Here is a 57671-nt window from a genome sequence, read left to right on the forward strand (position 1 = left end):
GATGCGGCCAGTTTTTCGACAGGACACGGATGTCCTGTCGAAAAACCCCGCAACCCGCACGCGCACCTGGAGGGCCAAAGGCCCGGAAGGCGCGTCATCCGGGGGGCCCTTTCTTTTGGTTACTTTTCTTTGGGCAAGCAAAGAAAAGTGACCCGGCCTCCGGCAGGAGGACGGAAGCCCGCGGCAGGCGAGCCAGGTCGCGGTATCGCGACAACCGAAGACTATCGCTACTGGATGACCAGCCATTCGGCTGTTGAAGAGCGCTTCCGTCCTACGCCGGGATGACGAATAGACGCGTTCCCGCGAGCACCCGCCCCTCACCCCAACCCTCTCCCCGGCGGGGAGAGGGAGAAAATCGCCGGCACCCGCAGAATCAGGCAAAAAACTGCCGGAACGCCGCCACCGTCCGCGCCACCCCCTCATCATCAACATCCAGATGCGTCACCAACCGCAACGTCGGCAAATACCCGATGCTGATGCGAATACCCGCCTGCTTCAAATGGACGTCCAATTCCCGCAGCCGATCGGCAGGCACATCGATAAACACCATATTGGTGTGCTGCCCCAGCAGCTTCACGCCAGGAAGGTCACCCAGCCCCGCCGCCAACATCACCGCGCGAGCGTGATCCTCGGCGAGACGCTCCACATGGTGATCCAGCGCGTACTGCGCAGCAGCAGCAAGCATGCCAGCCTGACGCCAACCGCCACCGGTCACCTTCTTCCACCGCCGCGCCTTGTCGATCAGCGCCGCCGAGCCGACCAGCACCGAACCCACCGGCGCACCAAGGCCCTTCGACAAGCAGACCGACACACTGTCGAACAGACCGGCAATCTCGCGAGCCGGCACGCCACTGGCGACGGCGGCATTGAACAAGCGGGCACCATCCAGATGAAACCCCAGCCCGCGTTCGCGCGCGAAATCGCGAGCCGCTTTCAGGTAGCCCAGCGGCAAGGCACGCCCATGCCAGGTGTTTTCCAGCGCCAGCAGCCGCGTGCGCGCGAAATGCGGATCGACCGGCTTGATCGCCGCGGCGAGCTTGTCCAGCGGCAGGCTGCCATCCACGTCGTGCGGAATCGGTTGTGGCTGGATCGAGCCGAGCACGGCGGCGCCGCCACCTTCGAATTTGTAGGTATGCGCATCGGCACCCACCAGGTACTCATCGCCGCGCTCGCAATGCGACATCAGTGCGATGAGGTTCGATTGCGTGCCGGTGGGCACGAACAGCGCCGCCTCAAAGCCGAGATCCGCCGCAAGCCGCTGCTGCAAGGCGTTCACCGTAGGATCTTCGCCATAGACGTCATCGCCCACGGCGGCCTGCATCATGGCCTCACGCATGGCCGGGGTGGGACGGGTGACGGTATCGCTGCGCAGGTCGATGAGTTCCACGATGGACTTCCGGTAGCTGGATCAGACCCCGAGTTTGAACGCTCGCTTTGGCAGAATCAAAGGCGGCGAGCCTGACGGGCCACGGCGGCTTGGGCTAGCCTTGTCATCGGGTCTCCGCATGCGGCGGGGACGCGAGCCGATCGAGGCGACGGCATGTCGTTCCTGCGTCTGTATCTTCGGGTGATTGCTCTGCTGGCTCCCGAAAAGAAGCTGGCAATCACGTTGGCGCTGGCCAACCTGGCGCTGGCCGGTGTGTTCTTCCTTGAGCCGGTGCTGTTTGGCCGCGTGGTTGACGCCTTGGGCAGTACGCAGGCCGGCAATGCGCCCCGCCTGATCGCGCTATGGGCCGGCGTGGGCTTTGCCGGCGTGCTGGCCAATGTGTGGGTGTCGCTGCATGCGGACCGGCTCGCGCATCGCCGACGCCTCGCCGCGATCGCATTGTTTTTCGAACATGCCGCGGCCATGCCGATGTCGTTCCACGGCGAATACCACACGGGCCGGCTGTCACGCATCATGAACGTGGGCGTCAGCAACCTGTTCAATCTCTGGCTGAGTTTCTTCCGCGAGCACCTGGCTACGTTGTTGTCGATCTTCGTGATGGTGCCCGTGGCACTGTGGATCAACTGGAAGCTGGCGCTGCTGATGATTGCGCTGCTGCTGTGTTTCTCGATTTTCAACGCCGTCGCCGTGCAGCGTACGCACAAGGCACAAGGCGAAGTGGAGGAATTGCACCACGAGATCGCGACGCGCGCCGGCGATGTATTCGGCAACGTGACGGTGGTGCAGAGTTTCACGCGACTGGCCGCCGAATCGCGCGCGCTGCACGAGCTGATGACGCGCACGCTCAATGCGCAATATCCGGTGCTGCGCGGCTGGGCGATACTTTCGGTGCTCAATCGTGCGGCGAGCACGCTCACCATCGTGGCGATTTTTGCGGTGGGCGCAGCGCTGCACTCGCGTGGCGAGATCAGCGTGGGCGGCATCGTCAGTTTCGTGGGTTTCTCCATGCTGCTGATCGGCAGGCTGGAGCAATTCGCCACCTTCCTGTCGAACCTGTTCTTCCAGTCGCAGTCGCTGCGCGATTTCTTCACCGTGCTTGACCGCCAGTCCGAGATCGCCGATCGCCCGGGGGCCATCGCCCTGCCCCGCGTGCGTGGCGAAGTGGTATTCGAGCAGGTCAGTTTTGGCTACGACCCGGTGCAGCCAGCCCTGCATGAGCTGAATTTCCGCGCGCCGCCCGGCAGCACCATCGCCCTGGTCGGCCCCACCGGCGCGGGCAAGAGCACCGCGTTGAGCCTGCTGTATCGCGCTTACGATCCCAGCGCCGGGCGGGTGACGGTCGATGGCCACGATGTCCGCGATGTCACGCTGGAGTCGCTGCGGCAAAACATCGGCGTGGTGTTCCAGGACGCCGGCATGTTCTATCGCTCGATCCTGGACAATCTGCGCGTGGGCAATCCGGAAGCGGAGCCCGGCCAGATCGACGCCGCGGTTGCCGCAGCCGAAGCAGCCGCGTTCATCGCACGCAAGCCCGCCGGTCTGGAAACGCTGGTCGCCGAGCGCGGGCGCTCCCTCTCGGGCGGCGAACGTCAGCGCCTGGCGATCGCCCGTGCGATGTTGAAGGACGCACCGATCCTGATACTTGACGAAGCCACTAGTGCACTCGACAACGCCACCGAGGCACGCATCCAGCGCGCACTGGATCGGCTGACCGTCGGCCGCACGACGTTCGTGATCGCGCATCGCCTGTCGACCGTACGCAACGCCGATCTGATCCTGGTGCTGGACCAGGGTCGGCTGGTGGAACAGGGGCGCTTTGCAGAGCTCATCGCCCAAGGCGGACTATTCGCCCGCCTCGCCCAGGAAGGCCAGTTCGCGCCGGATGCACCGGACGATTCCGCCGCCACCGGCGCTTAGCCAAGTGTGATGGCCACGACCAGGACGGGGCGGGGATCTGCCGCCCATGCCGGGCGGCGCCACGTCAGCCGTGTTTTCGGAAATACACCCAGGCAATCACCGCCAGGATCAAGGCGGGCAGCACATTGGCCACCAGCGGCGGCACGCCGTAGACGGTGCCGAAGTTCACCATCGCCTTCTGCAGGAAGTACCAGCCGATGGCGAGCAGCATGCCGATGAACATGCGCTTGCCCAGGCCGCCCGAGCGCAAAGTGCCAAACGAGAACGGCATGGCGAGCAACACCAGCACCAGCACGTTGAGCGGATACAGCGCGCGCGTCCAGAACGCTGAGGCATACACGCCCGGATTCTGGCCGTTCTGCTCAAGGTAGGTGATGTTGCGGCGCAGGTCGCGCATGGGCAGGTATTGCGGCTGGATCACCGACTGCTCCAGCACCTGCGGATTGAGCTTGGAATCCCAGGTCTGGCTGTCGGCGGTGGTGGAGTGCGTGCCGGCATCGTCTAAGGTGGTGCTGCGCACCTTGCTCATCACCCACTGGTGGCCATCGTGTTCGGCCGTCTGCGCCCAGTCGAAGCGCTTCACCTGGCCGTCCGGCGTGAGCGTGAACACCCGCACGTCATGCAACTGCACGGTGCTGTGCGTTGCCGTGTGTTTGGCCATCCATCCCTTGGCATTGATGATGCGATCGCCATCGCGTGCCCACAGGCCGGACTCGCCGCCCAGGCCCACGTTGTTGGATTTAAGGCGCAACTGCATGGCCTGCGCCTGCTGGTCACCCCAGGGTGCCGCGGTTTCGCCAAGAATCACCACGCCGACCACGAGGATGGCCACCACGCCCACCGCCGACGCGGCAATGCGCAGCTTGGACAGACCACAGGCGCGCAACGCAGTGAGCTCGTTGGTGGCAGCCAGGCCGCCCAGGCCGAGCAGGCCGCCGATCAGCGCCGCGTTGCCGAACATCTCGTACAGACGGCGCGGAAAGGTGACCAGCACGTACACCACGGCGTTGGTCACCGTGTAGCCGTTCTTGCCCACGTTGCCGAGCTGGCGCAGGAACTGGAACACCGCATCGAGACCGGTGATCACCAGCCACACGGTGAGCATGGCGCCCAGGACGGTGGTGCCGACCAGCCAGTCGACGCGACGAATGCGCAATGCAGCCATCAGGCACCTGCCTTGCGCGGTTTACGCGGCGAGTATTGGTTCTTGAACATGCGTGCCGCCACGGCAAACACCAGCAGCGTGACCATCCACATCGGGAACGAGTGGTGCCAGTGGCCCTTGACGATCTGACCGCGACAAATCGCCAGCAACAGGTAGTAGAAGTAGAAGGTGAGGATGGCCAGGAACATGCGGCCAAAGCGCGGCTCGCGCGGACTCTGGCGCGACAGCGGCAAGGCCAGCGCCAGCAGCACCAGGGTCATCGCCGGCGCGATGCTGCGCCAGGCGAATTCGGCGCGCGTGTCCGGGTTGTCGGTGCGCAGCAACTGCGCCAGCGTCATCGAGTGCGCGGGATCTTCGGCGTCCTCATCGGACTGGATGCTGTCCAGCGAGGCGTCGTTGCGCTCGTATTTCATCTTGCGCCAGTTGTCCGCGCCCAGCGGGATGTCGTACTGGAAGCCGTTCCACAAGGCGAGGAAGCGGCCGCTGCCGTCGGTTTCCTGATACAGCTGGCCGTGCTTGCCGGTGACCAGCTTGAGGTGCGGCACGTTGTCGTGGCCCATGCGCTCGGTGGCAATGAAGGTGTTGCCCAGCGTGCTGCCGTCGCGGCTGAGCTCGTCGACGAAGATGATGCCGCCCTTGCCCGGCAGCGGCGTGAAGCGCCCGGCGTCCAGGCCCGCGGCAATCACCGAGCGGTTGGCGGCCGCCACCAGCTGGTCGGACGTGCGTGCGGCCCAGGGGCCCAGCCACAGCGCCACGATGCCGACCAGGATGGCCAAGATCACGGCAAGGATGGACACCGGACGCAGCAAGCCGTCGGGACCCATGCCGGAAGAGGCCAACACATGCATCTCGCTCTCGCGGTACATGCGGCCCAGGCCATTGAGGATGCCCAGGAAGGCCGCCAGCGGCAGCAGGGTCGACAGGCCGTCGAGCATGTTCAGGCCCAGCACCTGGAACATCACGCTGGCCGGGAAGCTGCCGTTCGCCACCTGCTGCAGGACGTGCGCAAACGAAGTGCCGGCCATGACGGCCAGCAGCACGATGGCGGTAGCGGCCACGGTTTGTGCCAGCTCACGCAGGAAATAACGATCGAGGATGCTCAGAACCGGTCCTCAGGCAGGGTCGAACCCGCGCGCGTCGCACGGGAGGAGAAACGACTGCGCAGTGTACGGGTTGGAGGGACAGTTTCTCGACATGCGATAAGATGAAGGGCTTGGCGCCGGCCCGCCCCGGGCGCGGCAATCCCAAGTCTAGCCTGTCCGGGCCTTTCCGGACCTTTCCGTAGGACTTCTCCATGACTCTCCAGTTCAGCCTTGGCTCCGCCGCTCCCGAATCCGTCGAAACCCCCTGCGTGGTGGTCGGCGTCTATGAGAACGGTTTGCTCACCAGTGCCGCCGCCCGCGTGGACACCGCTGCGCACGGCGCGATCAAGCGCCAGGTCGAGAGCGGGGACATCAACGGCAAGGCCGGCACCACGGCCGTGCTGTTCGCGCCGGAGGGCGTGGCAGCCAAGCGCGTGCTGGTGGTGGGTCTGGGAACGCAGAAGACCTTCGACGGTGCACGCTATCAGAAGATAAATATCGAAGCCGCGCGCGCCCTGGGCCGCCTGCCGCTGGACAGCGCGGTGTCCTACCTCACCGAGGTGGACGTGCCCGGTCACGATGCCTCCTGGCGCGTGCGCGTGGCCGCCCTGGCCGCCGATTACGCCGCCTACCGCTATACCGCCACCTTCAAGCCGCGCGAGAAGTCCGCGCAGCCTGAGCTGGCCGCCATCACCTTTGCCGGCGCCGACGATGCCAAGACCGGCCTCGCCCAGGCCACGGCCATCGCCGAAGGCGTGCGCTTCGCCCGTGAGCTGGCCAACCTGCCGCCCAATATCTGCAACCCCGCCTATATCGCCACGCAGGCCGAACAGTTCGCTGCGCAGCACGACAAGGTGAGCTGCACGGTGCTCGATCACGAGAAGATGGAAGAGCTGCGCTTCGGCTCGCTGCTGGCCGTGGCCCGCGGCTCGGCCAACAAGCCCAAGCTCGTCATCCTCGAATACAAGGGCGGCACGGAAGGCGACAAGCCGTACGCCTTCGTCGGCAAGGGCATCACCTTCGACACCGGCGGCATCAGCCTCAAGCCCGGCCCGGGCATGGAAGAAATGAAGTTCGACATGGGCGGCGCCGCGGGCGTGCTCGGCAGTTTCGTCGCCGCGGTGAAGCTTGGCGTGCCGGTGAACCTGGTGTGCGTGGTGCCGGCCGTGGAAAACATGCCCGATGGCGACAGCTACCGTCCCAGCGACGTGCTCACGAGCCTCTCGGGCCTGACCATCGAAGTGCTCAACACCGACGCCGAAGGCCGCCTGATCCTGTGCGATGCGCTGACCTATACCGCGCAGACCTTCCAGCCCAAGGTGATGATCGATGCTGCCACGCTGACCGGCGCCTGCGTCATCGCGCTGGGCAAGCACGCCAGCGGCCTGATGAGCAAGCATGACGACCTCGCCGCCGAGCTGATCGCCGCCGGCGAAACCACGCTCGATCGCGCATGGCGCCTGCCGCTGTGGGACGACTACCAGGTGCAGCTGGAATCGGGCTTTGCCGACGTCGCCAACATCGGCGGCAAGAACGCGGGCGCGATCACCGCAGGCTGCTTCCTGGCGCGCTTCACCGAGGGCCAGCGCTGGGCGCACCTGGACATCGCCGGCACCGCGTGGGACGAAGGCCGCAAGGGCCTGGCCACTGGCCGCCCGGTGTCGCTGCTGGTGCAGTGGCTGATTGACCGCGCCGCGTAAACCATCACTGCCGTCATTCCGGCGCAGGCCGGAATCCAGCAGCCGTATTGGTCGGCTGTCGCCGGTGCGCTTGAATGCACTGAGCATATCGCGACAATCGAATACCGACGTCACTGGATTCCGGCCTGCGCCGGAATGACGAAATTTGAAAGGCTCCCGCTATGCCTCGCGCCGATTTCTACCTGATCGACAAGCCGCGCTTCCGCGAGCAACCGCTGCTGCTCGTGTGCGAGCTGGCCAAGCGCGCGCACGCCGCCCAGCAACCCACCCTGGTGCTGGCGCGCGACTTTGCGCAAGCCGAGGCGATCGACGAGTTGCTGTGGGAGTTTGATCCGGACGGCTTTATCACGCACCAGATCGCCGGTGACGACGACGACCACACGACTGCCGTGCTGATCGTGCCACCCGGCATCGATACGCCCGATCGCCCGATGCTGATCAACTTGCGCGAAGAGTGTGCGCCGGGCCGCTACGACCGCGTGCTGGAAGTGGTGCCCGCCGATCCGGCCGAGCGCGAGGGTTCGCGCACGCGGTGGACCGAATACAGGCGGCGGCAGTTTGAGGTGAGCAAGCACGATATGTGATGCCGCGCCACGGCATTCACCTGTGGGAGCGAACCCTGTGCGCGACGGCAGCTACGTAGCGTTGCCTCACCATGGGTGCCTGTCGCGCACAGGGTGCGCTCCCACAGAGAATCCATTGCGTCAGTCGTCGACCGACGCGTGCACCGCCATCTGCAGGTTGATCGCATCCTGCAGCTGCTCGCCCGTCAGCGGCTTGCGCAGGAAGCCATCCATGCCCGCTTCGCGAGCCCGCGCTTCCTCATCGCCGCCCGAACGCGCGGTGATCGCCACGATCGGAGTGCGCTGCTCGGATGCCTCGCGCTGACGGATCAGCCGGGCGATCTGGAAACCATCGATGCCCGGCAGGTCCAGATCCAGCAGGATCACATCGCACGGTGCCTGGGCAAGCTCGGCCAACGCCGCCAAACCATTGCCGACATAGCGCACCTCGTGCCCCGCACGTTCGAGCAGGCCGCGAATCACGGCGGCGACGATCACGTCGTCTTCGACCAGCAGGATGCGCAGCGGCAATGCCTCGAGGCCATCGCCGCGCTGCGTCGTCGCGGGCAGCGGCTCCTGCGTCACCGGCAGCGGCAGGCGCACGTGGAAGGTGCTGCCAAAGGCAACCTTTGATTCCAGTTCGACGCTGCCACCCATCATCGCCACCAGCTCGCGGCAAATCGCCAGGCCCAGGCCGCTGCCTGCGCGGCGCTGTGGGCCGATGACCTGCTCGAAACGCTCGAACAAGCGTGCCTGGCTCGCCTCGGGAATACCCGGACCGGTATCGATCACGCTGAAGCGCAGGCCGTCGTCGGTGCGACGCACGCGCAGGGTCACGCCGCCGCGCTCGGTGAACTTCAGGGCGTTGTTGGCCAGATTGAGCAAGACCTGCTTGATGCGCAGCGCATCGCCGATCATGCGCGGCGGCAGATCGCCGGGCATGTCCAGCTCGAAGCGCAGGCCCTTGGCGCGCGCCTGGCCCAGCTCGAGTTTCGCCACGTCGTCGATCAGCGTGCGCGGGTCGAACGGTGCGTTGTCCAGCTCCAGCTTGCCAGCTTCGATGCGCGCGAGATCGAGTGCGTCGTTGACCAGCTTGAGCAGCATGCCGCCCGAGCGCTGCATGGCTTCGGCGTAGTCGCGTTGGGTGCGGCTGAGCGTGGTGGTCAGCAATAGCTCGGCCATGCCCATCACGCCCGTCATCGGCGTGCGGATCTCGTGGCTGAGCGTGGCGAGGAACTGCGTTTTCGCGGCGCTAGCCTGCTCGGCCAGGCGGCTGCGCTGCTCCGCCAATTGCATCTGGTGCCGCTCGGCCAGGCGACGACGCCACGCCTGCAAGGCCAGCCACGCCAGCAGCGCCGCCAGCAACACATACGCACACCACGCCCACCAGCGCGCCCACGGCGGCGCCTGCACATGGATGTGCAGCGGCTGCGCAAGCTGCGTCCACACGCCGTCCGCGCCGGCGGCCATGACCTCCAGCGTGTAATCGCCGCGCGGCAGGCCGGTGAGGTCGCGCTCGCCATGGCCGCCGGTATCCACCCAGGTGTTGTCGAGGCCGGCGAGGCGAAACCGATAGCGATTCGCGGCGGGATCCACATAGGAAAACACGCGCGTGTCCACGATCAGGCCCGAATCGCGCCAACCGATGGAAAGATGACCGGACTCCGGCACGGGAAGCTCGCGCACGGCGCCTTCGCGGCGCACGCTGATGCGGGTGAGCGCCAGGCGCGGCGGTTCGGTGGCACGTGACGCGCGATTGGGATTGAAGCCCATCACGCCACCCAGGGTGGGCGAATAAATCATGCCGTCGGGCATGCGGCTGAAGCCGCGGAGAAATTCGCCGTTGCTCAGGCCATCCTGCAGCCCGAGCTCGCGGAACTGTGCGATGGCGGGATCGAAACGCCACAGGCCATCGCGGCCGAATACCCATACACGCTGATGCTGGTCGACAGCCAGGTCCACCACGTTGACCGAGGGCCATCCGCGGGTGGCGTCGATCTTGCGATCGAGCACCAGGCCGTCGCCGTCGTAGTGGTAATGCTCCAGACCATCGGGACGAGCCATCCACACGCCATCGTCGGTGAAGTCGAACGCATCCACCGCCTGGCGATTGTCGACGCCGGGCACCGGTTCGAAATGATCGTAGCTGCGATCCAGGCGCAGCATGCCGCCGTCGCTGGCGTACCAGAACGTGCCGTTCCTCAGGGTGAGCTGGCTGCCCCAGCGTGCTTTTTCCTGCGCGGGTTGCACGGACACCGAAGTCACCGCCAGCGTGTCCTGGTCGACCCGGAACAGCCCTTCGCCGAAGCTGCGCGCATACAGCTTGCCGTCCGGCCCCACTTCCACTTCGAGCGGATGCTTGAGTCCGTGCTTGGAACCATCGACGGCATCGAGCTTGCCGTCGGCGTAGCGGAACAATGCGCCCTGCACGGTTACCCACAGGCGCGACTGCGCATCTTCGGTAAGACCGAGCACGTCGCCGCGCAGGCCCGAGATCACGTGCTCGACTCTGCCGGTAGCCGGCCACAGTCGATCGACGCGGCCGCCACGTTCGCCGACCCAGATCGCACCATCGCGGCCGCGCGCCACCGCGTAGGCGACGGAATCGCGCAGGCTGTTGTCGTCATCGGGAATGTGCGTGAAACGGCTGACACTGTCCCAGCCTGGAGCCAGGTAGGCCACGCCGCCATCGAACAAGGCGATCCAAAGGCCACCTTCGCTGTCGGGACGGATCTGCCACACCCAGGTGCCCGGCAGGTTGCCGTAGAGCACCGGTTGGTTAGTGACCGCCTCGATCTTTGCGTCGTGCGCCTTCTTGAGGAAAAGTCCGTGCTGCGTGCCCACCCACAGGCGCCCGCTGCGGTCGCGCACGCTGCTGAGGATATTGGTGTCGGGCAGTTCGCTGCTGCCCACCTGTCGCGCCACATCGTCCGCGCCGATGATGAACAGGCCGTGCGAGGAGGCCACGCGGATTTCATCGCCGTCGCCCTCGATGCGCCATGCGTCGAGCGACTTCTCCGGCGACGCCATGGCGATCGGATGGAACTCGCCATCCGGGTCGCGACGGAAGACGCCGTTGTCGCTGCCCACCCATAGCTGGCCGTGGGCGTCCACGTAGAGCGCGCCCACCGTGCCCAGGGCTTCCGGTGCACTGCCCGTCACCAGCACGTGGTCAAAGCCGCGGCCATCGCGGCGCATGCGGTCCAGACCCAGCGCCGTGCCCACCCAGATCGAGCCGTCGCCGGTCTGGGCGATCGACCAGGCCTTGTCGCTGCCCAGGCTCGCCGGATCGTTGGCGTCGTGACCCCAGTGGTGGAACGTGCCCGAGCGATCGTCGTAGCGGTTGAGGCCTGCCTCGAGGCCCGCGGCCCACAAGCCGCCGGCGCGATCGAAGATCAGCGCGGAGATGCCGTTGTTGAACAAGGATTGGCTGTCGCCCGCCACATGGCGGAACACCTTGAAGTTGACGCCGTCGTAGCGCGCAATGCCGCTCTTGGTGCCGAACCACATCGAACCATCCGGCGCCTGCACCACGGTATAGACACTGCTGCTCGGCAAGCCTTCGGCCGTCCCGAAGCGACGGAACTGTGGCGTCGCCAGTGCCGCATTGACGTGCTCAGGCGCTGCTGCCGCCGGCGCGGTTTGCGCGGCCGCGGGCACGCACACTGCCACCAGCGTGGACGCGCCCATGATCAGGACAACGCGAAGCAGCAAGGACGGCAGCATGCACTTCCCCCGGAATCTTTCGATTTTGCCAGACCTGCCGCGCAGGAACGAGCATGGCTTTTGGCCGACGCGACGGGCCACCCCGACGACGTTGCCGTGGGGAAACAATCCGTTCCGGCGCGACGGCTGGCGCCACCGCGGCGGATCGTCCAGACTTCCCGGCATGCCAAGCTCATGCCGCTCCAGCCGCCTGCTGCTCGCCCTCCTGTGCGCCTGCGCTCCGCTTGCCGCCGTGCAGGCTGCAGCGACCACGTACAGTTACGACACCACGCACAGCCAGATCCTTTTCAGCATCGACCACAACGGGTTCTCGCGTCCGTTCGGGCGGCTGCATATAGCGAAAGGCTGGTTGCGTTTTGATCCCGACGACTGGACGCAATCGGCCACCGAGCTGGACATCGACCTGGCCAGCCTGGACATGGGCGACGCCGAATGGAACGCGGCGGTGCTCAAGCCGGCCTATCTGGACGCGGAAAAGTCCCGTTATGCGCATTTCGCAAGTACTTCCGTGGAGCGCAAGGACGACACGCACGGCGTTCTGCATGGCAACCTAACCCTGCGTGGCGTGACACATACGGTGGATATTGCATTCACCTTCAACCGGCACGGCACGACGATTTACGGCATGCATACGATTGCAGGCTTCTCTGGCACGGCGATGCTCAATCGAGACGATTACGGCATCACCGCGACGCCCAATTCCATCGGCCACGGCGTGAGCGTGTGGCTGGAACTGGAAGCCATCCAGGAAGACCAGGCCCATAGCAAGGAATCACCATGAGTTTTCGCAACACCGACCATCAATGGGGATCGGTCGCCAAATTCTTTCACTGGACCATTGCGCTGCTGATCCTGGGCAACGGCATCTTCGGCCTTTGCATGGATCTCGCCAATGGCCCCATGCAGAAAATCAATTGGCTCGCCCTGCACAAGTCGATCGGCCTGACCGTGCTGGCGCTGTTCCTGTTGCGCGTGCTGTGGCGCCTGGCCAATCGCCCGCCGCGAGATGAGCCCACCTCGCGCCTGCAGCACTATGTGGCGCATGGTGTGCATACGACGCTTTACGCGCTGGTCGCGCTGCTGCCGCTGAGTGGCTGGTGGTTCAATTCCATCGCCGGCAAGCCGCTGCAGTATTTCAAGATGTTCAACCTGCCCGCGCTTACCGCCGCCAACCAGGATACGCGCCGCTTGTGGCACAGCGTCCACGAATACCTGTTCTGGTTCCTGGTGTTGCTGCTGGTCCTGCACATCGCCGGTGCGCTCAAGCATCACCTGATCGATCGCGACAACACTCTGCGGCGCATGCTTCCCTTTGCTCGTGTGCGCCCGAACTCTCAAGGAGAACGCTGATGAACCGCTACGCGCTCAAGCTCGCCCCGCTGCTGCTCGCTCTGGCCGTGCCCGGCCTGGCCGGCGCCGCCGATTACGCCGTGCAGCCCGCAGCCAGCAAGCTCGCCTTCAGCGGCAGTTTCCAGGGGCAGTCGTTCGATGGCACGTTTGGCCAGTGGACCGCCGCGATCAGCTACGACCCGGCCAAACTCGCCGCGTCGAAGTTCGACGTGGAAGTAGACCTGGCCAGTGTGAAGACGGGCGACAAGGATCGCGACGGCGCCCTGCCCGGTTCGGATTTCTTCAACGTGGCCAAATTCCCCAAGGCGCACTTCGTCACCACCGGCTTCCGCCAGAACGGCGCGCAGGTGGTTGCCGATGGCAACCTGACGCTGCGCGGCCTGACCAAGCCGGTGAGCCTCACCGTGGTGTTCAAGCCCGCAGGCACCGGCGCCAGCATGGATGTCACCGGTACGGTGAAGCGCCTTGATTTCGGCGTGGGCACCGGCGATTACGCCGATACGTCGGTGATCGCGAACGAGGTGAAGATCAACGCGCATCTGGCGTTGACGGCCAAATAAGCGCACAGCGTTTTTGTTGTAGGAGCGCACTTGTGCGCGACCGCCACCTCGCACGGTGCGGTAACGCCAGAGGCCGCGGTCGCGCACGAGTGCGCTCCTACAGGGGAAGATCCACGAAGGCCTGGACCGCCGCTGCATCAAACGGCCAATCCAGCTCCCGCCCATCGTGGCTGTCACGCAACACCGGCACGCGCGTGCCGTAGCGCTGCTCGAGCGCCTCGTCGTCGTCCACCCATAGGCTGTCGAAATCAGGCGCACGCGCCTGGGCCATCACGGCCAGCGCCTGATCGCACAGGTGGCAGTAGTCCCGCTGATAGAGCACGTATCGCATCGGCATAGGGGCGGGACAATAGCTTGCGCATCGCGTTTTCGCGATGCCCTCTGGGCCGGCCAGCGGCGGTAGCGAGGGATTCCTGCGGCATCTCGACCAAGGTCGAGACTGGTAAACGTAAATGATAATGCCTATCATTTGCACCAAGGGCCACACGAGCCCACCGGGTTGCCGCCGCCCCGGGTTCCCGATACCAACAAGACCCAAGGCCTGCCCATGCCCTCCCTCGCATCGCCCGCGCGACGCCAGTTGCCTCACCGCGCCCTGTTCCTCGCGCTGTCGCTAGCTCTGTCCGCTCCCCTCTTGCACGCCGAAGACGTGCCCGATTCGTCCGACACCACCAAGGTCAAGAATCTGGAAGGCGTGCAAACCACCGCCACGGTGACCGGCGATGGCGACTCCTACACCACCAAGGCCGCCTCGGGCGCCACGCGCCTGCCGCTGTCGCTGCGCGAGACGCCGCAGTCGGTCAGCGTGGTGACCGAGCAGCAGATGAAGGACTTCGGTCTGACCAACATCAATGCGGTGCTGGACACCACCACCGGCGTGAACGTGGAACGGGTGGAAACCGACCGCACCTATTACAGCGCGCGCGGTTTCGACATCACCAACTTCCTCGTCGACGGCGTCGGCCTGCCGTTCGCCAACGGTCAGCAGGAAGGCGACCTGGATACGGCGCTATACCAAAGCGTCGAAGTGCTGCGCGGCGCGAACGGCCTGCTGTCGTTCACCGGCAATCCCTCGGCCACGATCAATTTCGTGCGCAAGCGTCCCACGGCCGACTTCCAGGGCAGCGTCGGCCTGACCGTGGGGAGCTGGGACAACCGTCGCCTGGATGTGGATCTGTCCGGCCCGCTCAACGAGTCGCACAGCGTGCGCGGCCGCCTGATCGCCGCCGGCCAGGACACCGACAGTTATCTGGATCGCTACAACCTGCGCAAACAAGTGCTCGGCGGCATCGTCGAAGCCGACCTGAGCAGCAGCACCCTGCTCACCGCAGGCGTCACTTACCAGAAGAACAAAACCCACGGCGGCATGTGGGGCGCGCTGCCGCTGTACAACACCGATGGCACGCCGACCGATTACGACCGCAGCACCAGCACGTCGGCCGATTGGTCGCGCTGGAATGTGGCCGATACGCGCGCCTTCGTCGAACTCACCCAGCAGCTGGGCAACGACTGGAGCATCAAGGGATCGCTCAACTATCGCCGCATCGCCGAGGACAGCAACCTGTTCTACGTCTACGGCACACCCGACGCGCAGACCGGCCTGGGCCTGTATGCCTACCCGTCCGCGTATACCAGCAAGGAACGCCAGTACGTGGCCGACCTGTACGCCACCGGTCCGTTCGAACTGCTGGGCCGCACACACCAGCTGGTGCTCGGCGCCAACTGGGCCGAGGACAACGTGCATCAGCTGTCCAGCTATGGCGAAGGCATCGGCACGCCGCTGCCGCCGCTCAACGAGTGGACCGGCGATTATCCGGAACCGCCGTTCGATGCGTCGTATGGCAACGGCGACTTTCACATCAAGCGCAAGACCATGTACGCCACCGCGCGCTGGAGCCTGGCCGACCCGGTCACTCTGATCACCGGCGCCAGCCTGGTGCATATCGAGCAATACGGCGCCAACTACGGCGTGCCAAGCAATTTTGAGAAGACCCAGACCACGCCGTTTGTGGGCCTGGTGTACGACTTTGCACAGCACTACTCGGCGTATGCGAGCTATGCACAGCTGTTCAATCCGCAGACTTCGCTCGACATCAACAACAAGGTGCTCGATCCGGTCACGGGTGCGAATCTCGAAGTGGGTGTGAAGGGCGAGTGGTACGACGGACGTCTAAACGCAACGTTTGCCTTGTTCCGCTCGCGCCAGGACGGCCTGGCCGAATACGCCGGCCACAACCTGGCGACCAACCAGGACTACTACACCGGCATTGATGCGACCTCGAAGGGCTACGAGTTCGACGTGAGCGGCCAGCTCACCGACAACTGGCAGCTCAGTGGCGGTTACACGCAGCTGGGCCTGGTCGATCCGCAGGGCAACAACGTGCGCACCTATGTGCCGCGCCGCATGTTCCGTCTCGCCACCAGCTACCGCTTCGACGCCCTGCCCGGCTTCAAGGTGGGCGGCACGCTGCGCTGGCAGGATCGCATCTACCGCGACCAGCAGGCCGTGGCGCTGGACGGCAGCGAGATCTTCACCACGCAGGGTTCGTATGCCGTGCTCGGGCTGATGGCCGGCTACGACTTCGGCCAGCACTGGAGCACCACGCTCAACCTCGACAACGTGACCAATCGCAAGTACATCCCGAGCCTGTACTGGGATCAGGGCTTTTACGCGGCGCCGCGCAGCTACATGGTGAATGTCCGCTACTCGTTCTGAACGGGTGCAGCGTAGCGGGACGCCTTCTCGCTACGCTGCCTTCCGACATGTGACGAATCAGTCCATACGCCCGCGCACCGTCGCATCGCTGCGGCGCGGTAACGCACGCCCGGCGGCGCGCGTAGAATAGGTGGTTCTCCCCGCCCACTTTGCGTGTCTCCATGGCTGTCAGCGTATTTGACCTGTTCAAGATCGGCATCGGTCCGTCCTCCTCGCATACCGTTGGCCCCATGCGCGCCGCAGCGCGGTTCGCCGAACGGTGGCTCGAAGAAAAAGGCGTGCTCGATCGCGTCGTGCGCGTGCGCGCCGAGCTGTACGGCTCGCTGGCGATGACCGGTCGTGGCCATGGCACGGACAAGGCCGTGCTGCTGGGCTTTGAAGGCGCGCATCCGGATACGGTCGACCCGGACCACATCCCTGAGACGCTGCAGCGCATCCGCACCACCCATCGACTGCGCGTACTGGGCAAGCACGAGATCGAATTCGAAGAAAAGCGCGACCTGGTGTTCAACAAGCGCCAGAAGCTGCCGTTCCACACCAATGGCATGCGCTTCTCCGCCTACGACGCCGAAGGCCACGAGCTGGCCACGCGCGATTACTACTCGGTGGGCGGCGGTTTCGTGGTGAACCACGATGAAGCGGCCGAAGACCGCATCGTTGCCGACACCACTGAACAGCCTTATGCGTTCTCCACCGGCGATGAACTGTTGGCGCTGTGCGAAAAGCACCAGCTCACGATTGCCCAGCTGATGCTGGAAAACGAGAAGGTGTGGCGCAGCGAAGCAGAAACCCGCGCCGGGCTGCTGGTGATCTGGAAGGCGATGCAGGATTGCGTCAATCGCGGCCTGCGCTCGCCCGGCGTGCTGCCTGGCGGCCTGAAGGTGGCGCGTCGCGCGCCGGCGATGGCCGAGGAATTGCGCAGCCAGCCCGAAGCGGCGCTGAAAGATCCGCTGACCATCCTCGACTGGGTCAATCTCTATGCGCTCGCTGTGAACGAAGAAAACGCCGCCGGCGGCCGTGTCGTCACCGCGCCGACCAACGGTGCCGCGGGCATCGTGCCGGCCGTGCTGCACTACTACCACCGCTTCATTCCGAAGGCGGACGAGAACGGCATCGTCGATTTCCTGCTGACCGCCGGCGCCATCGGCATTCTCTACAAGGAGAACGCCTCGATCTCCGGCGCCGAAGTGGGCTGCCAGGGTGAAGTGGGCGTGGCCTGTTCGATGGCAGCCGGCGGCCTCACCGCTGCGCTCGGCGGCAACGTGCTGCAGGTGGAAAATGCCGCTGAAATCGGCATGGAACACAATCTTGGCCTCACCTGCGACCCGATCGGCGGCCTGGTGCAGATTCCCTGCATCGAGCGCAATGCGATGGGCTCGGTGAAAGCGATCAACGCCAGCCGCATGGCGCTCAAGAGCGACGGCAAGCACCGCGTGTCGCTGGACAAGGTGATCGCGACCATGCGCGAAACGGGTCGCGACATGAAGGACAAGTACAAGGAAACCTCGCGCGGCGGTCTGGCGGTCAACGTCATCGAGTGCTGAGTTGGCAATTGCGGAGCGTGGGCGCCGACATTGGCGCCCCTTCGCCCGTGGAAAGTCAGATGGAAGCCTTGGACGTGCGTTGCGCGCCCCACCGCCTCCACCAGCTAAATCACGAACCCGATGCCGCCGTGGCGGCTCCCGCATCCGCATCCACGCGCGCCTTCAACTGCGCCAGCTGTGCCGGCGTCAACTTGGCCGAGGCCTTGGCCAGATAGTCGGCGGCGCTCTTCAACTGCTGCTGATTGTCCATGCGCTGCGCCAGCGAGATCTGGTACCAGCCTTCCGCCGGATTCTCCGCAACGCCCGCTCCCGAGACATAAGCCACGCCCATCGCGTAGTGGCCGAGCATCTCGTTGGCGGCCATCGCCTTGCGCGCCAGCGCCACGCCGCGCGGGGCATCCACCGGCACGCCCTGCTTGCCGGTGATCAGGAAATACGCCAGCGTGCCCGCCGCTTTCGCGCTGCCGGCATCGGCAGCCGTCTGCAGCCAGCGCACGCCTGCGGCCACGTCCTGGCGACCGAACAGACCGGTGATGTAGAACTGCCCCAGCGACAGCTCGGCGTCTACATCGCCCTTCTGCGCCGCTGCGTTCAACAGCTTCTCGGCAAGCGCGATGTCCTTGGGCACGCCCATCTCTCCCGACAGACGCGCCATCGCCAGCACTTCCATGCCCTTGGACGATCCCTTGTCGGCGGCCTTTTGCGCCCATTGAAGGGCTTCGGGCATGCCGCCGGTGGACAACAGCGCCACGGCGAGCACAGCCATATGATCGGGGTTCTGGTCGATGGTCACGCTCTTGCGCATCCAGTCGATCGCAGCGGGAACATCGCGGGCGACGCCCACCCCGGCCATGGTGGCAGAGCCCAGCATCCAGGCGCCTTCCGCACTGCCAGCAAGGGCCGCCTTGCGATACCACTCGGTGCCGGCGGCCTTGTCGGCCGCGATACCGTCGTCCTGCAGAGAGCGCCCCAGCGCTACCTGCGCCTGAGTGTCGCCGGCCTGGGCGCGCTTGGTCAGCGCGTCGCGGGTCGCATCGCCCGATGCCGCGCCCGCCGGCATGGAAAGCACGGCAACCGCCGCGGCCATCACCACCAACCACGTCGCACGGATCATGGTTCGCCGACCTCGAGGGGGGAGCCCCGATACTAGCTGTCCGCCCCGCCTACGCCAATTTCCGGGATGCCGGGAATGCCGCCAATCCGCTCCGGGAGGGCCTCGTCCGGCCGCCGGACTAGTCGTTTCAGCCGTCGATTCAATGACCTGGGTGCTGCGTTGCGCCACGTTTCGCGGCGGCCGGCGGGCTGACAGTTCCCCAACCGGTCTGTCATCATCCGCCCCTTGTGTCGCCCGGGAGGCGGCCGTCGATCCACTGTCCCTGGGGACCTGCATGTCTCAATCTTCAATGCGCCGCGATGTCGGCCCGTTCGCCCTGATGCTTACCGGCCTGGGCTCAATCATCGGTTCCGGCTGGTTGTTTGGCGCCTGGCGTGCGGCCGGCCTCGCCGGTCCGGGTGCGGTATGGGCCTGGGTGCTTGGCGCCGCCATCATCATGACCATCGCCCTGACCTATGCGGAACTGGGCGCGATGTTCCCCGAGTCCGGCGGCATGGTGCGCTACAGCCACTATTCGCACGGTTCGCTGGTCGGCTTTATCGGTGCGTGGGCCAACTGGATCGCGATCGTCTCGGTGATCCCGGTCGAAGCCGAGGCCTCGGTGCAGTACATGGCCTCGTGGCCGTGGCAGTGGGCGCACGATCTGTACATCCACATGCCCGACGGCCATGGCGAACTGAGCTTGCCCGGTCTGTATATCGCCGCCGTGCTGGTGTTGATCTACTTCCTGGTCAACTTCTGGAGCGTGAAACTGTTCGCGCGCTCCAACACGCTGATCACCGTATTCAAGCTGGTGGTGCCGGCCGCGACTGGCCTGGCCCTGATCGCCAGCGGCTTCCACAGCGAAAACTTCTCGGTGGGCGTGAATGGCGATACGCACGCCATCGACTTTGCCGCCGTGCTGACCGCGGTGGCCACCGCCGGCATCGTCTTCAGCTTCAACGGCTTCCAGAGCCCGGTGAATCTGGCGGGCGAAGCGCGCAATCCGGGCAAGAGCATCCCGTTCGCGGTGATCGGCTCGATCCTGCTGGCTACGGTTGTCTACATCATCCTGCAGGTCGCCTACCTGGGTTCGGTGCCGCCGGACATGCTGGCCAAGGCCGGCTGGCACGGCATCGATTTCCGCTCGCCGTTCGCCGAGCTGGCCATCATCGTCAACCTGCACTGGCTGGCCATGCTGCTGTACGTGGATGCGTTCATCAGCCCCAGCGGCACCGGCATGACCTATACCGCCACCACCGCACGCATGATCTACGGCATGGAGCGCAACGGCACCTTGCCGAAGGTGCTCGGCCGCATTCACCCCAAGTGGGGCGTGCCGCGCCCGGCGATGTGGTTCAACCTGGTGGTGTCCTACCTGTTCCTGTTCCAGTTCCGCGGCTGGGGCACGCTGGCGGCGGTGATTTCGGTGGCCACGATCATCTCGTATCTCACCGGCCCGGTGAGTGCGATGACGCTGCGCCGTACCGCGCCGAATCTGCATCGCCCGCTGCGCATCACCGGCTTGCCGATCCTTGCCGGCGTCGCCTTCATCATGGCGACCGAGCTGCTGTACTGGGCGCGCTGGCCGCTCACCGGCGAGATCATCCTGCTGATGGTCGTGGCGCTTCCGGTCTACCTGTATTACCAAGCCAAGGTGAAGTGGCACGACTTCGGCCGCCAGCTTAAGGGCGCGTGGTGGCTGATCTTCTATCTGCCGACGCTGGCGCTGGTGTCGCACGTGGGCAGCACCGACTTCGGTGGCCAGGGCTACCTCAGCTATGGCTGGGACCTGGCCGTGGTCGCCTTGATTGGACTGGTGTTCTACGTGTGGGGCGTGAAGTCCGGCTGGCGCACGCCGTCGGTGGAAGAGGCTGAGGCCAATCCGCACGTGCACGATTGATCGTCAGTGGTGTGACATGAAAAACGCGCGGCTTACCACCGCGCGTTTTTCTTTTGTCGGTGGCAGATTCCCGACAGGGTAGTCGCGCACAGGGTGCGCTCCCACAAGGTTTCGAGTGACCTGTGGGAGCGCACCCTGTGCGCGACTCACGAACCCTCAGGCTTCACACCAACGCCAACACATCGCCCAACAACGCCTGCGCCGTCACCTCTGGTCCCGCACCCGGTCCCTGGATCACCAGCGGCTGCGAGTTGTAGCGCGTGGTGCTGAGTGCAAACTGATTGTCGGTGCCGTACAGGCGTGTGGCCGGATGGTTTGCCGGCACTTCGACCAGACCGACGCGCGCACGGCCACGCTGGTTGAGGCGGGCGAGGAAGCGCAATGCACCGCCGCGCGCTTTTGCTTCGGCGTAGCGCGCAGCAAGCGGTTCGTCGAGTTCCTCCAGGCGCGACAGAAAGCTTTCGACGTCGAGCTGTCGCAGGCTTTCCGGCACCAGGCTTTCCACTTCTACTTCATCCGGACGCAACGCAAAACCCGCACAGCGCGCGAGGATCAGCAGCTTGCGCGCCACGTCTTCACCCGAAAGATCGCTGCGCGGATCGGGCTCGGTATAGCCCAGTTCACGCGCTCGGCGCAGCAGCGCGGAGAACGGCTGGCTGCCGTCGTACTGGTTGAACAGATACGACAGCGAACCGGAGAACACGCCTTCCAGGGTAAGCAATGCATCGCCGCAATGACGCAGGCGACGCAAGGTCGAGATCACTGGCAAGCCCGCGCCGACGGTGGCCGAATCGCCATAACGCCCGCCCTGCGCGAGCGCCGCCTGCAACGCGCGCCATCCCGGCAGATCGCCACCAGCGAGGGACTTGTTCGCCGTCACCACGTGATACCCACGCGCCAGCCACTCGGCATGGCGCGAGGCGAGCGTGCCGCAGGCGGTGGCGTCGATGATCACCTTGACCGCCGCAGCGTTCGTCTCCAGCGCTTCGAGCAACACCGCGTCATTGCGCACGTCGCCGTGGGTCTTGAGCTTTTCGCGCAAGGCACGGTCCGCGAGCTGCTCCACCTGTGTCTGCTGGCGTCGCGAATTGGCCGCACCCACCAGCCTGATCGATGCCGCCGCCGGCGTGTTGAGCAACTTCAGGAAGGCGCCACCGACCACGCCGGTGCCAAGCAGCACGGCGGCGATGGCGGGAGACACCTGCGCTTTCGATGCCTGCAGCGGCTCGATCAGCACCGCACTCATGCGATCACCCGACGTTTGGCATGGCTCACCGCTTCGGCGCGGAGCAATGCAGCATCCAGATCGCGCAACAGATCGTCGCCATCTTCAATGCCCACCGACAGGCGCAGGAGCGTGTCAGCGATGCCGGCGGCGCGACGGGCTTCCGGCGCCATCGAGGCATGCGTCATCGAAGCGGGATGCGCCACCAGGCTTTCCACGCCACCGAGCGACTCGGCCAGCGAGTAGTAGTGCAAGCCTTCGACGAAGGCTGCCACCTGCTCCTCGCCGCCCTCGAGTTCAAAGCTGAGCATGGCGCCAAAGCCCTGTTGCTGGCGCGCGGCGAGCGCGTGGCCGACATGGTTCGGCAGGCCCGGGTAATACGTCTTGCGCACGGCCGCATGGCCGTCCAGACGTTCGGCGATGCGCACTGCGTTTTCCTGATGCTGGCGCAAACGCACGTTCAAGGTACGCAGGCCGCGCAACGTGAGGAAGCTGTCGAACGGCGCGCCGGTCAGACCATTGCAGTTGCCCCACCACTTCAGCTGCTCGGCAACGGCGGCATCGCGTGCCACCACCGCGCCGCCCACTACATCGCTATGGCCGTTGATGTACTTGGTGGTGGAATGCACCACCACATCGGCGCCCAGGGTCAGTGGTTGCTGCAGGGCCGGCGAGAGGAAGGTGTTGTCGACCACCACCAGCGCGCCCACGGCATGCGCCGCCTGCGCCACGTGGCGGATATCGGTGATGCGCAGCAGCGGGTTCGACGGCGTCTCCACCCACACCAGCGACGGTTTCGCAGCCAGGCCTTCGGCGAGAGAGTGTGCATTGGTGAGATCGACGAAACGGACCTGGAAGCGGCCCTTCCTGGCCCAGGCATCCAGCAGTCGCCAGGTGCCGCCGTAGCAATCGTGTGCAGCGAGCACCAGGGAACCGGCAGGCACCAGTTCCAGCGCCAGCGCCACGGCTGCCATGCCGCTGGCCGTCACCACCGCACCCACACCCTGCTCCAGCTCGGCCAGGGCCTCCGCCAGCAAGTCGCGGGTCGGGTTGCCGCTGCGCGAGTAGTCATACGCACGCTTCTTGCCGAAGCCTTCGAACGCATAGTTGGTCGACAGATGCAGCGGCGGCACCACCGCGCCGTGCTGGGTGTCTGATTCGATGCCGGCGCGCACGGCGCGGGTGAACAGGCTGGGGGTGTCGCTCATGGTGAATCTCCGTGCGTGATGCGTTTTGAATTCGGGTCAACAACCGGCCAGCGCGTCGCGCAGCAGCGGCGCGAGGCGGTCGGTTTCCTTGAGGAAGGCGTCGTGGCCGTAGGGCGACTCGACCACTTCGAGCGTGGCCGGGCCATGCAGGCGGCGCTGCAGCTCGCACAGGTCGGCCAGCGGCACCAGGCGATCGGACGGGAAGCCGATCAGGGTCGCCGGCGCGGCCACCCGCTCGGGCGTCACGTCATGCAGGTCGATGGACTCGGACAGGGCCAGGAAGCGCTCGACATCAAAGCGCTCGACAAAGCGGCGGCCGGCGTGCTCGAGATAGTCCTCGACCGGAAAATGGAAACGGCCGTCGCGATACTCCGGCGCGGCATTGAAGCGCCGTGCGAATTCCTCGCTGCCGCGATAGGTGGTCATGGCCAGCTGGCGCGCCAGCGACAAGGCCTCGTCGGACTGACCGCTGGCCAGCCCCAGCCGCACGATGCCGCGCTGGACCGAGCGCTGCGCCGTGGCGAGCGGGTGCGGACGATGAGCACCGGCCAGCAGCACCAGCCGACCCAGGGCATAGGGGTGACGCGCGGCGAAGGCCAGGGCCACCATGGCGCCGTAGGACGAACCGATGAAGGCGTGCACACGGCCAATGCCGAGCGACTCCACCAGGGCGGCGAGCACATCGGCCTGGTCCTCGCTGGACACGGCCTGCGCGCCATCGAGATCGGCCGGGGTGATCCAGTCGATGGAGAGCACGCGGTAGCGGCCCAGATCCAGCGGCTGGCCGGCGCCCACCTGGGACTGCCACCAGCCCGGCGGGGTCTCGCCGTCCAGCGCCACCACGTCACGCGTGGCGGAGATGCCGCCCTGCACGATTACGGTGGGCGCATCAGGCGCGCCGCACCACAGGTAGCTCACTTCCAGCTCGCACGGGGCGCTGCCGTACTTGGGCGTGATGACGATGCGACGGCTGCAGCGCTGGGTGGTCAGGTCCGGCCGCATGCCGCCAGCGACCGCGGCGGGAGCGGTGGCGACGGGCGGGATGGGTTGCGGCTGGCTGGACATGGGGCTCTTCTCCGGTCGGCATCGACCTGCGGACCGGAGAGGAGAGCAAGGCACGACCGGCACGGGGCGCGGTGGTGCTGGTTTGCCCTCATCTCGCGGCTTGCGCCCTAGGCGCTGCCGCAGGAATTGGCACCGTCGCGGAAAATTCCGCAGGTTGCCCCGGCTTCAAAGGGCCTGTCCCTCCGCCGGTCTCGATGAGTAAAGGGGAATCTAACGAGCCTGATCGGCTGTGTCAATAGACGTCTAAACGTCTATGCATCTAGCCATCGACATTTTTCGACGGATGTGACGGTTACAGCTGCAACCACATCAAGCCCGCGCCCGGCCTGCAAGGAGGCCGGGCGCGGTGATCATTACTGCTTCACCGCAACGAATGCCATGCTGCGATCGTGCAGTTTGTCGTCCATCAGGACCTTCATGGTCTTGCCGTCGGCCGACACGGTGGAGGTGAGTACGGTCACGACCTTCCCGTCGCGCTTGTCGGTTTCCACCATCGACATCTTGCCGGTCTGCTTCACGGTCACGCTGTTGATGCCCGGATCGCCCTTGTACGGCGCTTCGGTCCCGTCCAGTTTCGCCTGATAGGACTGGCCCGTCGGCGCGCTCATGTGGAGCATGCCGCCCTCCTCCTTGAAGGTGATCTCGGTGGCGTTCTCCGACATGTTGGCGATATTGGCGGTGACCCATGAGCCCGATACCGCATGCGAGCCAGCCGGGCCCGCCGCCACTTGTTTCATCTCGCCATTGCCGGTGACCGGCGCACCGCTGCTGTTGCTGCTGTCGCTGAACTCGAAATGCGCGGTCTTGCCGTCGGGTGCCACGGTAATCGTCGTGGTGGCGACGACCTTGCCACCCTTCTTGTCGGTTTCCTTGATGGTGTGCGCATCCACCACCTGCACGGCCATCGAATCGAGATACGGATGCCCACTGACCGCATGATCCTGTCCGTCGGCCTTGATGCTCACCGCCGGCACGCAGGTCTTGCAATCGTACATGCCGTCCTTGAGCACGAAGACATCGGGCTTCTTGGGCATCTGCACCTTGCTCATGTCGACCTTCCAGGTGCCGTCGAACGGCCCATCGGCCATCGCGGCAACGGGAAACAGCAGAAGCAGGCACAGGCCTAGCGATACTGACTTGTTCATGGAGGTGACTCCCCGGAGTAAGGAATGGCCAGGCCATGCCCTAACCCCCAGGTGCCACGTCCTTGTCCTTCGGGCGCCAAGACCCAGCCCGATCAACCTACGCCGGGGGCAGCACCACAGCCACTGGCCGGAAGGGTTAGTTTTGACGGGTTTGCGGGCCTCTACGCGGGCTGCAACACTGCGCGCCTGACCTCTCTGCCCCTGGATCCCGATGTCACTCGCCGCCCATCTCGTTGTTGCCCTCGTCGCCCTGCTCCACGTGTGGTTCCTGGTGCTGGAGATGTTCCTGTGGACTCGCCCCGCCGGTCGCCGCGCCTTTGGGCTGAGCCAAGAGTTTGCCGAGCAGTCCAAAGTGCTGGCGGCGAACCAGGGCCTGTACAACGGCTTTCTGGCGGCCGGACTGGGCTGGGGCCTGTGGCTGGGCGACGCCGGGCGCCCGATCACGCTGTTCTTCCTGGGCTGCGTGCTGGTGGCCGGGATCTATGGCGGCTTCACCGCCAGCCGCAAGGTGCTGTGGATCCAGGCCCTGCCTGCCCTGATCGGCATCGTGCTGGTGGTGCTGTCCTGAGCGTTTGCGGAGGCGGGCCTGCATCGGACCCTCCTCTGTGCGATGCTTTTCTTCTTCCCCGCCAGCACCGGCCAGTCATGACTCTCGTGCCTCAGGAAGCGGTCGGCGACCGTTTCGACCCGCAACAGATGCAACATGCCCGCGAACGCACCTGGGCGGCGCTGCACGGCATCCGCGAGCGCATGCGTCCGGGCATTTCCGAGGATGAGGCGAAGGCCGAAGCCGCCGAGGTGTTCCGCGCGCTGGGCATGGAGCGGCTGTGGCATCCGGTGATCATCCGCATCGGCCGCAATACCACCAAGACTTATCGCGAGCGTTCCGAGCCGGTGCGCCTGGGCGAAAACGATATCTACTTCATCGATCTGGGCCTGGTGTTCGAAGGCCATGAAGGCGATGTGGGTGACACCTTCGTGGTGGGCAACGCGCCGGAGCTGCAGGCCTGCGCGGATGCCGCAAGAGAGCTGTTCCGCGTCACCGCCGATGCATGGCGGAGCCAAGGCCTCAGCGGCGAAGCCTTGTACGCGTTTGCCGAGCAGCAGGCTCAGGCCATGGGCTGGCGCCTCAACCATGAGATCAAGGGTCATCGCGTCAGCGACTTCCCTCATTCGGTGCACAAGGCGGGCGATCTGGGCGAATACGGCGAACCACCGTCCAGCGGGTTATGGATCCTTGAGATCCAGATCGCGCACCCGACCGAGCCCTACGGCGCGTTCTACGAGGACCTGCTGACCCGCGACTAGTCGCCGAACAAACCGTTATCGGTGCATCAGCTAGCATGCACTCACTCCCCGCCCGCCCCGAGTGCCCTGCATGTCCCCTGTTTCACCTCATCGAACGGCCGAGGCCGCTCGAACGTCGCATGCGGCTGCCTCCACGGATCGGCTCAAGTTCAACGGCGACAACACGTTCCAGCGCGAGTTGCGACGGCGTGTCGAGGCCCATTTCAAGCACAGCGGGCAAAAGCAGCGCGACGGCGCGGCCATCTATCTGAAGACGGCGATCATCCTGGCGAGCTTCGTCGCCACGTATGTGCTGCTGGTCTTTTTCGCGGCCACCTGGTGGCAGGGCGTGCTGTTCAGCGTCGCGCTCGGCGTGGCGACCGCGCAGATCGGCTTCAACATCATGCACGACGCCGGCCATCAGGCCTTCTCCGAGCATCGCCGCGTCAACAAGTGGATGGCCATGACGTTGGACCTGGTCGGCGGCAGCTCGTACGTGTGGCACTGGAAGCACGCGCATTTTCACCACACGAATACCAACATCGACGGCTACGACAGCGATATCAACCTCGGTGCATTGGCGCGCTTCGCGCCGCAGCAGAAGCACTATTGGCATCATCGCTGGCAGCACATCTATCTGTGGATGTTGTACGGCCTGACGGTGGTGAGCTGGCATCTGCATGACGATTTTCGCGACGTGATCACCGGCACCATCGGCAAGCGCCGCTTTCCGCGCCCCAAAGGCAAGGATCTGGCGGTCTTCGTCATCGGCAAGCTGGTGTTCTTCACGCTGGCCCTGGGCTTGCCGCTGATCTTCCATTCGGTGAGCGCCGTGCTGCTTTGCTATGGCCTGGTCGCCGTGGTGGCGGGTCTGCAGCTGGCCCTGGTGTTCCAGCTCGCGCATGCGGTGGAAGAGGCCGCGTTTCCACAGCCCAGCGAACCGGGCCACATGAACACGCCGTGGGCGATCCATCAGCTGCAAACCACGGCGAATTTCTCGCGCAACAACCGGCTGGTCACCTGGCTGGTCGGCGGCCTGAACTTCCAGATCGAACACCACCTGTTTCCGCGCATCTGCCACGTGCACTACCCGGCCATCTCGCGGGTGGTCGAAGCGACCTGCCGCGAGTACGGCGTGCCCTATCACGCCAACGCCTCGTTTGGCGCGGGCCTCGCCTCGCATTACCGCTGGCTCAAGCGCATGGGCCAGCCGGATGCCCTCGCAGCGCCGGTGGCGCTGGAACCCCTCCCGCAAAACTGAACAGCACGCCCAGCGGGCGCGCCGGAAGCCTGGCGTAGCCGGGACGGCGAGGCGCCAGGCCCGGCTGGCCGGCCGTTCCACGCTATCATTGGCGGCTAGCCTTCCTGCCGACCCGCCTCCATGTCTGCCCATCTCGCCGAAACCCGCCGCCGCCGTACCTTCGCCATCGTCAGCCATCCTGACGCGGGCAAGACCACGCTGACCGAAAAGCTGCTGCTGTTCGGCGGTGCGATCCAGATGGCCGGCTCGGTGAAGGGCCGCAAGGCTGCCCGCCACGCCACCTCCGACTGGATGGCGCTGGAAAAGGAGCGCGGCATTTCGGTGACCTCGTCGGTGATGCAGTTTCCGTACGAAGGCCGCATCGTCAACCTGCTCGACACCCCGGGCCACGCGGACTTCTCCGAAGACACCTACCGCGTGCTAACCGCGGTGGACTCGGCGCTGATGGTGATCGACTGCGCCAAGGGCGTGGAAGAACGCACCATCAAGCTGATGGAGGTGTGCCGCCTGCGCGACACGCCCATCATGACCTTCATCAACAAGCTCGACCGCGAAGGCCGCTCGCCGATCGAACTGCTGGACGAAGTGGAATCCGTGCTGGGCATCGCCTGCGCGCCGCTCACCTGGCCGATCGGCATGGGCAAGCGCCTCAAGGGCGTGTACCACCTGCTGCTCGATGAAGTGCACGTGTTCGAGCAGGGCAAGAACTTTACGCGCCAGGACTCGACCATCTTCAAGGGCCTGGATGCACCCGGCCTCGAGGCGATGATCGGCGCCGAAGCGCTGGCCGAACTGCGCGACGAGCTGGAACTGGTGCAAGGCGCCTCGCATCCGTTCGATATCGAGCAGTACCTCGCCGGCAAGCTCACGCCGGTGTTCTTCGGTTCGGCGGTGAACAATTTCGGCGTGCAGCTACTGCTGGATTTCTTCGTCGAGCACGCACCGTCGCCGCGTTCGCGCGCTACGCTGTCGCGCGAAGTGAGGCCCGAAGAGGAAGCCCTCACCGGTTTCGTGTTCAAGATCCAGGCCAATATGGATCCCGCGCATCGCGACCGCATCGCCTTCATGCGCGTGTGCTCGGGCACCTATAGCGCCGGCATGAAGATGATGCAGACGCGCACCGGCAAGGACGTGCGCATCGCCAACGCGCTCACCTTCATGGCCAGCGACCGCGAAATCGTCGAGAGCGCCTATCCCGGCGATGTGATCGGCCTGCACAACCACGGCACCATCGGCATCGGCGATACCTTCACGGAAGGTGAGATGGTGAGCTTCACCGGCATTCCCAACTTCGCACCGGAACTGTTCCGCCGCGCGCGCCTGCGCGATCCGCTGAAGATGAAGGCGCTGCAGAAGGGCCTGGCGCAGCTGTCCGAAGAAGGCGCCACGCAGTTCTTCCGTCCGCTGATGAGCAACGACCTGATCCTGGGCGCGGTCGGCGTGCTGCAGTTCGACGTGGTGGCTTATCGCCTGAAAGACGAATACGGCGTGGACGCCAGCTTCGAGCAGGTCACCGTCGCCACCGCGCGCTGGATCCACTGCGACGACGCCAAGAAGCTCGAGGAATTCCGCGAGAAGAACGCCAACAACCTGGCCATCGATGCGGCCGGCGAACTGGTCTATCTCGCGCCGTCGCGAGTGAACCTGCAGTTGGTGCAAGAGCGCTCGCCCGGCGTGCGTTTCTCAGCGACGCGCGAGCACGCGACCTCGCTGGATCTGTAAGCCGGATGGGCGGCCCCGGCAACGGCCGGGGCCTGCTACCCTCCCCTTCATTCTCAGGGGAATCCATCCATGCCAGCAGGACAGCTCGCCTTCACCACGCCCGCCACCGCCACGCCGTGGCAACGCTGGATGGTGTTCTCGCCGATGGGCCGCATCTTCTTTTTCGGCGCATTGTGCTTTGTGCTGTTCAAGCTCGTTTCCGTGAGCGTTGCAGCCATGGGCCTGGTCGGCCCTGGCGTGTCGCCGTTGTCGCGCGCCGTCGGCATTCTGGCGATGGAGCTGATTTCATCGCTCGTGGCGTATGCCGTGCTGGTGAAGGCCATCGAACGCCGCCCCCTGCGAGAACTTGCGGTGCGCGACATGTTCACGCTCGGCCTCGCCGGACTGCTGGCTGGCGCCTTGCTGATCAGCCTTGTCGTGTTCGTGCTTTGGCTCGCCGGCAGCTATCACGTCACCGGCACGAACCCGGACGTGGACTGGCTGCCGGCCGTACTGCTGACGGGCATTGGCGCCGGCGTGTTTGAGGAAATCGTCGCGCGCGGCATCCTCTTCCGCACGCTCGAAGAAGGCCTCGGCACCTGGTGGGCGCTGGCCATCTCGGCGGTGTTCTTCGGCGCGGCCCATATCTTCAATCCCGGTGCCACGCTGTGGAGCTCGCTCGCCATCGCGATCGAGGCCGGCATTTTGCTGGCCCTGCTCTATCACGTGACGCGCTCGCTGTGGCCGTGCATCGGACTGCATGCGGCATGGAATGTGATGCAGGGCACGGTCTACGGCATACCGGTTTCGGGCACGGCCGCCCACGGCTGGCTGGTGTCCAACTGCACCGGGCCGGACTGGTTGAGCGGCGGCGTGTTCGGTGCTGAGGCTTCGGTCGTCGCGCTGATCGTCTGCTCGTCCTGCTCGGCCCTGTTGCTGATTGTGGCCGTGCGTCGCGGCAGCATCGTGCCGCCGTCGTGGCGTCGTACCTCCAGCAAGTCCTGAGGCCAGCTATCGTCTTCACAAATCTGCGGATACCCTGAAGGGAACCGCCCCGGCCTGGCAGGACTGCCAGGCCTTGCCCATTGTGAAGACGTATGGCCGCCCCGAAAAACCGCTATTCCTGGCTGGCCCACCAGCCGATGCAGCAGAAAATCCTGGTCGCGATCGGCACCCTCGTGTTGCTGTTCGTGATCTGCAGCGTCGTCAGCTTGCAGTCGTTGTCGCGGCAGGACGTCAGTACGCACTGGTCGCGGCACACCTACGACGTGCGCGCCAAGATCGACGACGTGACCGAACAACTGCAGGCCAGCCAGATGGCGCTGCGCGGTTTCCTGCTCAACCCGCAAGGCTCTGAGCTGGCGGCGCACCAGCAGGCCGACGCGGCGCTCGCCCGGGACCTGAGCGAGCTGCGCACCCTGACGAGCGACAACCCGCTGCAGCAAGGCCGCATCGACCGTATCGAATCGATGGCGGACCAATGGCAGAAGGACGCACTGGCCAACGGCATCGAGCCGATGCAGGCGATCCGTGCCAACGACGCCACCGAAGCGGCGATGGAACGCGTGCGTGTGCAGACCAGCTACCTCGCGCACCGCACCGTCTTCGTGGCCGACATCCTCGGCGTACTCAAGCAGATGGACGATACCGAGGCCGCCCTGCTGGACCAGCGCGAAGCCACGCAACAGCGCGACGTGAGGGAAGTACGCGCCGTTACCTGGATCACCATGCTGCTCAGCCTGCTGCTCGGCGGCTCGGTGGTGTACATGACGTTCCGCCTGATCACGCGCCCGATTCGCCGCATGACGGATCTGATGACGCGTCTGGCCAGCCACGATCACAGCGTGGAAATACGCCAGCTGGAACGTCGCGACGAAATCGGCGAGATCGCCCGGGCCCTGCAGGTGTTCAAGCAGATGGCGATCGAAACCGCGGCGCAGACCTGGGTGAAGACGCAGGTTTCGCAGATCGCCAGCGACCTGCAGAAAGTGGAGACCGAACGCGACTTCGCCGAGCAGCTCACTGGCACGCTGGGACCGCTGCTCGAATGCGGCGTGGGCGTGTTCTATCGTTTTGACGAGCAGGATCAGCGATTGCGCCTGCAGGGCAGCTACGGCTACCAGCAGCGTCGCCACCTGAGCACCGAATACGCGCTGGGTGAAGGACTGGTCGGCCAGAGCGCGCTGGAACGCAAGCCGATCACGCTGCAGGACGTGCCCGACGATTACGTGCGCATCCATTCCGGCAGCGGGGAGGCGTCGCCGAACACCATCAGCGTGCTGCCGCTGATCCTGCGGGACAAACTGCTCGGTGTGCTGGAACTGGCCAGCTTTCACCATTTCAGCGAACCCCAGCAGCGCCTCTTGAACGAACTGCTGCCGATTGCGTCGCTGTCGCTGGAGAACCTGGGCCGCGCCATTCGCACGCAGGACTTGCTCAAGCGCACCAGCGAGCAGGCCGACGAGCTGCGCGCTTCGGAGGAAACGCTGCGCCGCCAACAGCAGGATCTTCAGGTCACCAACGAAGAACTCAACGCCAAGACCCACGAGCTGCAGGAGCAATCCCAGCGCCTGCTCGCGTCGGAAGAAGAACTGCGCGTGCAAACGGAAGAACTTCAGGCATCCAACGAAGAACTGCGCCAGAAGACCGACACGCTCAACCAGCAGAAACACGTGCTGGAAACCTTGCAGCGCGAAACGCAGGAGAAGGCAGAGGAACTGGCCCGCGCCAGCCAGTACAAATCCGAATTCCTCGCCAACATGTCGCACGAGTTGCGCACGCCGCTCAACAGCCTGCTGATTCTGTCGCGCAGTCTTGCCGACAACCGCGAGGGCAACCTTGATGGGGAGCAGGTCGAATCGGCGCGCATCATCCACGACTCGGGCAGCAACCTGCTGCGCCTGATCAACGACATCCTCGATCTGTCCAAGGTCGAGGCCGGCAAGATGGACGTCGTACTGGACGATTTCCCGCTGGCCGACCTTGAACGCGCGCTCAAGCGCACCTTCAACCATGTGGCGCAGGACAAGCAGATCGACTTCATCGTGAAGATCGATGCTGGTCTGCCGACCACGCTACGCACGGACGCGACCAAGCTCGAGCAGATCGCCAACAACCTTATCGGCAATGCCTTCAAGTTCACCCACCAGGGTTCGGTCACGGCGCATATCGGGCGCCCCTCGGCGGCCATCAGCCTGCCGCCGGGCATGCAGGGCAAGGATGTGATCGCCATCGCCGTGACCGACACCGGGATCGGTATTCCGCCGGATAAAGCGCAGAAGATTTTCCAGGCGTTCGAACAGGTCGACGCCAGCACCAGCCGTCAGTACGGCGGCACCGGCCTGGGCCTGACCATTTCCAAGCGCATCGCCGAACTGCTCGATGGCGACATCGTGCTGCACAGCGAGGTCGGGCACGGCAGCACCTTCACGATCTTGCTGCCGCTGGAAGGGCCCTCCGGCGTCCCCATCACGGCACCCTCCAGCAGCGTGGCAGCGCCCAGCCCAATCCGACCCACGATGACTCAGGCGCTGCTGCCGGAAACCATCGAAGACGATCGCGCCAGCGTGATGCCGGGCGACACTGCCATCCTCATCATCGAGGACGATCCGGTGTTCGCGCGCATCCTCGCCGACATGGTCCGTCGTAAGGGCTATCGCGTGCTGGCCGCCGCCGATGGCGAATCGGGCCTGCAACTGGCGGCAAAGCACAGCCCCACCGGCATCCTGCTCGACGTGATGCTGCCGGGCATGGACGGCTGGACGGTGATCGAGCGCCTGAAGGAAAACACCGCCACGCGGCACGTCCCCGTTCATTTCATTTCCGCGGTGGACGAAGCCAACCGCGGCCGCGACCTGGGCGCCGTGGGCTTTCTCACCAAGCCGGTCAGCCGCGAGGCGATCGGCGAGGCCTTCGATCGCCTGCTGCATTTTGCCGAAGGCCACATGCGCCACCTGCTGATCGTCGACGACGACGCCGATTCTCGCGCGGCCATGCGCACTCTGTTGCGCAACGACGACGTCAGCATCGAGGAGGCCGGCAGCGCCGAAGAAGCGCTCGAGCGCATGCGCGACACCACCTACGACTGCATCGTGCTGGATCTGGGCCTGCCGGGCATTTCGGGCATCGAGTTTCTCGAGCAGCTCTCCGCCGCGGGCAGCATTCCGCCGGTTGTGGTCTATTCCGGCCGCGAGCTGAGTCGGGAAGAGAGCCTGAAGCTGCGCCAATACACCGACAGCATCGTGATCAAAGGCGCACGGTCGCCGGAGCGCCTGCTGGATGAAGTGAGCCTGTTCCTGCACAGCATCCAGGGTGGCCGCGCGCGACAGGCCGCTGTTGGCGCCAAAGCGAGGGCAGCTTCGCCCTCGCCCGCGCTGACCGATGCGAACGAGTTGATCCACCGCAAGGTGCTGCTGGTGGATGACGACATGCGTAACTTGTTCGCGCTGTCCAAGGTGCTGCGTGGCTGGGGCATGCATGTGACGATGGCGCAGGATGGCCTGAAGGCACTCAAGGCCCTGACCGACAACAGCGACATCGAGCTGGTGCTGATGGACGTGATGATGCCGGTGATGGACGGCTACGACACCATCCGCGAGATCCGTGCGCAGCCGCAGCTGGCCAAATTGCCGATCATCGCGCTGACGGCCAAGGCGATGCGCGGCGATCGCGAGAAATGCCTTGAAGCGGGCGCCAACGATTACCTGTCCAAGCCGATCGACATCGACAAGCTGTCCTCGATGATGCACGTGTGGCTGCATCGATGAGCAAGCGGGCCGAAAAGGCGAAAGTGGTCGACACGGCACTCGAAGATATCGAGATCGAGCTGTTCGTGCGCGCGCTCAAGCTGCGTCACGGCTACGACTTCACCCAGTACGCGCCGGCCTCGCTGAAGCGGCGCGTGCTGCAGCTGGCCCATGCGCAGCACGCCGATACGGTGAGCGCGCTGACCACCCGCGTGCTGCACGAGAAGGATTTCCTGCCCGCTGTGCTCGAAGGACTGTCGGTGCCGGTATCGGAGATGTTCCGCGACCCGGATGTCTTCCTCGCGCTGCGCGAACAGGTGTTTCCCGTGCTTGCCAGCTATCCGCAGATCAACATCTGGCAGGCTGGCTGCGCGCATGGACAGGAGGTCTACTCACTGGCCATCCTGCTCGAGGAAGCCGGCCTGTACGACCGCACACAGATCTATGCCACAGACTTCAACGAGGCCGCGCTCAGGCACGCGCAGGAAGGCATTTACCCGTCGCGCGAGGCACAGCTTTGGTCGCGCAACTATCTCGCCGCGGGCGGCAGTCACACGCTGGCCGACTATTACAGCGCACGCTACGAGCTGATCAAGCTCGACCAGCGCCTGCGCCGCAACGTGACCTTCGCCAACCACAACCTGGTTACCGACGAAGTGTTCTGCGAAGCGCATCTGGTGCTGTGTCGCAACGTGCTGATCTACTTTTCGGACTCGCTGCAGGACAGGACGCTGGCGCTGTTCCGCGACAGCCTGGTGCGCGGCGGCTTCCTCTGCCTGGGCACGCGCGAAAGCCTGGATTTCGCGCCTTCAGCCGCCGACTTCACGCCGGTGGATGCCGCACGCCGCATCTATCGCCTCGGCTCGCGCGGCACGGGCAAGGAATGACATGGCCATGCCGCAGGCCATTGTGATCGGTTGTTCGGCGGGCGGTCTCACCGCGCTGGAGCAGCTGTTCGCAGGGATCGATCCGGCCCTGCCCCAACCGATTGCCGTGTGCTGCCACACCGGTTCGGCCACGGTGGATCTGTTGTGTGAATTGTTGGCCAAGCACGCCACGCTGCCGGTGGAGGAGGCGCGCGAGCGCGCGCCCATGCGCGGCGGCGTGATCCATGTGGCGCCAAGCGGCTATCACTTGCTGGTCGAAGCAAGTCGACGTTTTTCGTTGTCGGTGGATCAGCGCGTGAGCTTTGCCCGCCCATCCATCGACGTGCTGTTTGAATCAGCTGCCGAGGCGTATCGCGAGTCGCTGATCGGCATCGTGCTTACCGGCGCCAACAGCGATGGCGCCGATGGACTGCTGCATGTACGGCAGGCCGGGGGGATTGCCGTCGTGCAGGATCCGGCCGATGCCGACGTTGCGACCATGCCCGCCGCCGCGCTCGAACGCGCCGGCGCGGACCATTGCCTTCCACTGGCGGCGATCGCGCCGCTGCTCAACCGTCTATGCCTGCCATGAACCTGCCAGCCCCAAAGATCCTCGTCGTCGACGATACCCCCGCCAACCTCGTCGCCATGCGCCACCTGCTTGCCGACAGCGGCGCACAGCTGTACGAGGCCGACAACGGCAACGCAGCGCTCGCGTTGTGCCTGGACCATGAGTTCGCGCTGATCCTGCTCGACGTGAACATGCCGGAGATGGACGGCTTTGAGGTGGCCTTCCTGATCGGCGAGGATGAACGTCTGCGCGAGACGCCGATCATCTTCGTCACGGCGGCCTATGCCGACGACATCAATCGCGTGCGCGGCTATCACTTTGGCGCGGTGGATTACATCGCCAAGCCGATCAACGACATGATCCTGCAGTCCAAGGTGCGCGTTTTCCTCGAGCTGTACCGCGCGCGAGCGGCGCTTAAGTCGACGCTGGCCGAACTGGAGGAGCGCAACGAGCAGCTCAACACGGAAATTTCAGAACGCCGGCGCATCGAAGCGCAGATCCGCCACCAGGCCACCCACGACACACTCACCGGCCTGCCCAATCGCACGCTGTTCCACGACCGCCTGCTCACCGCCATGCAACGCGTACCGCGGCACGGGCCCTGCTTCGCATTGGCCATGCTCGACATTGATGGCTTCAAGGGCGTCAACGACAACCACGGCCACCCGGCGGGCGATGCCCTGCTGAAAGCCATTGCGGAACGACTCAGCGATCAGGTGCGCAGCAACGACACGGTCGCGCGCCTCGGAGGCGATGAGTTTGCGTTGATCCTGGAAGACGTGGCTGACGTGGATTTGCTCATGCGCCGCTGCCAGGACATCGGCAACGCGCTCGCCGCTCCCTACCCGCTTGAGGGGCGCCACGGCCCGTTCAACGCGCAGGTCAGCGCAAGTATTGGCGTGACCCTGTGGAAGGGCGACGGACAGGCCGACGAGGATCTGATCCAGTCCGCCGATCGCGCGCTCTATCAGGCCAAGGACAGCGGCAAGAATTGCTGCGTGATGTCGCCTTGATTCACGACTTGCGCGGCGACACCCACATGTCGATGCGCGCGCGGAAGACTTCGTCGCCCGCTTCGTTGCGCACGCTTACCAGCGCCGGCCACGCATAACCGCTGGTCGCCTCGCGCGCCGGCGATTCCGGCCTGGCCTGCGCCACCAGGGTGCCCGTGGCCTTGGCCAGGTATTCCACCGTCATGCCCTTGGGAATCCAGCGCATGCTCGACGGGATGGTCACGTCGGTCATCATGCCCGCGGTGAGTTCGGCGGCATTGCATAGGGCAATCGCGTGCACGGTGCCGATATGGTTGTGCACGCGGCGGCGATCGCGGATCGCCACTTCGCAGAGCCCCGGTTCCAGTGCGCGGAACTGAGGAGCGATCGTGGCGAAGTAAGGCGCCTTCAAACAGATCAGGCGGCCATAGAGCCAGCGGCCACCGGGCAGTGTGACCAACCGACGATACAGCGACAGTGCCTGGTTCATGCCAAACCTCCCTCGCGGGCAACGCGGCGGCGCTGCCCTTTCGTGTGTCGATGGATTGCCGCCATGCTTGCGTGAACAGGCATGGCGGCCGGCAACGTCAGGCCGCGTCGGCCAGCTTCTTGTTGCGGTCGGCGCGCGTCACCGCGGCACGGAGTTCGGACGGATCGAAGTCGTCTACCGAAATGAACTCGAACACGCCCTCGCGCACGCGCTTGAGCAGTTCGAATTCGGCGGCATTGATCACGCCCGCCTGCATCGCTTCGACCAGCTGCCCCACGAAGTCGTGCGACTTGAACTGGCCGGCCTTCTGCGCCTTGCCGAACTTGCGTTCCACCGGCTCGGCCGCGATCACGTCGGGCAGCAGTGCGTTCATCCGGCCGATGGTGTTGTTGGCGGTCGGCGTGAGATAGGTCCACTCGATCAGGCGATCACGCGCCTCGCCCGGCGCCGTGATGATGGCGGCGACGCGGCGGCCCAGGCGATCGGACGGCGGCACTTCGCGGCGTCCCCATGGGAACACCAGCGCACGCAGCAGCCAGGACACCGGGCGCACCGGGAAGTTGCGGATGGCGCCGTCGAGCGAGGTCTGGATGCGCCACATGCACTCGTGGAACGCCCATGCCAACAGCGGACGATCGGCTTCCGGACGGCCAGTGTCCTCATAACGCTTGAGCATGGCGCTGGCGATGTAGAGATAGCTCAACACGTCACCCAGGCGGGCGGACAGCTTTTCCTTGAACTTCAACTTGCCGCCCAGCACGCCCATGAAGGTATCGGCACACAGCGCGAGCGCCGCCGAGTAACGGTTGAGCTTGCGGTAGTAGCGACGCACATAGGCGTCGCCCGCGGTGTCGCCGATGCGCGATCCGGTGAGGCCCAGCGTAAGCGAACGCACGGCGTTGGAGATGCCGAAACCGATATGACCGAACAACGCGCGATCGAACGCCTTGAGGCGATCGCCGTAGTCCGGAATCGACAGCGCCTGCATTTCCTTCAACACATAAGGATGGCAGCGGATGGCGCCCTGACCGAAGATCATCAGGCTGCGCGTCATGATGTTGGCGCCTTCCACCGTGATCGCGATGGGCACGCCCTGCCAGGCGCGGCCGGCGTAGTTCTTCGGACCCAGCTGCACGGCCTTGCCGCCGTGCACGTCCATCGCATCACCGGCGATGATGCGGCCCCACTCGGTGGCGTGGTACTTGGCGATCGCCGACGGCACCGCCGGCTTCTCGCCGCGATCCACTGCGGCTGCGGTGGCACGCGACAAAGCGGCCGTCGCGTATGTCAGGCCACCGATGCGGGCGAGTGCTTCTTCCACGCCTTCGAAGCGTGCAATCGAAAGACCGAACTGCTTGCGCATGCGCGCATAGGCACCCGTCGCAGCAACGGCAGCGCGCACGCCGCCGGTGGCATTGGACGGCAGCGAAATGGCACGACCCACCGAGAGACATTCCACCAGCATCCGCCAGCCATGGCCGGCCATATGCGGGCCGCCGATCAGCACCGACATCGGCACGAACACGTCCTTGCCGTGCAGCGGACCATTCTGGAACGGCACGTTGAGGGGGAAGTGACGGCGACCGATTTCCAGGCCCGGCGTGGAACGCGGCAGCAACGCCAGCGTGATGCCGAGGTCTTCCTTGTCGCCCAGCAGTTTCTCCGGGTCGTACAGACGGAAGGCCAGACCCACTACCGTGGCGATCGGCGCCAGCGTGATGTAGCGCTTGTCGAAGGTGAGCTTCATGCCCAGCGTTTCGACCCCATCCACCACCTGCTTGCAGACCACACCGAAGTCGGTGATCGAGGTGGCATCGGAACCGGCATACGGGCCGGTGAGCGCGAAACACGGAATTTCTTCGCCCACCGCGAGGCGCGGCAGGTAGTGGTTCTTCTGCTCGTCGCTGCCGTAGTGCAGCAGCAGTTCCGCCGGGCCCAGCGAATTGGGCACGGCCACCGTCGATGCCACCGTGGCCGACATAGTCGCGAGCTTCTGCAGCACCGCCGAGTGCGCCAGCGCCGAGAAGCCCAGGCCGCCATACGACTTGGGAATGATCATGCCGAAGAACTTGTGCTTCTTGATGAAGGCCCAGACTTCCGGCGGCAGGTCGGCCAGCTCGTGGGTGATCTGCCAGTCGTCGATCATGCCGCAGAGTTCTTCCACGGGACCGTCGAGATAGGCCTGTTCTTCCACGCTCAACTCCGGCTTGGGCTGCTTGAGCAGCTCATGCCAGTCGGGCTTGCCCGAGAACAGCTCGCCTTCGAAACCGACCGTGCCTGCTTCAAGCGCCGTCTGTTCGGTTTCGGAAAGCTTGGGCGTGACCTTGGCGAACATCTTCAGCAGCGGCGTGCTGATCTGCTTGCGGCGGAAACCGTCCATCAGCAGCGGCACGGCGATCGCCAGTTCGATCACCACCAGGACGAAAGTCGTCCACGGCGCGCCGGCAACCAGGCCGACCACGACGGTCGTGATCACCGTGGCAATCGCCCACGTGCGCAGACTGCTGCGGTGGTAAGCACAGGCGCCAGTGGCAATCAGCGCCGCCAGCAAAGTCAGTATCACGGACATTCAAACACCTCGTTACGCATGACGTCTTGGTGGAACATGGATTCAGGCGGTGACCGCATCGCTGCGATCGGTAGAAGAAAGCTGGCCCACGAATCGTGCGATCTCGCGGGTGAATGCGTCGTTGGCGTCGCCGGCGACCATGTGTGTGGCGCGCGGCAGCTCCACATGCTCGGCATGCGGCACCAGCTGCAGGAATTCATCGACGGTGTCGCGCGAAACGACATCGCTGCGACCGCCCGACAACAACAACACCGGCACGCGCACCTTGGCCGCCGCCGACATCAGGCGCGGCTGGTAACGTTCGCTCTCGCTCACCAATCCGTTGAGCAGGGCCGGATCCCAATGCCAGCGCAGGCGACCGTCGTCGCCTTCGCGCAGCAGGGGGCGCAGTTGATCTTCGGTTTTGCGCTCGGCGCGATGCGGCATGTACCTAGCGATTTCGTCCGCCGCCTGCGCATAGTTTTCGAAGCCGTCGGGATGGGCCTGCATGAAGGCCAGGATGCGTTCCACGCCCTTGGTTTCCCAACGCGGCGTGATGTCGACCAGCACGAGTGCGCGAAACGCCTCCGGATCAATCTCGCCGGCGATCACCAACCCGAGCAGGCCGCCCATCGACGCGCCGACCAGGATCGGCTTGCTCAGCTCGGCGTGCGCCAGCAGGCGCAGGTCGCCGATGAATTGCTCCATGTGGTAATCGCCGCCCGCCACGTGGCCGCTCTCGCCATGGCCGCGCGCATCGAAGGTGACGCAGCGGAAGCCTTCGTCCGCCAGCGCTTCGGCAGTGGTGCACCACGCGCCGCGCGTCTGGCCGAAGCCGTGTGCGAAGAGCAGCGTGGGATGGCCGGTGGGCTGGCGAATATCGATAGCCAGCGTCAGGCCGTCGACGGCCGTGACGTAGTTACTGGATTTCTGGGTCGGGGTTGTCGATACCATACGCATGAGTATGGATTGCAACAAATGGCTGCGTCAATATGCGCTGCGGCAACGCGGAGTTTCCGTCGATTCAACGACTTGCCCGGACGCCAATTGCAAAGCGGCCCGCAGGGGCTACCATACGCGTATGAATGCAAGCGCCAAACCCGAACGCACCCGCCTGTCCGCCGAGGATTGGGAAGACGCCGCCCTCCGGCTGATCGCCGACCAAGGCGTTGGCGCACTCGCCGTCGAGGCGCTGGCACGCCAGCTGGGCGTCACCAAGGGCAGCTTCTACTGGCATTTCCGTACCCGCGAGGCGCTGCTGCAGGCGGCGCTGGAACGCTGGGAGCAATACGGCGAGAAAGAGGTGATCAGCCAGATCGAGGCCATGCCCGATCCCCGCGCGCGCCTGCCCGAATTGTTCCGCCGCGTGGCGCATGAAATCGCACCGCACCGCGTGTATGCCGCGTTGCTCAAGGCGCTGGATCACCCGCAGGTGGTGCCGGTGATGGCGCGCGTTTCGCAGCGCCGCATGGAATTCCTCACCACCATTTACAGCGAGGCCGGCCTGGTGCCGGAAGAAGCGCTCAATCGCGCCCGGCTGACTTATGCCGCCTATGTGGGCTTCCTCCAGCTCAACTTTACGCTGGGCCTGCCGCGCATCAGCCATGACGAGTTCGATGCGTACGTGGAGCACATGATCCGCACCCTCACGCCGGCCTGACCCTCGGCCAGGCACCATCGCTCGCACGAACGCCGCCCTCGGGCGGCGTTTTTTTATGTTGCCAACCACTGGTAGTCCAGCTGGCAAAGTGGTCTGCAGTTACACCTGTAACTATCGGGTCTGGCAGCGAATTAGGGGTGCGCCCAGTTGGCTTTTGCTGCGCCATGCCTTGCCATGCCAGTGCACGTAAGTTACCGTTTCTGTTCTTTTTTAGCTCAAGACCAGAGTGAGGAAACGATGTCGAGCAAGCTGGCAGCGCTGCAGCGCTGGGTTGATGAGGTCGCGGCGCTGACCCGTCCGGCAAAGATCCATTGGTGCGACGGCTCGGACTCCGAGTACCAGCAGCTGGTGCAGCACATGCTGGGCACCGGCGACTTGATCGAGTTGAACCAGGAGACCCATCCGGGCTGCTACCTGCATCGCTCGAGCCCCTCCGACGTGGCCCGCGTCGAGCACCTCACCTTTGTGTGCACCAAGGACGAGGTCGACGCCGGCCCGAACAATCACTGGATGGCCCCGGCCGATGCGCACGCCAAGATGGACGCGCTGTTCGACGGTTGCATGGAAGGCCGCACCATGTATGTGATTCCCTACTGCATGGGCCCGATCGACTCCCCGCTCGCCCGTTGCGGCGTTGAGATCACCGATAGCCCCTACGTGGTCGCCAACATGCGCACCATGACGCGCATGGGCGCCGCCGCACAGGCGCGCATCGAGCGCGAAGGCACGTTCGTGAAGGGGCTGCACTCCACTGGCGAACTCGATCCCGAGCGCCGCTTTATCATGCACTTCCCCGAAGAGCTGACCATCAAGTCCTACGGCTCGGGCTACGGCGGCAATGCATTGCTCGGCAAGAAGTGCCACGCGCTGCGCATCGCCAGCTACCAGGCCAAGTCCGAGGGCTGGCTGGCCGAACACATGCTGATCGTGGGCATCGAAAACCCACAGGGCGAAACGCATTACATCGCCGCCGCGTTCCCGTCCGCCTGCGGCAAGACCAACCTCGCCATGCTGATTCCGCCGGAGGCTTACCGCCAGGACGGCTGGAAGGTGTGGACGGTGGGCGACGACATCTGCTGGATGCGCCCGGGTGCGGATGGACGTCTGTACGCGATCAACCCGGAAGCCGGTTATTTCGGCGTGGCCCCGGGCACCAGCGACGCCACCAATCCCAATGCGCTGTCGACGATTGCGCGCGACACCATCTTCACCAACGTCGCCGTCACCGCCGACAACCAGCCGTGGTGGGAAGGCTTGCCAGGCACGCCGGTCACCGACTGGCAGGGGCGTCCGTATGACCCGGCGAACGGCCCGGCCGCGCATCCCAATTCGCGCTTCACCGTCAGCGCCAGGCAGTGCCCGACCTGGTCGCCGCGCGCAGAGGATGCGCAGGGCGTGCCGATCAGCGCCATCGTGTTCGGCGGTCGCCGTCCTTCACTGATCCCCCTGGTGTTCGAGGCGAAGGACTGGAAGCACGGTGTGCTTGTCGGCGCCGCCATGGGCTCGGAAACCACCGCCGCCGCCACCGGCGCCGTCGGCGTGCTGCGCCGCGACTCGATGGCCATGAAGCCGTTCGCCGGCTATCACTACGGCGACTACTTCCGTCACTGGCTTTCGTTTGACCAGCCGGGCGCCAAGCTGCCGAAGATTTTCCACGTCAACTGGTTCCGCAAGGGCGAGGACGGCCGCTTCCTGTGGCCGGGCTTCGGCGACAACCTGCGCGTGCTGCAGTGGATGATCGATCGCGTGGAAGGCCGCGCCGCGGGCAACCACACGCCGATCGGCACGCTGCCGAAGGCTGGCGAGATCAAGCTCGACGACCTCCAGCTCGACCGCGCCACGGTCGACACCTTGTTCGAAGTGGACCAGGCCGGCTGGACCGCCGAACTCGCCGCCATCGGCGAGTACCTGGAGAGCTTCGGCCAGCGCATGCCGCACGAGCTGCATGCCGAACAACAGCGCGTCGCCAAGGCGCTCAACGATGCGGCTGTCCCGCCGCGCGCGGCCGTCGCCTCCTGACGCCCTCCCCCTCGCCGGCCCGACGCGGCCGGCGAGGATCTCTTGCTACTGAGGCAGGCTGACCCTCTCCTCGCCCAAGGGCTCTAAACCTTGCTGCGCGCCGGTGCATCCAAGCTGGCAAGATGATTGCTGCCTGCCCCGCCACCGGAACCACCATGCCGCCGCCAGCGCCCGCCGCGGAGTCTCATGACATGGACGACGTCCAGGCGGCGGCGAGTGGCGATCGTGCGGCTTTCCAGCGGCTCTATCGGGCGCATGTGGACCGCATCTACGGCGCCATCTTGCGCCTGGCCGGCTACGACCACGCCCGCGCCGAGGATCTCACCCAGGAAGCTTTCATCCGCGCCTGGCAGAAACTGTCCGGCTTTCGCGGCGATAGTGCGTTTAGTACCTGGTTGTATCGCCTGGCGGTGAATGTCGCGTTGATGGATATCAGGTCGCGCGGTTCGGACCCGGTCACCATGATGGACGAGGAACTGATCCCCGATCACGGTGAAACGCCGTTCTGCGCCGCCGAACGCGACGAACTGGAACGTGCCATTGGCAAACTGCCGCCACGGGCGCGCGCCGTGCTGGTGCTGCACGACGTGGAAGGTTGGCGACACGAGGAGATCGGTGCCGAACTCGGCATGGCAGTGGGTTCGTCCAAGGCGCAATTGCATCGCGCCCGCGGCCTGCTGCGGAAAGTTTTGGGAGAACGCTCATGAACGAATTTGAATGGCTGCGCCAGACACGCGCCCTGCGCGAACCGGTTACTCCACGTCGCGATCTGTGGTCCGGGATCGACGCTGCACTCGATGCAGCCGATACCAGCACGGTCGTGCCCACTGCACGACGCGCATGGCGCCAGCCGCAAAACTGGCTGATCGCCGCCAGCTTCGTCGGCTTGTCGCTGTTTGCCGGCAGTCTTGCGGTGCACCTGCGCGATCGCACGCTGGCCAATGCCACGGCGTCCACCACGCCGGACGTGAGCCGCTGGCGTCCGAACGATCCGCGCCTTGCCGGCGCGGCGGTGGAACTGGATGCCGCCAACATGGAACTGCGCCAGGCCATCGAACAGGCGCCCGACTCACCGGCGCTGCAGCGACTGCTGATGCGCACCCAGAAACAACAGTCGCAGCTGCGACAGATGGAACACCAGGCTGGTTGAGTCCAGCGGAGCCTTCACCATGAAAACCGCACGCGTCATCCCACTCCTGCTCAGCCTGTCGATCGGCCAGGCCCTGGCCGACACGCCCATCAACCTCAGCCACGACGCGTTGCCCAACGCGCATGTGAGCATCAGCAACGTCAAGGGCGCCGTGACCGTGAGCGCCTGGGATCGCAACCAGGTGCAAGTCACCGGCCGACTCGGCGACGGCGCCAAGCCGCTGGCCATCGAAGGCAGCAACAGCAGCTTGAGTATCAAGGTCGAACCGCAGGGCAAGTCCGGCCTGTTCAGCTGGGGCAGCGACAGCTCGATGGGTTCCACCACGCTGGATGTGCGCGTGCCCAAGGGCGCCTCGCTCGATGTCGACGTGGTGAGCGCGCCGATGAACATCGACGGCATCGACGGCGGCAGCATCAAGGTCAACACGGTCAGCGGCAAGGCGCGCATCAATGCCCGCTCGCCCAGCGTCGATGCCGACGCCGTGAGCGGCAGCCTGGAGCTGGCCGGCAGCGCGGACAAGGTGGCGTTGCAGACGGTGAGCGGCGACATCCTCGCGCCGAACGTGGGCACCGAGGCCAACCTGCAGACGGTCTCCGGCCGCATCCATGTCAGCGGTGGTCCGTGGCGCAGGCTCAACCTGAGCACGGTCTCGGGCGATGTGCAGCTGGCCGGCGGCGTCGCGCCCAATGGCAGCTATGACGTCGACAGCATGAGCGGCGACGTGCAGATCCAGGTGCCGTCCAACCTGTCGGCGATCATCAAGGCCTCCACCTTCAGCGGCGACCTGCGCAGCGACTTCGGCACGGTGAAGAAACCCGAGCACGGCCCCGGCAGCGAGCTGGAAGCCACGGCGGGTGCGGGCGGCGCCAAGATGAATGTCGAAACCTTCAGCGGCGACCTGCGCATCCGCCGGCAGGATTGATCACCGACTGGCAGCAACGAAAAACGCCGGGCAAGCCCGGCGTTTTCTTTGCGCGTTCAACCGATGGTCGACGGCTTGAATCAGAGATCCTGGTGGTACTGCACGTACGGCGTGCGCGACTGGTCAGGTTCCGGGCCCGCCGGCGTATTGATGGCATTGCCCGACGACCACAGATTCTGCGCGCCGATGCTCAGCTGGCCCTGCCACGGCAGACGCCAGGTCACGCCCAGGTCAATGCTGTTCCAGCGACGATCCGGGTTGTAGCCGGCGCCACCGGGCACACCCGCTTCCGGCGCCATGGTACGACCCACGATGCTGCCGCTCAGCGGACCGCGATCGACGCCAAAACTCACCGCTTTCTGGTCGAGTGCATTCACGCCCAGCACGTTGCCAGGCAGCAGACGCACACGGCCGACGCTGGCGCCCAGATCGATGCCGCTCTTGCCATCCAGGGCGAAGCGACCACGCGCATTGACCTGGGTGCTGCTGTCGAAACCGGAGAGGCCGTTGACACCCGGCATGGCGCCGGGGAGCAGACGCGGCAGCGTGGCAGCGCCCTGCACATTGTCGGTGCCCACGCTCAGGCCGAGCGAATAGCGACCATCGTTATACGTTGCGCCCACTTCGCTGCCGATGATGCGCGGCGCCTGGTTGTTCGCCCAGTTGTGCTCGCTCACGCCCACGTGCGCCTGCACGTTGGGGGCGATGCCGTAGCGGAATTCGGAAGACTGCACGGTGGCCGAATCCACCGCGCGGAACTGCAGCGGCGTATCGGCCAATTGCGCCGAACCCAGCGTGTCGCTGTTCGACTGCAACGCCAGCCAACGGCCATCGGAGCCGCGCCACAGGGGCACGCCGTTGGCAGCGGCCTGGGAGGTCTGATCCGGCGTCTGCGAGAGCAGGCGACCGGCCGCGCTGTACGAATCACTGGCCGCAGTCTGTCCTGCCGCGATCAGCGGCATCAACAGCAGTGGCAATGACAAGAACAGACGACGCATGAAACGCGAAACCCCCGCGATACAGATAGGCAGGAACGGATTCGCCCCCTCCCAGAGACGAGTTAGGCCTAACGATACCACATTTTACTTTTTGCTAACACCCAGATTCCCAGTTTGTGAACCAAGTCCGTATGGCCCATCTCACGAATTTTTGACATCTGCCAACCCAATAGGTTCCCGGTTTACAGACCCGGCGACAAAGCTGAATGGAGGCGATATATAGTCCTCTCCTGTCGACAATGCCCGGAATCGCCCCACGACTGATGACATCGGTCCCTTCCAGCACAATGCCCTCATGGCCTGCGGACAGCGCTGTCGCAGCCATGCATGCCGCGGTGGAGCGACTCTTCCGCGCGGCTGATGCTGCGAGCGTGGCGGAAATCTGCGAAGTCATGCTGCGCGATCTGGGCATCGAAGGCCGCCTGCACTGGCGCCTGCTGGGCGACACCGAGCCGCCGAACGAGCAGATCACCCAGCTGGATCTGGCGGAGGATCCGCAAGGCCTGCGTTCGCTGGTGCTGGCCTTGCCCACGGGTTCGATCTCGGACCCGATGAGAGAGAACCTGGCGTGGATCGGTCGGCTGCTGGCCTGCCGCCTGCGCCAGCTGGCGGAAACCTCGCGCCTGTACGAAGCCATTTCGCGGCTGGCGCTGGCCGAGCGTCTGCAGCGCGCGCTCTACGCCATTGCCGACCAGGCGGGCGCCGAGCACAACATGACCGAGATGATGCACTCGCTGCACGCCATTCTCGGCAGCCTGATGTACGCGGAAAATTTCTACATCGCCTTGTACGACGCCGCGACCGATACGGTGCGCTTTCCGTACTACGTCGACACGATGGACAAGGAACCGCCCTCGCCCGACGAATCGGTGCCGCTGCAGGAGATGCGTTACAGCCTCACCTGGAATCTGCTGCAGGGCGGCCAGGCGATCATGGGTTCGGTGGCCGAGCTGACCGAACAGTTCAAGGGACGCTTCGTGCTGCTGGGCCCGGTGTGCGAACACTGGCTGGGCGTGCCGCTGCTGCGCGACGGTCGCGTGGTCGGCGGCATCGTGATGCAGAGCTATCGCGAGGACACCCATTACAGCGAGCACGACCGCGAACTGCTCAGCTATGTCGCCAAACATGTGCAGACCGCGCTGGAACGGCGCGAGGCGCACGAAGAACTCGAACGCCGCGTCTCCAGCCGCACGGCGGCGTTGCGCGAAGCCAACCGCGTGCTGCGCCAGCAGGTGCTGCAGCGCCAGCGTGGCGAGCGCCTGCAGGCGGCGCTGTTCCGCATCGCGGAGCTGGCCAATGCTTCCGAAAGCATCGACAACTTCTATGCCGCCGTTCACCGTGTGATCGGCGGCCTGCTCTATGCGCGCAACTTCTATATCGCGCTGCTGGACGAAGAGCAGAAAACCCTTAGCTTCCCCTACTCCGTCGACGAATTCGACACCGTGCGCCTGCCGCGCGCGCATGGCCGCGGCGTCACCGAATTCGTGCTGCGCCACGCCAAGCCACTGCTGGCCGATCCGGCGGAATTCGATCGCCTGCAGCAGAGCGGCGAAATCACCCATCGTGGTTCGCGTTCGGTGTGCTGGCTGGGCGTGCCGCTGGTCTGGGGCGATCGCGCCATGGGCGTGCTGGCCGTGCAGAGCTACTCGCCGGAACATACTTACGACGTGCGCGACCAGGAGTTGCTCACCTTCGTGGGCTACCACGTCGCCAACGCGCTGCAACGCAAGCACACCACCGAATCGCTGAAGCAGGCCTATGCCAGCCTGGAGCGCCGCGTCACCGAGCGCACGCGCGCCCTCGCGCTGGCCAACCGTGACCTGCGCGAACAGATTGCCGAGCGCGAGCGCGTGGAGCGCCGCCTCAAGTACGAGACCCTGCACGATTCGCTGACCGGCCTGCCCAATCGCACGCTGTTGCTGCAGCGCCTCGAGCAGGCCCTGCAGCGCTATCACGGCGACACGCAGGAATTGTTCGCGGTGCTGTTCATCGACCTGGATCGTTTCAAGGTCATCAACGATTCCGTCGGCCACCTGGTCGGCGACGATCTGTTGTTCCAGGTCGGCGGCCGCATCCGCGCGTGCTTGAAGACGCGCGACGTGGTGGCGCGCCTGGGCGGCGACGAATTTGCCGTGCTGGCCGAAGGCATCACCGATCCGAAGATGGCGATGCTGATCGCCGAACGCATCATCGACGAATTGCAGACGCCGTTCCGCCTCGGCGCGAAGGAAATCTTCACCTCGGCATCGATCGGCATCGCCCTGCCCAGCCCGCATTACCAGCGTCCGGAAGAGCTGCTGCGCGACGCTGATGCGGCGATGTATCGCGCCAAGGACGAAGGTCGCCATCGCGCCGCGGTGTTCGACGATCGCCTGCGCCGCGAAGCTCTGTCGCTGCTGGAAATGGAAGGCGACCTGCGCCGCGCGCTGAGCCGCAACGAATTCGTGCCGTTCTACCAGCCCATCGTGGCGCTGCAGACCGGCCGCACGGTGGGCTATGAAGCGCTGTTGCGGTGGCGCCATCCGGACCGCGGCCTGCTCACGCCCGGCGATTTCCTTGCCGTGGCCGAAGAAAGCGGCTGCTCGGAAGCCATCGACTGGCAGATCTTCGAGCAGGTCTGCGCGCAGGCCGAAGCCTTGGCGGGCAGCGATGGCTTCGTCAGCATCAACGTGTCCGGTCGCCACTTCCGTTCGCTCGACCTGGACAAGCGCCTGCTCGACCTGATCGAGTCGCATCACCTGCCGCCGCGCTGCCTGCGCGTCGAGGTGACCGAGCGCGCGCTGCTGGAGAACGCTGTCCAGGTGAAGCGCATGCTCGACAATCTGCGCGGTCATGGCGTGAGCATCGCGCTGGATGACTTCGGCACGGGTTACTCGTCGCTGAGCTATCTGCACCAGTACCCGATCGAGACGCTGAAGATCGACCGCTCCTTTATCGTGGAATTGCCGCGCGAAGGCGGTCACGGCGCCGCGGTGGTGCGCGCCATCCAGGCGCTGGCCAATTCGCTGCAGATGCAGGTGATCGCCGAAGGCATCGAAGAAGAAGACCAGCGCGAGGCACTGCTGCGCATCGGCTGCCGCTTCGGCCAGGGCTTCCTGTTTGCGACGCCGAAGATGGCTGAGGTGTGGCTGCAGCGAGAGCATCATTTTGCGTTGCCATAGGGCCTCGCACCCTTCGCTTCTCTCCCTCGGTTCCACCTGATCGTCATTCCGGCGCAGGCCGGAATCCAGTTGCGATGCAATGGATTTTTGCGGAGCCTCCAACGCAGGCTGTCGTAACGCTAGAACCAAATACCCACGCCACTGGATTCCGGCCTGCGCCGGAATGACGGGCAAAAGAAAAGGCCGGCGCCTTTCGGCTGCCGGCCCTTTTGTGACACCGCAGGTTTACTGTGCCGTATGCGGCGCACTCGCCGCCGGCGTCACACTCAGCAGATGCTCCGCATCCACGCGATCAAAGGTATAGCGCTGCGCGCAGAACTCGCAGATCACTTCGATTTCGCCTTCGCGCGCTTCCAGCGCCGCTTCCACTTCGTCGCGGCCAAGCGAGCGCAGCACCGCTTCCACGCGCTCGCGCGTGCAGCTGCAACCGAAGGCCAGCGGGCGTGGGTCGAACAGGCGCACGGACTCCTCGTGGTAGAGGCGATACAAAAGCTGCTCCGGCGGCGTGGACAGCAGCTCCTGCTGGCCCAGCGTGGCAGTGAGATGCTGGATGCGCGTCCAGGCGTCTTCGTCTTCCACGGCGTCGTGGCCGCCTTCGTCCGGCAGCTTCTGCAGCATCAGGCCCACGGCATGCTCGCCATCGGCCGCCAGCACGATGCGTGCCGGCAGCTGTTCGGACTGGCTGAAATAATTTTCCAGCGCCGAGGCCAGCTCCGGATGCTGCAGGTCGACCAGGCCCTGGTAGCGCTGGCCGCGCTCGGCATTGCCGATCGTGATCGCCATGATGGCGTCGGGCATCGCCGCCAGGTCCAGCGTTTCGGGCAGCGGATCGTTCCAGCGCGCCAGGCCGCGCAGGCGGCCGTGATCGGTGCACTCGGCGAACAACAGGCGCAGCGGGCCGCTGCTCTTCAATTCCACCGAGAGCGCGCCATCAAGCTTGATGTTGCCGGTCAGCAGCGCGCTGGCGACCAGGGTCTGGCCGAGCACCGAGCGCAGCGCCGCCGGATAGTGGGCGCGGCCGGCAACTTCGCGCCAGGCCGGGCCGAGACGGACGAGCACGCCGCGCACGCCGGCGCGCTCAAGCATGAAGCGATGCAGTACATCTTCGACTAGCACGGTTTCCACGGGATCGACCTCTCAAGAGCAATCCCCCTAGATGGGGGCGCCTGCATCCAGGCACAACGACCTTTGATACGGGCTGTCGGGGAAGGGGCTGGCGCCTCCTATACTGCCGCCAATTCCGTCCAAGCGCCGCCATGAATCCACGACGCCCGTTCGCCGCCCGCCTGCTCCGCACCCTGATGCTGCTTGCGATCTCCTGGCTGGCGCTGAGCTGGCTGGTGGTGCTGGTGCTGCGCTTCGTGCCGCCCTTGACCTCGGCGGTGATGATGGAGCGCCAGCTGGGCGCGCTCATCCATGGCGAGAAAGACTTTCGCCTGCAGCATCGGTGGGTGCCCTGGAGTCAGGTGTCGCCGTATGTGCCACTAGCGATGGTGGCCGGCGAGGACCAGAAGTTCCCCTACCACCATGGCTTTGATTTCGACTCCATCCAGACCGCCGTTGATGCCGCCGATGAAGGCCGTCGCCTGCGCGGCGCCAGCACGATCAGCCAGCAGACGGCCAAGAACCTGTTCCTGTGGAACGGGCGCAGTTTCATCCGCAAGGGGCTGGAAGCATATTTCACCGTGCTGATCGAGCTGACCTGGCCCAAGCAACGCATTCTCGAGGTGTATATGAACATCGCGGAGCTGGGCGATGGCATCTACGGCGTCGGTGCGGCCAGCGACGCGTATTTTCATATGGCCCCGGCGCGCCTTGGCGCGGCGCAGGCGGCGCGCCTCGCCGCGGTGCTGCCCAGCCCTCGACGCTTCCACGCGGATCGCCCCACGCCTTACGTACAGAGCCGTGCGAACTGGATCCAGCAGCAGATGGGGCAACTGGGCGGCCCGGGTTACCTGCAAAGCCGACAGCCCCCGCGCGACACGCGGCGACACTGAGGCTCGCCCCGCGACCTGCCAGTGCACTAGCATGCGCCCACTCTCCGGGGAATCGTCGCGCCTGCCATGTCACGCCTAACCGTTGTCGTGCCGGCCTATAACGAGGCAGCCGTGCTGCCAAGCTTCCACCTCCGCCTGAGCCAGGTGCTGGACGAACTGCCGTTCTCTTGCGACGTGCTTTACGTCGACGACGGCAGTACCGACGCCACCTGGGAACTCATCAACACCCTGGCCGCCGGCGACGCCCGCGTCGGCGCGATCAAACTCTCGCGCAACTTCGGCAAGGAAGCGGCGCTGACCGCCGGCCTGGATCAGGTCGACGCCGATGCCGCCGTCGTGATCGATGCCGACCTGCAGGACCCGCCGGAGCTGATTCCCTCGCTGGTGGAGCGCTGGCACGCGGGCTTCGATGTGGTCTATGCCACGCGCAACACGCGCCAGGGCGATACCGGCTTCAAGCGTTTCACCTCGGCCCTGTTCTATCGCAGCATGGAACAGGTCTCCGATATCCAGGTGCCGCGCGACACCGGCGATTTCCGCCTGCTGTCGCGCCGCGCGCTGGACGCCTTGCGCCAGCTGCGCGAGCGCCAGCGCTTCATGAAGGGGCTGTTCACCTGGATCGGCTATCGGCAGACGGCCGTCCATTACCTGCGCGAGCCACGCCAGGCCGGCGCCAGCAAATGGAATTATTGGCGCCTGCTGCAGCTGGCCGTCGAAGGCTTCACCTCGTTCTCCACCGCGCCCCTGCGGCTGGCCACCTGGACGGGCGTACTGGCCTCGCTGCTCGCCTTTCTGTTTGGCATCTGGGTGTTCGGCAAGGCGATGCTGCTCGGCGATCCGGTGCGTGGCTACCCGTCCCTGATGGTGGTGATCCTGTTCATGGGCGGCGTGCAGCTGCTCGCACTGGGCGTGATCGGCGAGTACCTGGGGCGCAACTATGCCGAGAGCAAACAGCGTCCGCTGTACTTCATCGAAGAGCGTTACGACGAGCGTCCCAAGCCCTGAGCGGCTTTCGCCGCGCGCTTCACATCGGGCCAACACCACGTCCGCGCGGCGGCGCTAGACTCCCTGCATGCGGCCGATCGGCGGCCTCCTGGGAGGTTCAAGCATGCGACAAGTCAAGCATTTGCTGGAAGGCAAGGGCACCGACATTTTCAGCATTGCACCGGACGCGCCCGTGCTCGAAGCGATCAAGCACATGGCGGAACGCCGAGTCGGCGCGCTGCTGGTGATGCGCGAGGATCGGCTGGTGGGCATCGTCTCCGAACGTGACTACGCCCGTAAGGTGATCCTGCAGGGTCGTTCCTCCGCGCAGACCGCGGTCTCGGAGATCATGAGCAGCCCGCCGCTGACGGTGGGGCCCGATACCGACGTATTCGACTGCATGCGCCTGTGCACCGACAGCCGCATCCGTCACCTGCCCGTGGTGACCGGCGAACGGGTCGTGGGTGTCATCTCCATCGGCGACCTGGTGAAGGAAGTGATCGACGCCCAGGCCGAACAGATCGAACAACTGCAGCGCTACATCACCAGCTGAGCGACGCTCAGGCTTTGGCGGTTTCGGCCTGCGCGGCCGCGTCCTCTCCGGCCCGCTGCTCCGGCAGCAGGTCGGGTGAATGACCGGCGCGCGCAGCCACCCACGTGGCCACCACCGCGACGCCCGCACCGATGCCGGCCATGCCGGTGGCTGCCATGCCCAGCGTGCCAAGCACGCTCACGCCACTGGTGACCAGCACGTCGCCGAAACGCCAGATCGCCGTCTCCACGAAGTTCTTGCCCTTGTAGCGCGTCTCGCGCGGCACGCGGGTGTACAGCGCGTCGACCGCCGGCTTGGTCATGCCATAGGCGAAGCCCCGCGAGCCGACCAGCATGATCGAGAGCATCGGCACCATGGCACCGAACAGGCTGACGTTGCCGATGCCCACGATCACCAGCAACACGAGCAGCACGAAGTTCACGATCGAAGGCAGCACCAGCCCCGGGCCCGCTCCCTTGCGCACCAGCAGCCAGCGCGTCAGCGTCAGTTGCAGCACCGCGCCGAGCAGGTTCGCGTAGAGATCCAGGTCGTTGTAGAACGAGGTGCGCGCCACCCGATCCGGCAGATGCGCCTTGGTGTAGTCGGCCATCAGCGCATAGGCCAGCGTGCCGATGCCATCACCCAGCACCATCAGCACCGCCATGTAGCGCAGGAACGGACGCGTCCACAATTCCTTGATGCCGGCCCACAGCGAACCGCCGATGGGTTCGTCGTTGCGCGCCTCTTCGCGGCAATCGTGTCGAGAGGAGAGTGTCACCAGCAGGGTCAGCGCGATCACCAGCGCCACCGCCGAGACCACCAGCAATGAGGCCACGCCGATGACCTGCACCAGGAACTTGGTGACCAGCGGCCCGAAGATGGCGCCGGCCATGCCGCCCAGCGCGATCAGCGGAAACACGCGACGCGCCTGCACGCTCTTGAAGATGTCCGCCATGAAGCTCCAGAACAGCGACACCACGAACAGGTTGAACACGCTGACCCAGATGAAGAAGCCCACGCCGAGCGTGCGCGCACCGATACGATCCTGCGCCATGAAGGCCGGCACAAAGGCGAGCAGGCAGGCGACGAAGAAGCTGTAGCTCCAGCCGAGCAGTCGCTTGCGCGAAAAATGCGAGACCAGCGCGCCGAACACCGGCGTCAGCAACAACATCACGCCGAAGGTGCTGGCGTAGAACAGGGGTAGCGATTGGGAGCCGACGGCGCCACTGAGCTGGTCGCGCACAGGCCGGATGATGTAATAGGCCGTCATCACGAAGAAGAAGGCCACTGCCGAGAGGATCGACGCGAGGCCTTCGTTCGCTGCGGCGGGTCGGGGGGTATTCACCGGCGTTTCCAGCGGGGGTCCGTCACAGACTAGCATGCGGCCTAGCGAACGCCGACAAGGACCAGGGGATTGGGATGACCTACGACATCATCATCGTCGGCGCAGGCTCGGCCGGTTGCGTGCTGGCCAACCGCTTGAGCGCCAGCGGCAGCAAGCGCGTGTTGCTGCTCGAAGCCGGGCCGTCGGACTGGCATCCATTGATCCACATGCCGGCAGGCATCGCGCGCCTGGCCAACAACCGGCGCCTCAACTGGAACTACCGCACCGAACCGCAGGCGCAGCTGTATGACCGCACGCTGTGGTGGCCCCGCGGCAAAACCTTGGGCGGCTCCAGTTCGATCAATGCCATGTGCTACGTCCGCGGCGTACCGGGAGACTACGATCGCTGGGCGCAGGCCACCGGCGATGCGCGCTGGTCATGGGAGCAGGTGCTGCCGTGGTTCCTGCGCAGCGAAGACAACACGCGCGGCGCCAGCAGCCTGCATGGCAGCGGTGGTCCGCTGGGCGTCAGCGACCTTCGGTATCGCAATCCGCTGTCGGAGGTGTTCATCGACAGCGCCCTGAGCGCCGGCTACCAGCGCAATGACGACTTCAACGGCCCGAGTCAGGACGGCTTTGGCTTGTATCAGGTGACCCAGCGCCACGGCGCGCGCTGCTCCACTGCAGCGGCTTATCTGCGACCCGCGAAGGAGCGACCGAATCTCCAGGTGCGTACCGGCGCCCTGGCGGCGCGCGTGGTGATCGCCCAAGGGCGCGCGGTCGGGGTGCAACTGCAAGGCAGCGATGTACTGATCGAAGGCGGCGAGGTGATTCTTGCCGGCGGTGCGGTAAACACGCCGCAGCTGCTGATGCTTTCCGGCATCGGGCCGGCCGATCATCTGCGCGAACATGGCATAGCCGTGCAGGTCGATCAGCCCGGCGTGGGCGCGAATCTGCAGGATCACCTGGACATCTGCACGCTCGACGGCAGCACGCAGAGGATCACCTACGACCATCTCAACGAACTGGCGGCAGGGTGGCGCTTCCTGCGTCATCGCGAGGGGCCGGGCACCTCCAACATCGCCGAGGCCGGCGGCTTCGTGCGCAGCCGGCTGGCCTCGGACGAACGCTGCGACCTGCAGTTCCATTTCGTGCCGGCGCTACTGGATGACCACGGCCGCCATCGCCTGCCCGGTTACGGTTACACCGTGCATGCCTGCTGCCTGCATCCGCGCAGCCGCGGCATGCTGCGACTGCGCTCGGCGGATCCCGCCGAGCCCATCGCCATCCACGCCAATTATCTGGGTGATGCCGAAGGGCACGATCTCCAGCGCATGATCGAAGGCGCCCGCCTGTCGCGTGAGATCCTCTCGCAATCCGCCTTCAACCGGTTTCGCGGCGCGCCGGTTTTTCCCGAACGTGCAATCGCCAGCGATGCCGAGTACGCCGACTTCATCCGGCGCAAGGCGGAGACCATCTATCACCCGGTGGGAACCTGCCGCATGGGCGGCGACAGCGATGCGCCGCTGGACAGCGAGCTGCGTGTACGCGGCGTGCAGAACCTGCGCGTGGTCGATGCATCGGCGATGCCCAGCCTGCCCACCGGCAACACCAATGCGCCGGTCATCATGATCGCCGAGCGGGCCAGCGCGCTGATCCTGAATGAAACCAAGCAGGCGGCGGGATTGTCCCAGTAGATCCATCCGCCATATGGGCAGAGGATTTTCCAGGTTTCCTGCGCTACTCTCCGGCGGCCGTCATGGATCGACCTGGCTCAACGCCCAGCTCGCTCCGAGCTGTCCTTCGACCCGCGTCACGCGACGCCCAGCCCATTCGAACAGCATGACGTTACGCACGCTTCCACTGCTCATTGCCGCCGCCCTGGGATGGGCCGGCACCCTGCCCGCCGCATATGCGGCGGCACCGGCGAACGACGCCAACGTTTCTGCGTCCTCGCCGGGCGTGCCTGCCGATCGCATGAAGGACACGCTGAGTGCTTACCAGCAGTGGCTGGGGCGCGTGGATCAGCGCAACGTGGTGGCCGGTTTGGCGACCGCCGTGGTGGCCGACAACAAAGTCGTGTTCGAAGACACCATCGGTTACGCCAACGCCGCCACGCGCGAGCCGGTGACGCCCGAGACGGTGTTCCGGCTGGCATCGCTGTCCAAGGCGTTCGCGACGGCCCTCACGGGCGTGCTGGTGGGCAATGGCAAGCTCTCCTGGGATACCAGGCTCGTCAACGTGCTGCCGTTCTTCCGGCTCAAGAGCGACAGCGCCGCGCAGCAGGCGACGGTGCGCGACATTCTCGGCCAGCGTCTGGGCCTGCCCAAGAACACCTACGACAGCATGCTCGAGGACAACGTGCCCTATGAAGAACTGGTGCGCCGGCTCGACGAGGTCTCGCTTACCTGCGATGTGGGTCAGTGCTATGGCTATCAAAACATCGCTTTCAGCCTGATCGGCGACGTGGTCTATGCGCAGACCGGCGACTTCTTCACCCGCCAGGTCGACAAGAACATCTTCTTCCCGCTGGGCATGAAAACGGCGAGCTACGGTCGCGAAGCACTGGAAGCGAGCAAGAGCTGGGCACGCCCGCATCGTCCCGGCAGCAACGGCTGGATTCCGTTCGAGCCCAAGGATGCCTATTACCGCGTGGCTCCCGCGGCGGGCGTCAATGCGAGCCTGAAGGACATGGAGCAGTGGTTGATCGCGCAGATGGGCGGTCGACCGGATGTGCTGCCGGCCTCGCTGCTCAACACGCTGCACGCACCGGAGGTGTCCACCCCGGTCGAGATGCATTCGGCGCCGTGGCGTCGCGCGCGGCTGGAGGATGCCTCCTACGCGCTGGGCTGGCGCGTGTTCGATTACGAAGGCGAAACGATGATCTTCCACGCCGGCGCGGTCGAAGGCTATCGCACCATGATCGGCTTCCTGCCCCGGCAGCACGTGGGCCTGGTGATGATGTGGAACTCCGCCGATCCCCTGCCCGCCGGCCTGCTGCCGATGGTATTCGACAGCCTGCTCGGGCTTCCGCACGTGGATTGGGCGGGCATCGAAAGCGATGCGCCGGCAGCCAACACGGCCAAGGGCAAGACGCGCAAGAAGAGCAAGAGC

General features: G+C 65.3%; 45 protein-coding genes and 1 riboswitch (1 of these 46 running past the window's edge). Of the genes, 29 read left to right on the forward strand and 16 right to left on the reverse strand.

Annotation, left to right across the window (positions count from 1 at the left end):
* Positions 1 to 373 precede the first annotated feature (373 nt).
* Positions 374 to 1387, reverse strand: a complete 1014-nt coding sequence (gene ltaE / locus AC1DKY_RS17615; RefSeq protein WP_441604936.1) for a low-specificity L-threonine aldolase — start codon at positions 1385 to 1387, stop codon at positions 374 to 376.
* A gap of 153 nt (positions 1388 to 1540) precedes the next feature.
* Between ltaE and AC1DKY_RS17620 the strand changes: the two genes are divergently transcribed.
* Positions 1541 to 3304 (forward strand): glucan ABC transporter ATP-binding protein/ permease, encoded by a 1764-nt coding sequence (locus tag AC1DKY_RS17620; RefSeq protein WP_441604937.1) that lies wholly within the window; start codon positions 1541 to 1543, stop codon positions 3302 to 3304.
* Positions 3305 to 3368: 64 nt separating this feature from the next.
* On the opposite strand, the gene lptG is transcribed toward AC1DKY_RS17620, so the two are convergent.
* The gene (lptG, locus tag AC1DKY_RS17625; RefSeq protein ID WP_441604938.1) at positions 3369 to 4469 is read right to left on the reverse strand and encodes an LPS export ABC transporter permease LptG; all 1101 of its coding nucleotides are present in this window, start codon (positions 4467 to 4469) and stop codon (positions 3369 to 3371) included.
* Positions 4469 to 5566 carry an LPS export ABC transporter permease LptF gene (lptF, locus tag AC1DKY_RS17630; protein ID WP_441604994.1) on the reverse strand — a complete coding sequence of 366 codons (1098 nt, stop codon included), beginning with the start codon at positions 5564 to 5566 and terminating at the stop codon, positions 4469 to 4471. The genes lptG and lptF overlap by 1 nt, the downstream gene beginning before the upstream one ends.
* Positions 5567 to 5763: 197 nt before the next feature.
* Between lptF and AC1DKY_RS17635 the strand changes: the two genes are divergently transcribed.
* Positions 5764 to 7251 (forward strand): leucyl aminopeptidase, encoded by a 1488-nt coding sequence (locus AC1DKY_RS17635; protein WP_441604939.1) that lies wholly within the window; start codon positions 5764 to 5766, stop codon positions 7249 to 7251.
* Between the two features lie 161 nt (positions 7252 to 7412).
* A complete protein-coding gene (locus AC1DKY_RS17640; RefSeq protein ID WP_441604940.1) occupies positions 7413 to 7835 on the forward strand; it encodes a DNA polymerase III subunit chi in 423 nt (140 codons plus the stop codon).
* Between the two features lie 120 nt (positions 7836 to 7955).
* Here the strand turns inward: AC1DKY_RS17640 and AC1DKY_RS17645 are convergent, their stop codons facing one another.
* Positions 7956 to 11540 (reverse strand): hybrid sensor histidine kinase/response regulator, encoded by a 3585-nt coding sequence (locus tag AC1DKY_RS17645; RefSeq protein ID WP_441604941.1) that lies wholly within the window; start codon positions 11538 to 11540, stop codon positions 7956 to 7958.
* Between the two features lie 163 nt (positions 11541 to 11703).
* On the opposite strand from AC1DKY_RS17645, the gene AC1DKY_RS17650 reads away from it, so the two are divergent.
* From AC1DKY_RS17650 to AC1DKY_RS17660, 3 genes are read left to right on the forward strand one after another with little or no spacing between them, the layout of a single operon-like run.
* On the forward strand, positions 11704 to 12321 hold the full coding sequence (locus AC1DKY_RS17650; protein WP_441604942.1) for a YceI family protein: 618 nt from the start codon (positions 11704 to 11706) through the stop codon (positions 12319 to 12321).
* Positions 12318 to 12890, forward strand: coding sequence for a cytochrome b (locus AC1DKY_RS17655; protein WP_441604943.1), 573 nt, complete (start codon positions 12318 to 12320; stop codon positions 12888 to 12890). The genes AC1DKY_RS17650 and AC1DKY_RS17655 overlap by 4 nt, the downstream gene beginning before the upstream one ends.
* Complete coding sequence (locus tag AC1DKY_RS17660; RefSeq protein WP_441604944.1) at positions 12890 to 13450, forward strand: YceI family protein; 561 nt, start codon at positions 12890 to 12892, stop codon at positions 13448 to 13450. Before AC1DKY_RS17655 ends, AC1DKY_RS17660 begins: the two co-directional genes overlap by 1 nt.
* 97 nt (positions 13451 to 13547) lie before the next feature.
* Here AC1DKY_RS17660 and AC1DKY_RS17665 read toward each other — a convergent pair whose 3' ends face one another.
* Positions 13548 to 13787, reverse strand: coding sequence for a glutaredoxin family protein (locus AC1DKY_RS17665; protein ID WP_441604945.1), 240 nt, complete (start codon positions 13785 to 13787; stop codon positions 13548 to 13550).
* Positions 13788 to 13997: 210 nt separating this feature from the next.
* Here AC1DKY_RS17665 and AC1DKY_RS17670 point away from each other — a divergent pair, with 210 nt between their 5' ends.
* Together AC1DKY_RS17670 and AC1DKY_RS17675 are read left to right on the forward strand one after the other, a co-directional pair.
* Positions 13998 to 16166: a TonB-dependent siderophore receptor gene (locus AC1DKY_RS17670; protein ID WP_441604946.1), complete on the forward strand. Its 2169-nt coding sequence runs from the start codon at positions 13998 to 14000 to the stop codon at positions 16164 to 16166.
* A 161-nt stretch (positions 16167 to 16327) separates the two neighbouring features.
* Positions 16328 to 17710 carry an L-serine ammonia-lyase gene (locus AC1DKY_RS17675; protein WP_441604947.1) on the forward strand — a complete coding sequence of 461 codons (1383 nt, stop codon included), beginning with the start codon at positions 16328 to 16330 and terminating at the stop codon, positions 17708 to 17710.
* Between the two features lie 109 nt (positions 17711 to 17819).
* Here the strand turns inward: AC1DKY_RS17675 and AC1DKY_RS17680 are convergent, their stop codons facing one another.
* Entirely contained in the window at positions 17820 to 18824 is a 1005-nt protein-coding gene (locus tag AC1DKY_RS17680) for a tetratricopeptide repeat protein (RefSeq protein ID WP_441604948.1), read from the reverse strand.
* Positions 18825 to 19098: 274 nt separating this feature from the next.
* On the opposite strand from AC1DKY_RS17680, the gene AC1DKY_RS17685 reads away from it, so the two are divergent.
* The gene (locus AC1DKY_RS17685) at positions 19099 to 20706 is read left to right on the forward strand and encodes an APC family permease (RefSeq protein WP_441604949.1); all 1608 of its coding nucleotides are present in this window, start codon (positions 19099 to 19101) and stop codon (positions 20704 to 20706) included.
* A 163-nt stretch (positions 20707 to 20869) separates the two neighbouring features.
* Here the strand turns inward: AC1DKY_RS17685 and AC1DKY_RS17690 are convergent, their stop codons facing one another.
* From AC1DKY_RS17690 to AC1DKY_RS17705, 4 genes are all read right to left on the reverse strand, one after another.
* Positions 20870 to 21952, reverse strand: a complete 1083-nt coding sequence (locus AC1DKY_RS17690; RefSeq protein ID WP_441604950.1) for a homoserine dehydrogenase family protein — start codon at positions 21950 to 21952, stop codon at positions 20870 to 20872.
* On the reverse strand, positions 21949 to 23139 hold the full coding sequence (gene metB, locus AC1DKY_RS17695) for a cystathionine gamma-synthase (protein WP_441604951.1): 1191 nt from the start codon (positions 23137 to 23139) through the stop codon (positions 21949 to 21951). Before metB ends, AC1DKY_RS17690 begins: the two co-directional genes overlap by 4 nt.
* Positions 23140 to 23175: 36 nt before the next feature.
* Positions 23176 to 24204 carry a homoserine O-succinyltransferase MetX gene (metX, locus tag AC1DKY_RS17700; protein ID WP_441604952.1) on the reverse strand — a complete coding sequence of 343 codons (1029 nt, stop codon included), beginning with the start codon at positions 24202 to 24204 and terminating at the stop codon, positions 23176 to 23178.
* 85 nt (positions 24205 to 24289) lie between these two features.
* Positions 24290 to 24405, reverse strand: a riboswitch (SAM riboswitch).
* A gap of 152 nt (positions 24406 to 24557) precedes the next feature.
* Entirely contained in the window at positions 24558 to 25349 is a 792-nt protein-coding gene (locus AC1DKY_RS17705; protein WP_441604953.1) for a hypothetical protein, read from the reverse strand.
* 211 nt (positions 25350 to 25560) lie between these two features.
* Between AC1DKY_RS17705 and AC1DKY_RS17710 the strand changes: the two genes are divergently transcribed.
* The 9 genes from AC1DKY_RS17710 to AC1DKY_RS17750 all read left to right on the forward strand — a co-directional run bounded on the left by AC1DKY_RS17710 (position 25561) and on the right by AC1DKY_RS17750 (position 36793).
* On the forward strand, positions 25561 to 25917 hold the full coding sequence (locus tag AC1DKY_RS17710; protein WP_441604954.1) for a DUF1304 domain-containing protein: 357 nt from the start codon (positions 25561 to 25563) through the stop codon (positions 25915 to 25917).
* A gap of 77 nt (positions 25918 to 25994) precedes the next feature.
* Complete coding sequence (locus AC1DKY_RS17715; protein ID WP_441604955.1) at positions 25995 to 26657, forward strand: M24 family metallopeptidase; 663 nt, start codon at positions 25995 to 25997, stop codon at positions 26655 to 26657.
* A 70-nt stretch (positions 26658 to 26727) separates the two neighbouring features.
* The gene (locus AC1DKY_RS17720; protein ID WP_441604956.1) at positions 26728 to 27897 is read left to right on the forward strand and encodes a fatty acid desaturase family protein; all 1170 of its coding nucleotides are present in this window, start codon (positions 26728 to 26730) and stop codon (positions 27895 to 27897) included.
* Positions 27898 to 28017: 120 nt separating this feature from the next.
* The gene (locus AC1DKY_RS17725; RefSeq protein WP_441604957.1) at positions 28018 to 29619 is read left to right on the forward strand and encodes a peptide chain release factor 3; all 1602 of its coding nucleotides are present in this window, start codon (positions 28018 to 28020) and stop codon (positions 29617 to 29619) included.
* 69 nt (positions 29620 to 29688) lie between these two features.
* Positions 29689 to 30603: a CPBP family intramembrane glutamic endopeptidase gene (locus AC1DKY_RS17730; protein ID WP_441604958.1), complete on the forward strand. Its 915-nt coding sequence runs from the start codon at positions 29689 to 29691 to the stop codon at positions 30601 to 30603.
* Between the two features lie 92 nt (positions 30604 to 30695).
* Positions 30696 to 34364: a response regulator gene (locus AC1DKY_RS17735; protein ID WP_441604959.1), complete on the forward strand. Its 3669-nt coding sequence runs from the start codon at positions 30696 to 30698 to the stop codon at positions 34362 to 34364.
* On the forward strand, positions 34361 to 35230 hold the full coding sequence (locus tag AC1DKY_RS17740) for a CheR family methyltransferase (protein WP_441604960.1): 870 nt from the start codon (positions 34361 to 34363) through the stop codon (positions 35228 to 35230). Before AC1DKY_RS17735 ends, AC1DKY_RS17740 begins: the two co-directional genes overlap by 4 nt.
* Positions 35231 to 35237: 7 nt before the next feature.
* The gene (locus AC1DKY_RS17745; RefSeq protein ID WP_441604961.1) at positions 35238 to 35801 is read left to right on the forward strand and encodes a chemotaxis protein CheB; all 564 of its coding nucleotides are present in this window, start codon (positions 35238 to 35240) and stop codon (positions 35799 to 35801) included.
* Positions 35798 to 36793 carry a diguanylate cyclase domain-containing protein gene (locus AC1DKY_RS17750; protein WP_441604962.1) on the forward strand — a complete coding sequence of 332 codons (996 nt, stop codon included), beginning with the start codon at positions 35798 to 35800 and terminating at the stop codon, positions 36791 to 36793. The genes AC1DKY_RS17745 and AC1DKY_RS17750 overlap by 4 nt, the downstream gene beginning before the upstream one ends.
* 1 nt (position 36794) lies before the next feature.
* On the opposite strand, the gene AC1DKY_RS17755 is transcribed toward AC1DKY_RS17750, so the two are convergent.
* From AC1DKY_RS17755 to AC1DKY_RS17765, 3 genes are all read right to left on the reverse strand, one after another.
* Positions 36795 to 37262 carry a hotdog fold domain-containing protein gene (locus AC1DKY_RS17755; protein WP_441604963.1) on the reverse strand — a complete coding sequence of 156 codons (468 nt, stop codon included), beginning with the start codon at positions 37260 to 37262 and terminating at the stop codon, positions 36795 to 36797.
* 97 nt (positions 37263 to 37359) lie between these two features.
* Complete coding sequence (locus AC1DKY_RS17760; protein ID WP_441604964.1) at positions 37360 to 39831, reverse strand: acyl-CoA dehydrogenase; 2472 nt, start codon at positions 39829 to 39831, stop codon at positions 37360 to 37362.
* A gap of 42 nt (positions 39832 to 39873) precedes the next feature.
* A complete protein-coding gene (locus AC1DKY_RS17765; protein WP_441604995.1) occupies positions 39874 to 40764 on the reverse strand; it encodes an alpha/beta fold hydrolase in 891 nt (296 codons plus the stop codon).
* 127 nt (positions 40765 to 40891) lie between these two features.
* On the opposite strand from AC1DKY_RS17765, the gene AC1DKY_RS17770 reads away from it, so the two are divergent.
* From AC1DKY_RS17770 to AC1DKY_RS17790, 5 genes are all read left to right on the forward strand, one after another.
* Positions 40892 to 41470, forward strand: a complete 579-nt coding sequence (locus AC1DKY_RS17770; RefSeq protein ID WP_441604965.1) for a TetR/AcrR family transcriptional regulator — start codon at positions 40892 to 40894, stop codon at positions 41468 to 41470.
* A gap of 174 nt (positions 41471 to 41644) precedes the next feature.
* On the forward strand, positions 41645 to 43489 hold the full coding sequence (locus tag AC1DKY_RS17775) for a phosphoenolpyruvate carboxykinase (GTP) (RefSeq protein WP_441604966.1): 1845 nt from the start codon (positions 41645 to 41647) through the stop codon (positions 43487 to 43489).
* A 155-nt stretch (positions 43490 to 43644) separates the two neighbouring features.
* Positions 43645 to 44196, forward strand: a complete 552-nt coding sequence (locus AC1DKY_RS17780) for an RNA polymerase sigma factor (protein ID WP_121877918.1) — start codon at positions 43645 to 43647, stop codon at positions 44194 to 44196.
* Positions 44193 to 44639 (forward strand): hypothetical protein, encoded by a 447-nt coding sequence (locus AC1DKY_RS17785; RefSeq protein WP_441604967.1) that lies wholly within the window; start codon positions 44193 to 44195, stop codon positions 44637 to 44639. The genes AC1DKY_RS17780 and AC1DKY_RS17785 overlap by 4 nt, the downstream gene beginning before the upstream one ends.
* Positions 44640 to 44658: 19 nt before the next feature.
* On the forward strand, positions 44659 to 45561 hold the full coding sequence (locus AC1DKY_RS17790) for a DUF4097 family beta strand repeat-containing protein (RefSeq protein ID WP_441604968.1): 903 nt from the start codon (positions 44659 to 44661) through the stop codon (positions 45559 to 45561).
* Between the two features lie 80 nt (positions 45562 to 45641).
* Here the strand turns inward: AC1DKY_RS17790 and AC1DKY_RS17795 are convergent, their stop codons facing one another.
* Positions 45642 to 46559 (reverse strand): hypothetical protein, encoded by a 918-nt coding sequence (locus AC1DKY_RS17795; RefSeq protein WP_441604970.1) that lies wholly within the window; start codon positions 46557 to 46559, stop codon positions 45642 to 45644.
* A 323-nt stretch (positions 46560 to 46882) separates the two neighbouring features.
* On the opposite strand from AC1DKY_RS17795, the gene AC1DKY_RS17800 reads away from it, so the two are divergent.
* The gene (locus AC1DKY_RS17800; RefSeq protein ID WP_441604971.1) at positions 46883 to 49720 is read left to right on the forward strand and encodes a bifunctional diguanylate cyclase/phosphodiesterase; all 2838 of its coding nucleotides are present in this window, start codon (positions 46883 to 46885) and stop codon (positions 49718 to 49720) included.
* Positions 49721 to 49945: 225 nt separating this feature from the next.
* Here the strand turns inward: AC1DKY_RS17800 and hslO are convergent, their stop codons facing one another.
* Positions 49946 to 50845 carry an Hsp33 family molecular chaperone HslO gene (gene hslO, locus AC1DKY_RS17805; protein WP_441604972.1) on the reverse strand — a complete coding sequence of 300 codons (900 nt, stop codon included), beginning with the start codon at positions 50843 to 50845 and terminating at the stop codon, positions 49946 to 49948.
* Positions 50846 to 50976: 131 nt separating this feature from the next.
* Here hslO and mtgA point away from each other — a divergent pair, with 131 nt between their 5' ends.
* From mtgA to AC1DKY_RS17820, 3 genes are all read left to right on the forward strand, one after another.
* Positions 50977 to 51717 (forward strand): monofunctional biosynthetic peptidoglycan transglycosylase, encoded by a 741-nt coding sequence (gene mtgA, locus AC1DKY_RS17810; RefSeq protein ID WP_441604973.1) that lies wholly within the window; start codon positions 50977 to 50979, stop codon positions 51715 to 51717.
* Between the two features lie 66 nt (positions 51718 to 51783).
* Entirely contained in the window at positions 51784 to 52722 is a 939-nt protein-coding gene (locus AC1DKY_RS17815) for a glycosyltransferase family 2 protein (RefSeq protein ID WP_441604974.1), read from the forward strand.
* 103 nt (positions 52723 to 52825) lie between these two features.
* A complete protein-coding gene (locus tag AC1DKY_RS17820; RefSeq protein WP_121877911.1) occupies positions 52826 to 53254 on the forward strand; it encodes a CBS domain-containing protein in 429 nt (142 codons plus the stop codon).
* A 7-nt stretch (positions 53255 to 53261) separates the two neighbouring features.
* Here AC1DKY_RS17820 and AC1DKY_RS17825 read toward each other — a convergent pair whose 3' ends face one another.
* Positions 53262 to 54578 carry an NTP/NDP exchange transporter gene (locus AC1DKY_RS17825; protein WP_441604975.1) on the reverse strand — a complete coding sequence of 439 codons (1317 nt, stop codon included), beginning with the start codon at positions 54576 to 54578 and terminating at the stop codon, positions 53262 to 53264.
* A gap of 74 nt (positions 54579 to 54652) precedes the next feature.
* On the opposite strand from AC1DKY_RS17825, the gene AC1DKY_RS17830 reads away from it, so the two are divergent.
* Complete coding sequence (locus AC1DKY_RS17830) at positions 54653 to 56254, forward strand: GMC family oxidoreductase (RefSeq protein ID WP_441604976.1); 1602 nt, start codon at positions 54653 to 54655, stop codon at positions 56252 to 56254.
* Between the two features lie 145 nt (positions 56255 to 56399).
* Positions 56400 to 57671: the 5' portion of a serine hydrolase domain-containing protein gene (locus tag AC1DKY_RS17835; protein ID WP_441604977.1), read on the forward strand. Its footprint extends 30 nt past the window's final position; only the first 1272 of its 1302 coding nucleotides appear in the window; it begins with the start codon at positions 56400 to 56402; the stop codon falls past the right edge of the window.

Source organism: Dyella sp. 01N448, assembly GCF_056399225.1.

What these genes read in the sequence shown, in the direction of transcription:
- AC1DKY_RS17790 (WP_441604968.1), top strand. Translation starts at nt 44,659, where the DNA reads ATGAAAACCGCACGCGTCATCCCACTCCTGCTCAGCCTGTCGATCGGC.
- AC1DKY_RS17680 (WP_441604948.1), bottom strand. Translation starts at nt 18,824, where the DNA reads ATGATCCGTGCGACGTGGTTGGTGGTGATGGCCGCGGCGGTTGCCGTG.
- AC1DKY_RS17685 (WP_441604949.1), top strand. Translation starts at nt 19,099, where the DNA reads ATGTCTCAATCTTCAATGCGCCGCGATGTCGGCCCGTTCGCCCTGATG.
- AC1DKY_RS17750 (WP_441604962.1), top strand. Translation starts at nt 35,798, where the DNA reads ATGAACCTGCCAGCCCCAAAGATCCTCGTCGTCGACGATACCCCCGCC.
- AC1DKY_RS17640 (WP_441604940.1), top strand. Translation starts at nt 7,413, where the DNA reads ATGCCTCGCGCCGATTTCTACCTGATCGACAAGCCGCGCTTCCGCGAG.
- AC1DKY_RS17740 (WP_441604960.1), top strand. Translation starts at nt 34,361, where the DNA reads ATGAGCAAGCGGGCCGAAAAGGCGAAAGTGGTCGACACGGCACTCGAA.
- AC1DKY_RS17725 (WP_441604957.1), top strand. Translation starts at nt 28,018, where the DNA reads ATGTCTGCCCATCTCGCCGAAACCCGCCGCCGCCGTACCTTCGCCATC.
- AC1DKY_RS17650 (WP_441604942.1), top strand. Translation starts at nt 11,704, where the DNA reads ATGCCAAGCTCATGCCGCTCCAGCCGCCTGCTGCTCGCCCTCCTGTGC.
- AC1DKY_RS17830 (WP_441604976.1), top strand. Translation starts at nt 54,653, where the DNA reads ATGACCTACGACATCATCATCGTCGGCGCAGGCTCGGCCGGTTGCGTG.
- AC1DKY_RS17660 (WP_441604944.1), top strand. Translation starts at nt 12,890, where the DNA reads ATGAACCGCTACGCGCTCAAGCTCGCCCCGCTGCTGCTCGCTCTGGCC.
- AC1DKY_RS17665 (WP_441604945.1), bottom strand. Translation starts at nt 13,787, where the DNA reads ATGCCGATGCGATACGTGCTCTATCAGCGGGACTACTGCCACCTGTGC.
- metX (WP_441604952.1), bottom strand. Translation starts at nt 24,204, where the DNA reads ATGTCCAGCCAGCCGCAACCCATCCCGCCCGTCGCCACCGCTCCCGCC.
- AC1DKY_RS17620 (WP_441604937.1), top strand. Translation starts at nt 1,541, where the DNA reads ATGTCGTTCCTGCGTCTGTATCTTCGGGTGATTGCTCTGCTGGCTCCC.
- metB (WP_441604951.1), bottom strand. Translation starts at nt 23,139, where the DNA reads ATGAGCGACACCCCCAGCCTGTTCACCCGCGCCGTGCGCGCCGGCATC.
- AC1DKY_RS17815 (WP_441604974.1), top strand. Translation starts at nt 51,784, where the DNA reads ATGTCACGCCTAACCGTTGTCGTGCCGGCCTATAACGAGGCAGCCGTG.
- AC1DKY_RS17745 (WP_441604961.1), top strand. Translation starts at nt 35,238, where the DNA reads ATGCCGCAGGCCATTGTGATCGGTTGTTCGGCGGGCGGTCTCACCGCG.
- AC1DKY_RS17760 (WP_441604964.1), bottom strand. Translation starts at nt 39,831, where the DNA reads ATGTCCGTGATACTGACTTTGCTGGCGGCGCTGATTGCCACTGGCGCC.
- AC1DKY_RS17710 (WP_441604954.1), top strand. Translation starts at nt 25,561, where the DNA reads ATGTCACTCGCCGCCCATCTCGTTGTTGCCCTCGTCGCCCTGCTCCAC.
- AC1DKY_RS17690 (WP_441604950.1), bottom strand. Translation starts at nt 21,952, where the DNA reads ATGAGTGCGGTGCTGATCGAGCCGCTGCAGGCATCGAAAGCGCAGGTG.
- AC1DKY_RS17645 (WP_441604941.1), bottom strand. Translation starts at nt 11,540, where the DNA reads ATGCTGCCGTCCTTGCTGCTTCGCGTTGTCCTGATCATGGGCGCGTCC.
- AC1DKY_RS17765 (WP_441604995.1), bottom strand. Translation starts at nt 40,764, where the DNA reads ATGGTATCGACAACCCCGACCCAGAAATCCAGTAACTACGTCACGGCC.
- AC1DKY_RS17670 (WP_441604946.1), top strand. Translation starts at nt 13,998, where the DNA reads ATGCCCTCCCTCGCATCGCCCGCGCGACGCCAGTTGCCTCACCGCGCC.
- AC1DKY_RS17820 (WP_121877911.1), top strand. Translation starts at nt 52,826, where the DNA reads ATGCGACAAGTCAAGCATTTGCTGGAAGGCAAGGGCACCGACATTTTC.
- AC1DKY_RS17655 (WP_441604943.1), top strand. Translation starts at nt 12,318, where the DNA reads ATGAGTTTTCGCAACACCGACCATCAATGGGGATCGGTCGCCAAATTC.
- AC1DKY_RS17785 (WP_441604967.1), top strand. Translation starts at nt 44,193, where the DNA reads ATGAACGAATTTGAATGGCTGCGCCAGACACGCGCCCTGCGCGAACCG.
- AC1DKY_RS17730 (WP_441604958.1), top strand. Translation starts at nt 29,689, where the DNA reads ATGCCAGCAGGACAGCTCGCCTTCACCACGCCCGCCACCGCCACGCCG.
- AC1DKY_RS17795 (WP_441604970.1), bottom strand. Translation starts at nt 46,559, where the DNA reads ATGCGTCGTCTGTTCTTGTCATTGCCACTGCTGTTGATGCCGCTGATC.
- AC1DKY_RS17735 (WP_441604959.1), top strand. Translation starts at nt 30,696, where the DNA reads ATGGCCGCCCCGAAAAACCGCTATTCCTGGCTGGCCCACCAGCCGATG.
- AC1DKY_RS17780 (WP_121877918.1), top strand. Translation starts at nt 43,645, where the DNA reads ATGCCGCCGCCAGCGCCCGCCGCGGAGTCTCATGACATGGACGACGTC.
- AC1DKY_RS17715 (WP_441604955.1), top strand. Translation starts at nt 25,995, where the DNA reads ATGACTCTCGTGCCTCAGGAAGCGGTCGGCGACCGTTTCGACCCGCAA.
- AC1DKY_RS17755 (WP_441604963.1), bottom strand. Translation starts at nt 37,262, where the DNA reads ATGAACCAGGCACTGTCGCTGTATCGTCGGTTGGTCACACTGCCCGGT.
- AC1DKY_RS17800 (WP_441604971.1), top strand. Translation starts at nt 46,883, where the DNA reads ATGCATGCCGCGGTGGAGCGACTCTTCCGCGCGGCTGATGCTGCGAGC.
- mtgA (WP_441604973.1), top strand. Translation starts at nt 50,977, where the DNA reads ATGAATCCACGACGCCCGTTCGCCGCCCGCCTGCTCCGCACCCTGATG.
- AC1DKY_RS17705 (WP_441604953.1), bottom strand. Translation starts at nt 25,349, where the DNA reads ATGAACAAGTCAGTATCGCTAGGCCTGTGCCTGCTTCTGCTGTTTCCC.
- AC1DKY_RS17635 (WP_441604939.1), top strand. Translation starts at nt 5,764, where the DNA reads ATGACTCTCCAGTTCAGCCTTGGCTCCGCCGCTCCCGAATCCGTCGAA.
- AC1DKY_RS17775 (WP_441604966.1), top strand. Translation starts at nt 41,645, where the DNA reads ATGCCAGTGCACGTAAGTTACCGTTTCTGTTCTTTTTTAGCTCAAGAC.
- lptG (WP_441604938.1), bottom strand. Translation starts at nt 4,469, where the DNA reads ATGGCTGCATTGCGCATTCGTCGCGTCGACTGGCTGGTCGGCACCACC.
- AC1DKY_RS17770 (WP_441604965.1), top strand. Translation starts at nt 40,892, where the DNA reads ATGAATGCAAGCGCCAAACCCGAACGCACCCGCCTGTCCGCCGAGGAT.
- AC1DKY_RS17675 (WP_441604947.1), top strand. Translation starts at nt 16,328, where the DNA reads ATGGCTGTCAGCGTATTTGACCTGTTCAAGATCGGCATCGGTCCGTCC.
- AC1DKY_RS17720 (WP_441604956.1), top strand. Translation starts at nt 26,728, where the DNA reads ATGTCCCCTGTTTCACCTCATCGAACGGCCGAGGCCGCTCGAACGTCG.